The sequence below is a fragment of the Streptomyces sp. NPDC048196 genome (genome assembly GCF_040652715.1).
In the GTDB taxonomy this organism is placed as follows: domain Bacteria; phylum Actinomycetota; class Actinomycetes; order Streptomycetales; family Streptomycetaceae; genus Streptomyces; species Streptomyces siderophoricus.
Genome location: NZ_JBEZMM010000050.1, coordinates 1 through 55,985, shown reverse-complemented (window position 1 = coordinate 55,985; position 55,985 = coordinate 1). Strand labels below are relative to the sequence as shown.

The following is a 55,985-nucleotide window of genomic DNA, read 5'->3' as shown; positions in this document are numbered from 1 at the left end:
CCACTCGCTACGACAAGACCACCGAGTCCTACCAGGCCGCCGTCACCCTCGCCTCGCTCCTGATGTGGGCGTGACATTTGAAGACATCTCCTAGCGGTCCTTCGCCGGCGGCTGCGTGTCCCCGTCGGTGCCGTTGTTGCCCTCCGACGCCTCGCCGCTCCTGCGCCGCAGCTCCTCCTCGCGGCGCCGCAGATCCGCCTCCCAGTCCTTCAGCAGCGCCTCGTCCTTCTTGTTCTCCTCCTTGAGGGAACGCAGGAACTCCGGATTGTCGTCCGGCGCCACCCACTTCGCCGTGCTGTGGTTGCGGTGCCACTCCGAGGGCGTACTGCCGCCCCCGCCCGCCACCGCATACCGCTGCTTGCCGGCGACCAGCCACGCGATCGGGCCGATCAGCACCTCGCCGAAGAGCAGGATGACGATCACCCAGACCACCTTCGGCAGTCCGCGCACCTGCGATTCGGGGGTGTTGAGGCAGTCGATGAACGCGTAGATCCACAGTGCCAGCACCAGAAGGTACGGCAGATACCTGAGCATTGCGGACGAGCCCCCTGCGGACGACGGCGGGCCCTCGGCAGGGCCCGGTGACCCGCTCAGGGTAGTGCGTGCCCGATACTGGAACGCATGGCTTATGACGATCTCCGCTCGTTCCTGCGCGCTCTTGAGCGGGAAGGCGACCTCAAGCGCATCAAGGCCGAGGTCGACCCGTATCTCGAAGTCGGCGAGATCGTGGACCGGGTGCAGAAGGCCGGCGGTCCCGCGCTGCTCTTCGAGAACGTCAAGGGCTCGGCGATGCCCCTCGCCATGAACGTCTACGGCACCGACCGCCGTCTCCTCAAGGCCCTCGGCCTCAAGGCGTACGAGGACATCAGCGCCAAGATCGGCGGCCTGCTCAAGCCCGAACTGCCGCACGGGTTCGTGGGGATCCGCGAGGCGTTCGGCAAGCTCGCCGGCATGACGCACGTCCCGCCCAAGAAGGTCAAGGGCGAGAGCGCCCCGGTCCAGGAGGTCGTGCTCACCGGCGACGACGTCGACCTGGACCAGCTGCCCGCCCTCTTCACCTGGCCCAAGGACGGCGGCTCGTTCTTCAACCTCGGCCTCACCCACACCAAGCACCCCGAAACCGGCGTCCGCAACCTCGGCCTCTACCGCCTCCAGCGCCATGACAAGCGCACCATCGGGATGCACTGGCAGATCCACAAGGACAGCCGCAACCACTACCAGGTGGCCGCCAAGCGCGGCGAGAAGCTGCCGGTCGCCATCGCCTTCGGCTGCCCGCCGGCCGTCACCTACGCCTCCACCGCCCCGCTCCCCGGCGACATCGACGAGTACCTCTTCGCCGGCTTCCTCCAGGGCAAGCGGATCGAGATGGTCGACTGCAAGACCGTCCCGCTGCAGGTCCCGGCGCACGCCGAGGTCGTCATCGAGGGCTGGCTGGAGCCCGGCGAGATGCTTCCGGAGGGCCCGTTCGGCGACCACACCGGCTTCTACACGCCGCAGGAGCCGTTCCCCGCCCTGAAGATCGACTGCGTGACGATGCGGAAGCGCCCGCTCCTCCAGTCGATCGTGGTGGGCCGCCCGCCGACGGAGGACGGCCCCCTCGGCCGCGCGACGGAACGCTTCTTCCTCCCCCTGCTCAAGATCATCGTCCCGGACATCGTGGACTACCACCTCCCCGAGTCCGGCGGCTTCCACAACTGCGCGATCGTCTCGATCGACAAGAAGTACCCCAAGCACGCACAAAAGGTGATGCACGCGATCTGGGGCGCCCACATGATGTCCCTCACCAAACTCATCGTCGTCGTCGACGCCGACTGCGACGTCCACGACCTCCACGAGGTCTCCTGGCGCGCCCTCGGCAACACCGACTACGCCCGCGACCTGACCGTCGTCGAAGGCCCCGTCGACCACCTCGACCACGCCTCCTACCAGCAGTTCTGGGGCGGTAAGGCAGGCATCGACGCGACGAAGAAGTGGCCCGAGGAGGGCTACACCCGCGACGGCGGCTGGCCCGACATGGTCGAGTCCGACCCCCGCACGGCGGCCCTCGTCGACCGCCGCTGGAAGGAGTACGGCCTCTGATGACCAGCGCCTCCGCCGCCCTCCCGCAGCCCGGCCGCACCAAGGCCTTCCTGCGCCTCGTCATGATCGAGCACTCGGTCTTCGCGCTGCCCTTCGCCTACATCGCGTCCCTGACCGCGATGTACCAGCGCGACAAGCGCATCGACTGGCTCCTGCTGCTCCTCGTCACCGTCTGCATGGTCGGCCTGCGGACCTTCGCGATGGCCGCCAACCGGATCATCGACCGCGAGATCGACGCCCGTAACCCCCGCACCGCCCACCGCGAACTGGTCACCGGCGCGGTCTCGGTGAAGTCCGCCTGGACCGGCGCCCTGATCGCCCTCGTCGTCTTCCTCGGCGCGGCCGCCCTGCTCAACCCCCTCTGCCTGGCGCTCGCCCCGGTCGCCGTCGTGCCGATGGTGGTCTATCCGTACGGCAAGCGCTTCACCCACTTCCCCCAGGCCATCCTCGGCCTCGCCCAGGCCATGGGCCCGATCGGCGCCTGGATCGCCATCACCGGCACCTGGTCCTGGGACGCCGTGATCCTCGGCCTCGCGGTCGGCATCTGGATCGGTGGCTTCGACCTGATCTACGCCTGCCAGGACGTCGACACCGACCGCGAGATCGGCGTCCGGTCCGTCCCGGCCCGCTTCGGCATCCCCGCCGCGATCCGGGGCGCCCGCGGCTGCCACCTCGTCACCACGGCGCTCTTCGTCTGGTACGCACTGGCCACCGGCGCCGGCCCGTTCTTCTGGTTCGGCCTGCTGATCGTGGCGGCGGCCTTCCTCTACGAGCACACCCTCGTCCGCCCGCACGACCTCACCCGCCTGAACCGGGCCTTCTTCCAGGTCAACGGCTTCATCGGCATCGCACTGTTCGTGTGCGCGCTGCTGGACCTGGTGGTGCGGGGGCTGTCGGTCTGAGGGGCGGGGCCGGGGCGGCTTGAAGCGGCCCCGGCTTGTGCACTCAGCGGGCGCTGCCCATGGTGCGGTCGGCGCTGGAGCCCTGGAGCAGCAGGGTGGTCTCCTCGATGCGGCTGAAGCGGCCGTCCGCTGCCAGGTCGGCGAACACGTACACCTCCATCCGCACGCTGGTGCCGTCCTTCTTCGTGAGGTGGGCGGTGTGCCGGTCGGCGTACTTGCTGCCGTCGTAGAGCTCCTCGTGGACCTCGACGTGGCCGTCGGCGACGAGGGTGCGCAGGTGGGCGATGTGCTCCAGGAATTCGGTGCGGTCCACCCACTGTCCGTCGGTGCGCTGACGGTACTCCGGGGCGAAGTGGCGGTCGGCTGCCTCCTGCAGGGTCAGGTCGCCGTTGAGGAGCAGGTCGGTCAGGGCGGCCTCGATGCCGGTGCGGGTCATGGAACTTCCTTCCGAGAGGAACCAAGATGCGTGCGTCGCGCACGCTTCTGCTTGACCGTAGCACCAAATGCGTGCGCCGCGCACGCTATTGTTGAGGGGTGGAGAAGGAAGTAGGACACGAGATCGCCGACGCGCTGGGCATCCTGCTGCGGCGCACCACCCGCACGCAGCTGCACGGAAAGCTGACCGAAGGCATGGGTGAGGCGGTGGACGAACTGACCTACCCCGTGCTCAGCACGCTCGCCCGGACCGGCCCCTGCAGCGCGGCCGACCTGGCGCCCGACGTGGGGCTCGACCGCTCCGGCGTCACCCGCCGGGCCACCCGGCTGGAGGACGCCGGCCTCATCCGGCGCGAACCGGACCCCGCCGACGGGCGCGCACATCTCCTCGTCCTCACCGAGCAGGGCACCCGCACCGTGGCCGAGCTGCGCGCACGGCTGGCCGCCCACATCATGGCGAGCCTTTCCTCGTGGCCACCGGGCGAGGCCCAGGACTTCGCCCGCCACCTGCGCCGCTTCGCGCTCGACGGCCCGTTCGCCTGACGCGAGCGATCCGAAAGGCGCGCCCTAGATGTTCGTGGGGAGCGAGGGACCCGGGAGGGCGGGGTGGGGGCGGGTGCGGAGGGTGAAGGCCGCGGTGATGCCGCCCAGGAGGCCGAAGAGGTGGGCCTGCCAGCTGACCTGGCCGGCGGTCATGGGCAGGGCGCCCCAGAGGATCGAGCCGTAGACCGCGCCGACGGCGAGGCCGATGACGATGTCGAGGGCGGAGCGCTCGATGAAGCCGCGCACCAGGAGGTAGCCGAAGAGGCCGAAGATCACGCCGGAGGCGCCCGCGGTGTTGCTCCCGGTGGCGGCGGTGAGCCACACGCCCAGGCCGCTGACCAGGGTGATCAGGAGTACGACGGCCAGGAAGCGGCGGATGCCGCTGCGCAGGGCGGCGAGGAGGCCGAGCAGCAGCAACGGCAGGGTGTTGGCGGCCAGGTGGCCGAAGCCGAAGTGCAGGAAGGCGGCCGGTACGACGTCCACGAGCTCGGAGGGCTCGCGCGGCTCTATGCCGAAGGTGTCCAGGGCGCCGCCGGTGACGACGTCGACGCCTTCCAGCAGCCAGAGCAGCGCGACCCAGCCCAGCATCAGCACCAGGCACGTGGTCAGCTTCGCCCGGTCCTGTCGCATCGCAGTCCGTCCCGTCCCCGTCATTCCTGCCCGCCTCCCCGTCATCCTGCCCGTCCGTCAGTCGTCCGGCAGCCGTCGCGGTTGCCCGTTCTGCGCCCGCTCGGGCCCCACCTCACGGCTAAGAACGGCCATGACCGGGTTCCTGGTTCCGCCGGATAGGCTCGATGCGTGGAGCCGCCGCACAACAACACCAGTCACGACACGAGTCGCCACGTCCCCCAGGACGCTCACCAGGACACCGGCCCGCCGGCCGCCGAGCGCCGTCGGCCCTGGGTCGTCGGGGTTTCCGGGGCGTCCGGAACGCCGTATGCGGCGTCCGTGTTGCGGGGGCTGCTCGCTGCCGGTGAGGCGGTGGATCTGGTCGTGAGCCGGGCGTCGCGATTGACGTTGCTGGATGAGACCGGGATCGCCTTCCGGGACGCGCATTGGCGTGCCGACCTGCGGGAATGGCTGGCGCGCGGGGCGGACGGGAAGCCGGGGACGTTTCCGGTGACCGACGCGGAGCTGGCGCGGGTGCGCTACTGGGCGGCCGGAGATCTGGCGGCCGGGCCGTCGTCGGGTTCGTACCCGGTGAAGGGGATGCTGATCGTCCCCGCCAGCACGGCGTGCGTGGCCGGGGTGGCGCTGGGGCTGTCGAAGGACCTGCTGCAGCGGGTGGCGAGCGTGACGCTCAAGGAGCGGCGTCGGCTGGTGGTCGCGGTCCGGGAGACTCCGCTGAACGGCCCGACGCTGAAGCATCTGGTGACGCTGGACGAGGCGGGCGCGATCGTGCTGCCCGCCTCGCCGGCGTTCTACGCGGGGGCGACGCACATCCAGGATCTGGTGGATTTCGTCGCGGGCCGGGTGCTCGATGCGGCGGAGGTGCCGCACGGGTTGTACCGGCGTTGGGAGGGGGAGCTTCGGGGTGGCTCCAAGGAAGAGGAGGAGGCCCCGGACGCTCCTTAGCGCTTCTTCGCCGCGGCGGCGCGCCCGAAGCGGCGCCGGGCCCGCGGCTCGGTGGGCTTGTGGGCACGTGAACGATTGGCCTGGTCCTGCAGCTCGCGCATGCGGGCGTAGGCCATCTCGATCGAGTACACGGTGACAACTCCTGTGAGATCGTCTCTGATCGCTTGAAAATCGCAGGGACTAGGCCCTGTGTGCCTTAGATTCTACATGCAGAACTCGAAAATGCGTAAAGATTGGAAGGCTTGAGGGCATGGACGCGGTGGATAGGCAGCTCATCCAGGCACTGCGCGAGAACGGCCGGGCCTCGTACGCGGAGCTCGGCCGGCTCGTCGGCCTCTCCGGGCCCAGCGTCACCGACCGGATCAATCGCCTCGAAGCGGCCGGAGTGATCACCGGTTACCGCGCGACGGTCAACGCCGCCTCGCTCGGCCTCGGCGTCACCGCCCTGGTCGGCATCTCGCTGTCGGACGCGGCCGACCACGAGGACGTCGCCCGCCGGCTGCGCGACCTCGAAGAGATCGAGGACTGCTGGTTCATCGCGGGCGACGACTCCTACATGCTCAAGGTGCGGGTCGGCGACGTCGACGGGCTGGAGCGCACCATCCGGCGGCTGTCCGGCACCAAGGGCGTCTCCCGTACGCGCACCACGATCGTGCTGTCCACCAAGTGGGAGAACCGCGTCGGGGAACTGCCCGAAGAGGCCGAGTAGAGCCCGGGGCCGAGCAGGAGGACGGCGCCGGGCAGGACGGGGCCGGGCAGGACGGGGCCGCCCCGGCCCCGGACTCGCCAAGGGCGCCCCGTCCGCGCCGATTACGGGGGAGTACGCTCGACGAAGCCCGTTTCCGGCACCGAGACCGTGCCGCGGGTCGGCACAGATACGGCAGAGACTGGGAGGCGACCGGATGGCTGCGTCGATGGATGTGGGCCTCAAGCGTGAGCTGGAGGCGAAGGTCCACGCCGGGGAGCGGCTGACCCGCGAGGACGGTATCGCCCTCTACGAGTGCGACGACCTGGCCTGGCTGGGCGGTCTCGCCCACGAGGTGCGCACCCGCAAGAACGGTGACGTCGTCCACTTCAACGTCAACCGTCACCTCAACATGACGAACGTGTGCACCGCCTCCTGCGCGTACTGCTCCTTCCAGCGCAAGCCGGGCGAGAAGGACGCGTACACGATGCGCATCGAGGAGGCCGTCCGCCTCGCCAAGGCGATGGAGAACGAGAACCTCACCGAGCTGCACATCGTCAACGGCCTGCACCCGACCCTGCCGTGGCGCTACTACCCGCGCTCGCTGCGCGAGTTGAAGAAGGCGCTGCCGAACGTCTCCCTCAAGGCGTTCACGGCGACCGAGATCCACCACTTCGAGACCATCTCGGGCCTGTCCGCCTCGGAGATCCTCGACGAGCTGATCGACGCGGGGCTGGAGTCGCTCACCGGCGGCGGCGCCGAGATCTTCGACTGGGAGGTCCGGCAGCACATCGTCGACCACCGCACCCACTGGGAGGACTGGTCGCGGATCCATCGCCTGGCGCACGAGAAGGGCCTCAAGACCCCCTCGACGATGCTCTACGGGCACATCGAGGAGCCCCGGCACCGCGTCGACCACGTGCTGCGGCTGCGTGAACTCCAGGACGAGACCGGCGGTTTCCAGGTCTTCATCCCGCTGCGCTACCAGCACGACTTCGTCGACATGCAGGACGGCAAGGTCCGCAACCGCCTCCAGGCGCGCACGACCATGGCCACCGGTGCCGAGGCGCTGAAGGTCTTCGCGGTCTCCCGCCTCCTCTTCGACAACGTCCCGCACGTCAAGTGCTTCTGGGTGATGCACGGTCTGCAGACCACCCAGCTCGCGCTGCAGCACGGTGCGGACGACATGGACGGCTCGGTCGTCGAGTACAAGATCACGCACGACGCGGACAACTACGGCACGCCGAACAAGCTGACCCGCGAGGACCTGCTGGAGCTGATCCGCGACGCCGGCTTCCGTCCCGTCGAGCGCAACACCCGCTACGAGGCGATCCGCGAGTACCCGGGCCCGGACCCGGACCGCCGTGAGGCGCCCCAGCCGATGCGCGTCTGAGGACCAGAGGCGCAGGGCAGGCGCCCGATGGCAGGCGGCAGGGGCCCGGAAGATCGCCCCTGCCGTTGTGCTTGACTGGAGGCGACCCTTTCGGTTGCCGTTGAGAAGAAGGTCCCGTCCGTGAGTAGCCACAAGTTCGCCACGCTCCGCTACACCGCCCTTCGCCTCGGCCTGTTCGTCGCCTGCTTCGCGGTGGTGTGGGCGCTGGCCTACTTCCGGATCATCCCGCTCGCGGTGGGCGCGTCGAACACCGTCTGGATGCTGCTGCTCGCCATCGTGATCTCCGCGCCGCTCAGCTTCGTGCTGCTGCGCAAGCAGCGGGACGCGATGTCCGAGCAGATCGTCGCCAAGGTCGACCGCCAGCGCGAGCGCATCGCGGCCCACGCGGGCCAGGAGGACGACCTCGTCTGACCCCGCCGCCCGGCGCCCACCGCAGCGGCGCCCGCGGCCGTAAGGCACCCCGCGCGCGGTCGTAGGACACCCCGCGGCAGTGAGACACCTCACGCCCCCTCATCCCGTCCGGCAGGCGCCGGTCCCTGGAGCTCCCCTCCACGGACCGGCGCCTGCCGCGTTGTTGACGCCCGTTCGGTCGCCGGCACCCCGGGGAACCTCCATGGAACTCAAAGATTTTCTTTGGGTTCCTCAAAGTTCGAGTGTTAACGTACTTGCCATGAAGACAGCAGCCGCGCCCTCGTCCCCCATGAGCGTTCCGCTCGTGGTGCGCCTGCACGTCGATCTTTGCCGCTGTATGTCCGCGGCCTGTCGTCGCCGCTGACCGACCTCATGCAGCGGCCGGAGATCCTGCCTCTTCCGTAGGGACCTCCTGGCGCTTTTTCACGCCTTTCCCAACGCCTTATCTGTCCCCGGAGTGTGTCCGTTGTCCACGTCGTCCGCGCCGTCTGCGCCATCCGCGCCGTCCACGAAGACGCCGAAGTCCTCCCGCATACCCAAGGTCCCGTTCTGGGCCCAGATCCTGGCGGGCCTCGCCCTGGGTGTGCTGCTCGGCTGGGTGGCCAAGAGCAATGACCTCGGCTGGCTCACCTCGACGCTCCAGCACATCGGCGACCTCTTCGTCCAGCTGCTGAAGCTGGCCGTCGCCCCGCTGGTGTTCTTCGCGATCCTGGTGTCGATCACCAACCTGCGGCAGGTCAACAACGCCGCGCGACTCGCCACCCGCACCCTGCTGTGGTTCATGGCCACGTCGCTGATCGCGGTGGCGATCGGCCTGGCCATCGGCCTGCTCACCCACCCCGGCGCGGGCACCGGCCTCACCCCCGAGGACGGCAAGCTCCCCGAGCACGCCGGCTCCTGGATCGACTTCCTGACCGGCATCGTCCCGACGGACGTCATCACCCCGTTCACCGAGCTGAACGTCCTGCAGATCGTCTTCATGGCGGCCGTCGCCGGTATCGCCGCGCTCCAGCTCGGCGAGAAGGCCGAGCCGGTCCTGCGGCTCAGCCGCTCGGTCCTCGAACTGCTGCAGAAGGCCCTGTGGTGGGTCATCCGCCTCGCCCCGATCGGCACCGTCGGCCTCATCGGCAACGCCATCGCGACGTACGGCTGGAACCTGATCGGCAAGTACGCGACCTTCACCGTCGACATCTACGTCGGCTGCGCGATCGTCCTCTTCGGCGTCTACCCGCTGCTGCTGGCGACCGTCGCCAAGGCCAACCCGCTGCAGTTCTTCCGCGGCGCCTGGCCCGCCATCCAGCTGGCCTTCGTCTCCCGCTCCTCGGTCGGCACCATGCCGGTCACCCAGCAGGTCACCGAGCGCCTCGGCGTGCCGCGCGAGTACGCCTCCTTCGCGGTGCCGTTCGGCTCGACGACCAAGATGGACGGCTGCGCCTCGATCTACCCGGCGATCGCCGCGATCTTCATCGCCCAGATCTTCGACGTCCACCTCGCCGTCGGCGACTACATCCTGATCGCCTTCGTCTCCGTCATCGGCTCCGCCGCCACCGCCGGCCTCACCGGCGCGACGGTCATGCTGACCCTGACCCTCTCCACCCTGGGCCTGCCCCTGGAGGGCGTCGGCCTGCTGATGGCCATCGACCCGATCCTGGACATGATGCGGACGGCCACCAACGTGGCCGGCCAGTCGGTCATCCCGATCCTGGTCTCCGCCAAGGAAAAGATCCTGGACCGCGAGGCGTACAACAGCGCGAAGAGCATCAGCCTGGGCTCGGCCACTGCCGAGGGCGCGGAGGAGCAGCTCTCCGTGCCGGCTGCGGCATAGCTTGACCTGCGCGACCTGAGCGTGTCCTCCGACTGCGCCCCGATCTCCTTGAGGTCGGGGCGCAGGCGTTCCTGCCGGTCACGGAACGAACCGGTCGCAGAACGAACCGGCCATGGAACGAACCGGTCACGAAACTGGCCGGTGGGCTGTCCGGCTGGGCTATCCCGCTCTCTTTCCGGTGCCGGCCGGTTGGGGTTCGCCGATTTCCGGCACGCGCAGGGAGAACCAGCCGACCCGGTGGCCGAACAGCCACACCACGCCCAGATACAGCCCCGGGCCGACTTCGCGGATTTCGTCGCGAATGCCGCGGGCCGCCAGGGAGATCTTCGAGTAGTCGACGACGATGCACTCCCGGTCGTCCAGCCGGCTCGGACCCCGGTAGACCTGGGCGACGATGGCGAGGATGTCGAAAGTGGTCAGCCGATTGCTCACATAGCCCGGCTCGAAGACCTTGCCCCGCCACACGGCCAGGCGCACCAGCCGGGCGAGCGGCCGGGCCACCTCGCTGCCTCCCCACCGGACGATGCCCGTGCCCTCCAGTGGCCCCGTGGGAATGTCACCGGGCGGGCTTTCGCGGAAGAGCTCCAGCAGCCGGGCATCACCGGCGTTGAGCAGATCCGCCTCGCTGACCGCCTCGTTGACCGTCTCGTTGACCGCCACGATCATCCTCCGTGATCCTCTCTACGGCCATCACCCTGACGCACGGTCAGCAGGATCAGCAGGGCCACCAGGACCACCGGCATCACCAGGACCACCAAGGCCCCACGCCGCTCATGGGAACCAAGGCCCCACGCCGCCCATGGGTCCCTCCGACCTCACTCTGGGCGTCCCGCAGGAAACCCACCATCGCTGCCGGGCCGAACGGGGGAGTCCGTGCCCGCCCTCGCAGGAAGTCGTAAGACGACTAGCTGCGCTGGCGGACCCGGCGGGCGGCGGGGCCCGGGCCGGGGGCGGGGGTGCCCAGAGGGCCGGTGGCCAGGTGGGTCAGGAGGCGGAGGAACGTCTCCCGGTCCTCGTCCGGCAATGCCGCGAGGGCCCGTTCGTGCACCGCGTCCACGATCCGCTGGCTGCGCTCGGCGGTGCGTGCGCCCTCCTCCGTGACGGCGATGATCCGGGCCCGCCGGTCGGTGCTGGAGGGGCGGCGCTCGGCGAGCCCGGCCTTCTCCAGGGCGTCGACGGTCACCACCATCGTCGTCTTGTCCATGTCGCCGATCTCGGCGAGCTGGATCTGGGTGCGTTCCTCCTCCAGCGCGTGCACCAGGACGCAGTGCATGCGCGCGGTGAGCCCGATCTCGGCGAGCGCCGCCGACATCTGGGTGCGCAGCACATGTCCGGTGTGGTCCAGCAGGTAGGAGAGGTCCGGCTGGGTGCGGGTCGGGGGCGGCGACATGGCGGTCATGGCTCCAGCGTAAGCCACGATCGGTCCGAGAAATATAGTCTGCAACGGAACTATCTGCTACGGTCCTTCTGTCTTCGTCGCCGGCCGGCACCCGTCCGCTCACGCCGTCCGGCGCACTTTCCGTACGTACTGCGACAGGAGGGCCACCGTGCCCACGTCCCGTTCCGTTGCCGTGTCCCGTTCCGTGCCCACGTCCCGCTCCGCACCCGTGTCCCGTTCTCTGCCCAAGTCCCCGCCTGGGCCCCCGAGTTCACCGCGCCGTGGTCTCGCCCTCGGTGTCATCGCCGCCAGCACGCTGATGATCGTGCTGGACGGTTCGATCGTCACCGTGGCCATGCCGGCCATCCAGCGTGACCTCGGGTTCAGCCCCGAGGGCCTGAGCTGGGTCGTCAACGCCTACCTCGTCGCGTTCGGCAGCCTGCTGCTCCTCGCCGGGCGGCTCGGCGACCTCCTGGGGCGCAAGCGGATGTTCGTCGCCGGCACCGCCGTCTTCACCGCCTCCTCGCTTCTGGCGGGCCTCGCCTCCGGGCCCGCCGTACTGCTCGCCGCCCGCTTCCTGCAGGGCGTCGGCAGCGCCATGACGGCGGCCGTCGGCCTCGGCATCCTCGCCGCCCTCTACCCCGAAGGGCGCGAACGGGCCCGCGCCCTCGCGGTGTTCAGCTTCACCGGTGCCGCCGGCGCCTCGATCGGCCAGGTGCTCGGCGGCCTGCTGACCGACGCCCTGGACTGGCACGGGATCTTCCTGATCAACCTGCCCATCGGCGCCGCCGTCCTCGCCCTGGCCCGCCCCGCACTGCCCGCCGCTCGGGGGCTCGGCCTGCGGGCCGGGGCCGACGCCTGGGGCGCGCTCCTGATCACCGCAGGTCTCATGGCGGCGCTCTACGGCATCGTCAACACCGCGACGTACGGCTGGACTTCACCGCGCGCGCTGGTTCCGGCGTCCGTCGGTACGGCGCTGGTCGTCGCCTTCTTCCTGCGCCAGGCCCGGGCCCGCACCCCGCTGTTGCCGCTGCGCATGCTGCGCTCGCGCGCCGTGGTCACCGCCAACCTCGTCCAAATGCTCATGATCGCCGCCCTGTTCGCCTTCCAGGTGCTGGTGGCGCTCTACCTGCAGGGCGTACTCCGCTACGACGCCGCCCGCACCGGACTGGCGATGCTCCCCGCCGCCCTGGCCATCGGCGCCACCTCGCTGGGCGTCTCGGCCCGGCTGATCGCCCGCTACGGGGAGCGCGCAGTACTGCGTACCGCCCTCGTCCCGCTGATCGGCGCCCTCGCCCTGCTCACCCGGCTGCCCGTGCACGCCGCCTACGTCACCGATCTGCTGCCGGTGATGCTGCTCGTGGCCGGCTTCGGCCTGGCTCTGCCGGCGCTCACCGCACTCGGCATGTCCGGCGTCGACAGCCAGGACGCCGGCCTGGCCTCGGGCCTGTTCAACACCACCCAGCAGCTAGGCTCGGCGCTGGGCGTCGCGGCGTTGTCCACGCTGGCGGCCGGCCGCACGGACACCCTCACCGGGCAGGGCAGCCCCCGCCCCGAAGCCCTCACCGCCGGCTACCACGTGGCCTTCGCCACCGGTGCGGGACTGCTCGCCCTGGCCCTGCTGGCCGCCACGGTCCTGCTGCGGCGGCCCCGGGTGCCGGAGGTGGCCGCGGTGCCGCACGGGGCCACGGTGGCGGACGTTCCCAAGGTGACGGACCTTCCCGAGGTGCCGGACGTGTCCACGGTGCCGCACGGGACCACGGTGACGGACGTTCCCGAGGTCCCGGACGTGTCCACGGTGCCGCACGGGACCACAGTGACGGACGTTCCCGAGGTGCCGGACGTGTCCGCGGTGCCGTCCGCCTGACCCGACCTGCCCCGCACGCGAGCCCCCACTCGCACGCGAGCCCCCACTCGCACGCGAGCCCCCACTCGCACGCGAGCCCCCACTCGCACGCGAGCCCCCACTCGCACGCGAGCCCCCTCTCGCACGCGAGCCCCCTCTCGCACCCGAGCCCCCTCTCGCACCCGAGCCCCCTCTCGCACCCGAGCCCCCTCTCGCACCCGCACCCCCAACCCGAGCCCCCACCCACCGAAAGGGAACCCCTCATGCCCGGCCCCGCCCCCCGCGTCCTCACCGAGACCGAACTCGACGGCATCCTTCAGGAGCAGCAGTTCGGCGTGCTCGCCAGCGTCCGCAAGACCGGCCACCCGCACCTCGCCACCGTCCTGTACCGCTGGGACCCGGCGGAGCGGATCGTGCGGATCTCCAGCACCCAAGGCCGCCTCAAGCCCCGCCACCTGCGCGCCGACCCGCACGCCGCCCTGCACGTCAGCCGCGATGTGTGGGCCTACGCGGTCGCCGAGGGCGAGGTCGAGGTCTCGTCGCCCACCACCGTCCCCGGCGACGCGGTCGGCCGCGAACTGCTCGCCACGGCCGCCGCGGGCGGGGCCCCGCTGGACGAGGACGCCTTCCTGGCGGAGGCCGTAGCCGAACGGCGCGTCGTCCTCCGCCTCAAGGTCTCCCGCCTCTACGGCACGGCACTGGACGTCAACGAAGGTTCCGCGTGACCGAAGGCTCGGCGTGACCGAAGGTTCCGCGTGACGGAAGTCTGAAGGCTCCCAGGGACGGGGGCTCTCCCGCGGGGGGGCGAACGCGCCCCCGCAGGCCCCCGCCAGGCCGCCGCCACCGCCCCCGCCAGGCCCCTGTCAGGCCGCCGCCACCGCCCCCGCCAGGCCCCTGTCAGGCCGCCGTCACCGCCCCCGTGTGCGCCAGGATCGCCTTCGCCAGCGGCCCCTGTACGGCCGGCGGCAGCGCGTGCCCCATCCCCGGGATCTCGACGACATGCGCGCCGCCGACGCACTGCGCGAGGTGCTGCGGATGCGGCGGCGGGAACACCGGCTCGGCGGGCGCCGCGATCACCAGCGTGGGCACCTCGTTCCGCGCCAGCGCCTCCGTACGCAGCATCCCGCTGTCGTCCGCCCGCCCGTGCGCGGTGCCCACCCGGTGGTGCCCGGTGTGCTCGATGACCCGCCGCTCCAGAGCCTCGTAGTGATCGGCGTCGAACGGGAGTTGACCACCGGCGAGTACCCGCCAGTGTTCGAGCCGCCGCGCCACTTCCGCCTCCGGGCCGTGGTCCTCGACCGGGCGGGCCCACAACTCCAGGACCTCGGGCCTGATGCCGGGCAGTTCACCGACCGGGACGACGGAGCCGTCCGGCGCGGTGTAGGGGGTGGTGCTGAGGGCCATGGTGCCGATGAGAGTGGCGCCGATCCATCGGTCGGGGTGGTCGGCGAGCACCATCTGGGCCAGCATGCCGCCCAATGACATGCCGACGAGATGCGCACGCTCGATGCCCAGCCCGTCCAGGACGGCGATCACGTCGTCCGCGAGATCGGCGATCCGGTACGGACGGTCGTCGAAGCACCAGGTGGAGCGACCGGTGTCCCGGTGGTCGTAGCGGATCACCCGGTGGTGTTCGGCCAGCGCGTCGACCAGCTCCTCCGGCCAGCCGACGCCGGTCGCCTGGGCCCCCATGACGAGCAGCAGCGGGGGTGCGTCGGCGGCGCCGCGCTGCTCGGTCCACAGGCGGATGCCGGGGGCGACGTCGAGGACCTGCTGCACGGTGATGGCCTCCAGGAACGGCGGGGTGAAGGGGTAGTCCTTCAGCCCCGGTCAACGGAACGAGACGTATCGTCTCGTTGCGTAGCTGTAGCTGTCAACTCACCGGCAGCCGGCACCTCGCATGCCGCCTTCAACTCGCCTGCAACTGTCAAGAAAACGAGGAGGAAAAAGTGCTGTCAGTGCTGCCCTGCGGATGGCGGGAAGCCGTCGGGGAACCGGGCGTGGAAGGCGAAGATCGTAAACTTACTTTGCGGTAAAGGGGCGGGGCGGAGGGATATTCAGGGTGGGAGCTGTGAAGAGTAAGCGGGTGCCGAGGGCCGTCCGGGAACAGCAGATGCTCGATGCCGCGGTGCGGACCTTCGCCCGGCGCGGCTACCGAGCGGCGTCGATGGACGAGATCGCCGAGGTGGCCGGGGTCTCGAAACCGCTGGTCTACCTCTATCTGAACTCGAAGGAAGAGCTGTTCAGCGCGGTCATCCGGCGCGAGGCGGCGGCGCTGGTGACGGCCGTGACCGCGGCCGTGGAACCCCGGGCGGCGGCCGACCGCCAGCTGTGCAGCGGCCTGCGCGGCTTCTTCGCGCACACCGCCGAGCACCCGGACGGCTGGGCCGTGCTCCACCAGCAGGCCCGGACGCACGGTGAGCCGTTCGCGCGCGAGGTCGCCGCCATGCGCGCGGAGATCGTCTCCTTCGTCACGGATCTGATCGGCGTCGCCGCGAAGGAGGCGGGCTGCGCCGGTGAACTGGCCGAACGCGAGGTGGCCGGACTCGCACACGCCCTGGTCGGCGCGGCCGAGTCGCTCGCGGAATGGGCCAACGTCCGTACCGACGAAGGGCCTTCGGGGGAACGCGTGCATCCGACGGCGAAGGACGCCGCGGCCACGATGATGAACTTCGCCTGGGCCGGCCTGGATCGAGTGATGGCGGGTGAGCGCTGGGCGCCGGCCGGACCGGCCGACCTGGCCTGACCGGCCGTCCTGGCCTGACCGGCCCTACCGGGGTCCCGACCCCTACCCCTGCTCGGGTCCCTGCCCGTCCCCCACCCGGGAACCCCGACCCCTACCCGGGGGCCCGTCCCCTACCCGGGGACCCCGACTCCTCCTGCTCCCGCGGCTGTTGGTCCCGCCCGCAGCGGACAAAGATCCCGCTGTACGGGCATTGGCCGGCCCGAAGTCCTCGCGTAAATTTACCTCGCAGTAAGGTTACTGCCGGGTCAGGAGATGGGGACACGGGGCCCAACTCTGCGATGGCACACGGCAGTTGGACCGTGCGGGCGCGAGACCAGGCGTCCGGCGCGGGCCCGACCACGCTGCAGCACTCCACCGGAGAAACAGCACTCCACCGGAGAAACGAGGAGCCGCTCGTGTCCCACCAGGGAAGTGCCCCTGTCCCCACCCCCGCCCCCACCCTCGTCGAGCCCCACAGGGCGACCCGGCCCGACGGCACCGTCCGCGAGGTCTACGTCCCCCCGCTCGTCCCGCCCGTGACCCACGGTTCCCTCGGCGACCTCCCCTTCGCCAACGCCGCCGAGGCCCCCGCCGACGTCGTCCTGGCCCGCAAACAGCCCAGCGGCGCCTGGCGCGACATCACCGCCGCGGAATTCGCCGCCGAGGTCCGCGCCGTCGCCAAGGGCCTGATCGCCCACGGCCTGGGCCCCGGCGACCGGCTCGCCATCATGGCCCGCACCACCTACGAGTGGACCCTCCTCGACTTCGCCGCCTGGGCCGCCGGCCTGGTCACCGTCCCCCTCTACCCCACCTCCTCCGCCCACCAGGCGGAATGGATCTTGAACGACTCCGGCGCCCGCGCCTGCGTCGTCGAGGACGTCGACGAAACCCGCCTGATCAGCGGCATCCGCGGCCGGCTGCCCGCCCTCGACCACCTCTGGCAGTTCAACACCGGCGCCGTCCCCCACCTCATCGCCGCCGGCCGCGACCTCCCCGACGACGCCGTCGACGCCCGCCGCGCCACCACCGGCCCGCACGCCCTCGCCACCCTCATCTACACCTCCGGCACCACCGGCCGCCCCAAGGGCTGCGCCCTCACCCACGGCAACTTCTTCGCCGAGGTCGACAACGCCGTCGAACTCCTCCACCCGGTCTTCCGATCCGTCAGCCAGGAACCCGCCGCCACCCTCCTCTTCCTCCCCCTCTCCCACGTCTTCGGCCGGATGGTCGCGGTCGGCTGCCTCCGCGCCCGGGTCCGCCTCGGCCATGCCCCCAGCATCCAGACCGACGACCTGCTCGCCGACCTCGCCGGCTTCCGCCCGACCTTCCTCCTCGCCATCCCCTACGTCCTGGAAAAGGTCTTCAACACCGGCCGGGCCACCGCCGAGAAGATGGGCCGCGCCGCCTCCTTCGACCGCGCCGTCCGCATCGCCCGCGCCTACGGCGAAGCCGTCGAGGCCGAGGAACACGGCAAGGGCCCCGGCCCCGGTGTCGCCCTCAAGGCCGCCCGCAAGCTCTACGACCCCCTCGTCTACCGGCGCATCCGCGCCGCCCTCGGCGGCAAGGTCCGCCACGTGATCTGCGGCGGCTCCCCCCTCGGCCACCGCCTCGCCGCCTTCTACTCCGGCGCCGGCATCGAGATCTTCGAGGGCTACGGCCTGACCGAGACCACCGCCGCCGCCACCGTCACCCCGCCCCTGCGCCCCCGCATCGGCACCGTCGGCTGGCCGCTCCCCGGCACCGCCGTCCGGATCGCCGACGACGGCGAGATCCTCCTCCACGGCGGCCACGTCTTCGGCGGCTACTGGGACGCCGCCCTCGGCGCCGCCCGCCCCGCCACCGACGCGGACGGCTGGCTGCCCACCGGCGACCTGGGCGCCCTCGACGCGGACGGCTACCTCACCATCACCGGCCGCAAGAAGGAGATCATCGTGACCACGGGCGGCAAGAACGTCGCCCCCGCCCCTCTGGAGGACCGCCTCCGGTCCCACCCCCTCGTAGGCCAGTGCCTGGTCATCGGCGACAACCGCCCCTACATCACCGCCCTGCTCACCCTCGAACCGGACGGCCTCGCCCACTGGCGCCAGATGCACAAGAAGACGGACGTCCCGCTGGAGGACCTCGTCCGGGACCCGCGGCTCCTCGCCGACCTCCAGCGCGCCGTCGACGACGCCAACGCGCTGGTCTCCCGCCCCGAGTCCGTCCGCCGCTTCGCGGTCCTCCCCGCGGAATTCAGCGAACAGACCGGACATCTCACCCCCTCCCTGAAGCTCCGCCGTTCCGCCGTGGCACGAGATTTCGCCAAAGACATAGAAGGCCTTTACGAAAGGACGTGACCCCCCTCTGGAGCCAGGGCCGTCCGCGCGTCAAACTGGAACCCCGTGTCACCTCTGTGGGGGAGGTGGCACGGGGCCTTGGCGCTGCCTTTGCGCTGCTTTTGTGCTGCCCGGGACCGTTCACCGGCCCCGGGTCCGGCCCGGCCAGGCGGTGGTGACCCCGCCGGTCCCGCCGACCTCGCACCACACGGTCTTCCGGCCCGCCCCCTGCCGTACGCCCCTGATGTGCACCGTCACCGGCGTGCCCTCCCCGAGGTGCCGGATCACATGGCCGACTATCTCGCTCATACACAGCTGCACGTCCGCGCACGGCCACGCAAGTCCAGCCACAGCAGTGGCACCGGCGGCGAATGCATCGAGGTCGCCGACCACATCACCGGAGTGGTCCCCGTCCGAGACTCCAAGAACCCCCACGGCCCCGCCCTGGTCGTCCCCGCAGGGGCCTGGTCCGCGTTCGTCGGGGCGGTCAAATCCGCAACGTTTTGCCCTCGCGGAGCGCGGTGACGCGGCGGCGCGTCAGCTGGGGTACGTCCTTCACCGCCTGGTGGAACGCCCGGTGGTCGGCCTCGCCCGCCAGCCAGTCGTCGAGGTTCTGCCAGGCCGCCGCGTACCCCGTGGCCAGCCGCTGGACCAGCCTCGCGTCGAGACGGGTCACCCCGTCCGCCGCGGCCTCCCGCAGCACCCGCTGGCCCTGCTGGCAGTTCGCGTAGGGCCGGTCGAGAGCACGGTTCGCGTGGCGGAGCAGCCGCCGCAACTCCAGGTCGTGCTGGAGCGTGGTCAGCCGTTCCTCGATCGTGCGCGCATCGGGATGACCGTTCTGCGTGGCCGTTTCCTCCCGAACCAGCGGGGGCGGGAAACCCAGCGTGGAAGCCGCCACGGGCTGGCAGTTCGCCTGCAGGTAGCGGATGAAACTCACCCGGTCCTGCCATCTGCGTCTGCTGCCCGGATCGGCGATTTCCCATACCGACCTCCAGATGCTGCGCTCGGTCCGAAGCCATTCCGTCGCACGCTGAATGTCCGCGGCCCCCTGCTCGCAGCGCTGGTTCCAGACCTCCTGCATGAGCTTGGAGATCTCTTCGAGAAGCCGGTAGTCGTATGCCCGCAGTTGCGCTTCGGTACGGCTGCTGGGCGCGCTCTGCTCGAACGTCTCCGCGCTCGGGTACATCGTCCGCACGAAGTTGGTGAAGAGCGGGTTCCCGGGGTTCTCCGGGTCCCGTAGCAGCGTCAGGTCCGGGTCCTCCTCGACCAGCCAGGACCGTTCGACGGTGGCGGCCTTGCCCCGGGTGGCCTGTACCGCATGGTCGAGACGGGCGATGGCCCGCCTGACAAGCTTCCCCTGGTCGGTCGCTGCCCAGTGGGGGGCGTTCATGGCCACGGCATACACGCATGCCGCGTTGTAGTGCGTGTGCCAGTCACGACGGGCCCACAGAAGCGCCGAGAGACCGAGCCGCCAACGGAGGGACCAGATCGTCAGCCGCGCCCAGTCGAGCCGGCTGACCGGGAGACGCCAGGTGTAGGGCCACCGCCACTTGTACGGGGGCGTGGTCCGGGGGCCCTGCTTGATGGAGGCGTCGTACGCGCTGGTCGCCCAGGTCAGTTGCAACGGCGCCCACACCCTGCGGTTGATGTGGAAGGCGCCGCGGGTGACGGGCGAGGGCGCCCCGCGCACGCTCTGGTAGTAGGAGGCCGGCCAGAAGAACCGGACCCAACTCCACAACCGGCCGGGCCAGTACAGCCAGATGCGGGCCCAGGCGTCGTCCGCGGCGAGGCGTGCCGTCTCCTGCAGCGCGATGCGCTGCATCACCACCCGGAGTTCGGCCGGGTTCTTTCTCCGCAATGTCTTTTCGAGCGAATTCTGGGCCGCCTCCTTCCGCTCCAGCCGCCGTTTCCGGCGCAGCGGAATGCGCGGGGCCACCCCGAGGGCCGCCGGCCAGTAGCGGTCCACGAACAGCGGAATCAGGTTCTCGCAGGTCTGCCAGCCGTGGGCGCCCGCTCCTGCAACCCATTGCCGGGCGGTCGTCCCGGCCGTTCCCAGAATGATCGAATTGCGGTACCGGAGCCCGATCAGTTCCCGGTACAGGCGCGGGTGCAGGAAATAGCGCAGCCGCCGCGGATGCGGATTCCAGTGGCTCAGCCACAGCCGTTTGCGGTATCCGCGCACGCTCTGCCCGTCGAGGGTGAGCGCCCGCTGGCAGGTGTCCAGCGCATCGATGTGCAGCCCCATCTTCTCCTGCGTCTCGGCCAGTTCGGCCCGCAGGTAGGGATTGACCGGATCCAGGCGTACGGCGGTGAAGTACTGCTCCAGCGCCTCGTGGTGGCGGCCCGCACGGCTCAGCGCGTTCGCCTCCTGGTACGCCTCGTACAGCTCGGGTTTGATCTCCTGGCCCCACCAGCGGCGCCAGGGCGGCAGCCGGCCCGCGCGGGTGACCGGCAGCAGCGTGCTGATCGTCCAGCTGCCCGCCTTGCGGATGACGTCGTCCCAGTCGCTGCCCCAGACGTCCTTCGCCCGTGAGCCGCCGAAGAGGAACGCGGTGACCGTGACCGTCATGCCGTACGGGTCCGGCCGCCCTTCGTGGTACTGCAGGACGCCGCTGACGCGGTAGGCCAGCTTGGGGCGCAGCCGGCTGAGCAGCTTCGGCAGCGCGGTGCCCAGCTTGTCGGGGTCGATCTCGACGTCGCCGAGCAGCTCCAGGAAGGACTCGGCGGGGGCCTGCGCGGGGAGCGTGGCCGGCGGGTACATGCTGCTGTCGGAGAGCCGGCGGCGCAGCCTGGCGGTGAGGTCCACATCGCTCGGCTTCGGCGTGCCCTCCGGAGTGGCGTCCTCCAACTGCTGGACGTCCACGGCGCCGGGCTTGTACGCCAGCCATGCCCGCGTCGCCCGCCACAGGAAATACAGCAGCACCAGCAGGATCAGCACGAATGCCAGCCGCGAGCCGATCGAGGCGCCACCGGGCTTCGTCGGCTTGAAGACCGCGCCGAGCCCGCCGAAGACCTGGCCCGTGAAACCGACCAGCCCCCCGCCTCCCCAGGCCGGGCGGCCGTCTCCCGCCTGCCACAGGGCGGCGATCAGTCCGGCGAAGCCGAGGCCGCTCCACCACCACCAGCCCACATACCGGGGCGCCGGCAGCGGCGCCGAGAGGCTGCGTTCGGAATCTGCTCGGCTGTTGAACATGGCGGCGACGTAACGGCTCGTGCGCGGCACAATGGCTCGCGCGATCGTGTCAGGCTCAGGTCATGCCTCACGACCCACGCTACCCGCGGAGCGGGTGGTAGACAGGGCAACCAACGGGGCAGCGGGGAGGCGAGACGCCCGCCGCGATGACCCCGGGCGGCCGCCGCATGGCCGTCGGCCGGTCACTGCGGCGGCAGGGCCACCGCCGTCTGCATCTCGCAGGAGTTGCACCAGAACGCCCAGCCGTTCGCGTCCACGGCCCGCGAACCGCACGCCAGACACGGATCGCCCACGAAACTCGCGGCGACCCAGCCCCCGGCCGTCGCCGCCCGCCGGCCGGCCGCGGCGCACTCGTCGGCGTAACACGGAATGCACACCCCGCCCTGGCGCCCGGGCAGCTTCATCGACCGTATGCCGCAGTGGCAGCACGGCAGCCTGCCGACGTACTGCGCGTCCAGCCCGACCGGCTTCCCGTTCCTGCCGAAGGCCGCTGATGATCCTGCTGGCATGACGTCGCCTTCGTCTCCTCTACGCAAGGACGGTGCCGGTGCCGCCGCACCCGGAGCACTGCGTGGTGACCTTGTCGCCGGCCGGTGTTTCCCAGTCCACGGTTCCTCTGCCGCAGCAGTCGGGGCAGGGCTTCTGCGGAGGCAACTGCTCGCTCATTCTGCCCACGGTAGGGCGCGTCATGTTGTCATGTGACCACTTTCCGTGATCACTTTGGCGTGCATTTATCGCACATTTGTTTGTCGCGTCTCGGCTGTCCCAGGTGGCGCGCCGCTGCTCGTGTCGCCTGGCGTGCCAGGGCCGTCAGGCGTAATGCCCGCGCCGGGAAAAGTTCATCAACATGCCATGAGGCGACTGTCGGAAAGGCGCCGCAGGCGGCCGCATTCGGACGCGTGGCCCCATTCCTGTGGGCGGCCGGCCGCATTCGGAGGTGGGGCCGCATTCAGGCGTGCGGCCACATTCGGTCGCGCGACGAGATTCAGGCATGCGGCGAGATTCCAGCGTGTGGCGGCATTCGGAGGTGACATGTATGCGCCATGACACCTGGGCGCACAACGCGGGGGAAAGGTGGTGCATAAGGCAGGAGCCCCGCTCGCCACCGGAGTGGCGGAGCAGGGCTCCTTGGGTACTACGTTGAAGCGACCTGGAGGAATTCCGGGCCGGGCAACTTAGACCGGCGTGACGTTCTCCGCCTGCGGACCCTTCGGGCCCTGCGTGACGTCGAAGTTCACCTGCTGGTTCTCCTCCAGGGAGCGGAAGCCAGAGGCGTTGATCGCCGAGTAGTGGACGAAGACATCCGGGCCGCCGCCGTCCTGGGCGATGAAGCCGAAGCCCTTTTCAGCGTTGAACCACTTGACGGTTCCGGTAGCCATAAGCCCTCCTTGGGCCAAAGGGTTGCCCTGCTCCAGAACCTGCAAAGAAGTCTGAAACTACAAGAGCCCGCGGGTCACATGCTCCGCAGGCTCTGTACTGCAAGGGAAACCAAACTGCAACTTGCGCTGAGCGTAGCATGGTGGACTCGTGAGGCGGAAGAGCCAAAGATCACGTTTAACCGTCAGCACTAACGTCCATACGCCGCCCCCGGCGCCCCGGTCCACAACCACCGGGTCTAGCCTCCGCATGTGGACAATTCAACCTTCGAAGACGCACCCGCAGGAGCCGACGCCGACCACCGTCGCAGCCGGCCGCGGGTGGGCCACATCCAGTTCCTGAACTGCCTCCCCCTCTACTGGGGCCTCGCCCGCACCGGCACCCTCCTCGATCTGGACCTCAGCAAGGACACCCCGGAGAAGCTCAGCGAGCAGCTGATCCGCGGCGAACTCGACATCGCCCCCGTCACCCTCGTCGAATTCCTCCGCGCCGCCGACGACCTCGTCGCCTTCCCCGACCTCGCGGTCGGCTGCGACGGCCCGGTGATGTCCTGCGTGATCGTCACGCAGAAGCCGCTGGAGCAGCTGGACGGCGCCCGCATCGCCCTCGGCTCCACCTCACGGACGTCCGTACGCCTCGCGCAGCTGCTGCTCGCCGAGAAGATCGGCGTACGGCCCGAGTACTACACCTGCCCGCCGGACCTCGGCCTGATGATGCAGGAGGCCGACGCCGCCGTACTGATCGGCGACGCCGCACTGCGCGCCAACCTGCACGACGGCCCGCGGCTCGGCCTGGAGGTCCACGACCTCGGCCAGATGTGGAAGGACTGGACGGGCCTGCCGTTCGTCTTCGCCGTATGGGCGACGCGGCGCGACTACCTGGAGCGCGAACCGCTCGTGGTGCAGAAGGTGCACGAGGCCTTCCTCGCCTCCCGCGACCTGTCCCTGGAGGAGGTCGGCAAGGTCGCCGAGCAGGCCGCCCGTTGGGAGACCTTCGACGAGCCCGTACTGGAGCGCTACTTCACCACCCTCGACTTCCGCTTCGGCCCCGACCAGCTGCGCGGCGTCACGGAATTCGCCCGGCGGGTCGGCCCGACGACCGGATTCCCGGCGGACGTGAAGGTGGAACTGCTGAGTGCGGGCGGTTAACCGCTGAACGGAGGCCCCCGCCTCGGTGCCCCGTGCTCCGGTGCCTATGGCCTCCGCTCGGTGCCCTGTGCCCCGGTGCCTACGCCCTCCGCCTCGGGTGCCCTGTGCTCCGGTGCTCCGGGATCCGTGCTCCGGCGCCTGTGCTCCGCGCCCCCTGCCCTGTGGCCCACGCTTCGTGCTCCGTGCCCCACCGGCCCGCCGCCCCGGGGTCCTAAGCTGGGGCCGCCGTATCGAGGGGGAGGCGGGGCCATGGAGCCGCTGTCAGGGGAGGATCCGCGGGTCCTGGGCGGGTACCGGCTGCTCGGCCGGCTCGGCGCGGGCGGTATGGGGCGGGTCTATCTGGGCCGCAGCGCCGGCGGGCGCACGGTCGCCGTGAAGGTCGTGCACGCCCACTACGCCGTCGACGACCAGTTCCGCGCCCGCTTCCGGCGGGAGATCGAGTCGGCGCGGCGGGTCGGCGGCGCCTGGACCGCGCCCGTACTGGACGCCGACCCCGACGCCGCCGTCCCCTGGGTCGCCACCGGCTACGTCGCCGGGCCGTCGCTCACCCAGGCCGTCACCGAGTACGGCCCGCTGGCCGAACGCTCCGTACGGGTGCTGGCAGCCCGACTGGCCGAGGCCCTGGCCGCCGTCCACGCGCTCGGCCTCGTCCACCGGGACGTCAAACCGTCCAACGTGCTTCTGACGCTGGACGGCCCGGTACTGATCGACTTCGGCATCGCGCGGGCCACGGAGGGCACCGCCTCCCTCACCACCACCGGGGTCTCGGTGGGATCACCCGGCTACATGGCGCCGGAACAGATCCTCGGGAGGGACGTGGCGGGCGCCGCCGACGTCTTCTCGCTGGGCACGGTCCTCGCGTACGCGGCGACCGGCACCAGCCCCTTCCCCGGCGACTCCTCGGCCAGCCTGCTCTACAAGGTCGTCCACGAGGAGCCCGAACTCGGCCCCCAACTGGAAGGTGAACTGCGGGAGTTGGTCACCCGCTGCCTCTCCAAGAACCCGGCGGACCGCCCCGCCCCGGCCGACCTCGCGGCCCGCCTCACGGGCGAGGGCAGCGGCGCGGCCGACCTCGTACGAGCCGGCTGGCTGCCCGGCCCCCTGGTCGAACAGGTCAGCCGCCGGGCCGTGGAACTGCTGAACCTCGATCTGAACTCTGATGACGGTGACGGTGGCGGTGACGGTGGTGCCGGGGCTGCCGGGGCGTCCGGGGCGGCTGTGTCCGGAGGAGCTGGGGCGGGGGCGTTCGGGGCTGCGGAAGCCGGGTCGGGGGAAGCCGGGTCCGGACTGGTGCCGTTCGACCTGCCGGCGCAGGGGCCGGGAGCCGGCTACCCCGGCGGGACTCACCTCCCGACCGCCCCCGACCTCGCCGGCCTACCGACCGACACGGGCCACGGGACGGGCGGCGGCACGGGCCGTGGAATGGGCGGTGGCGCGGGCGGTGGAACGGGCCACCGCGGGGGCGGTGGCGCGGGCAGTGGCACGGGCGGCCCCATCCCGGGGCAGCCCGTTGCCCAGTCCGTTCCGCAGTCCGCTCCGCAGCCCTTTGCGCCACCCGTTGCCCAGCCCGTTGCCCAGTCCGTTCCGAAGGAGCGGAGGGTCGCGCTTACCGGGGCGGTCGGCGGCAAGGACCCGGACCGTCCGCGCCGGGTGAGCTGCACGCTCGTCCTCACGGTGGCCGGTGCGGTGGCCGCCGCGACGACCGCGGCCTTCGTCTTCACCCTGCTGCCCAAGACGGGCGGTGACGCCGCCGGCGGCGACCAGGCCGGCGCCAAGCCGCCGGCGACCGGCCACACACCCTCCGGCCGCCCCACCGACCCCGGTGGCTACGACGGCCCGCTCGCCGTCGCCAAGCCGTTCCTCGGCACCTGGACGGGCAGCATCACCACGTCGCACGGCATCCCCAACGGCACCATGACCAGCACCATCACCGCCGGCGGCAAGGGCGACTACGTCATCCACACCACCTACGACGCGGTCCTGGTGCGCTGCGAGGCCAAGGCAAAACTGGAATCCGCGACCGACCGGCGCCTGATCCTCATGGAGCGCCCCGACGGCAAACAGGGACCAGGCTGCACCGGCAACAAGTCCCGGGTGACGTACACGCTCGCCAAGGACGGCACCACGATCACGTTCGCCTCGGACGACCCGGGCGGCGGCACACCGAAGGCCACACTGACGAAGAAGTGAGTGACGGACTCGGCCGCTACTGACGAGAAGTGGGCGACGGGCTCGGCCGTCGCTGACGAAGAGCACAAGTTGCTCAGTGCCGGCTCGGTGACAGGTCAGTCGTCAGGTCAGTCGTCCGGCCAGCCGTCAGGTCAGTCGTCAGGGGCTGCCAAGGGGCTGTCGGTGGGCTGACGTACGCTGGGTCCGTCGTGATGCCCGCCTGCGAAAGGGAAGCCCCGGTGACCGAGAACGCCGACCTCCAGTCCGTACTCGACCGCGCCGCGCAGGGCGGCCGCATCACGCCGGAGGAAGCGCTCGACCTGTACCGCTCCGCGCCGCTGCACGCGCTGGGCCGGGCCGCCGACGCCGTGCGCCGCCGCCGCTACGCCGGCACCGAGCACATCGCGACGTACATCATCGAACGCAACATCAACTACACCAACGTGTGCGTGACGGCCTGCAAGTTCTGCGCCTTCTACGCCGCGCCCAAGGACACCGCCAAGGGGTGGACGCGGGACCTGGACGACATCCTGCGGCGCTGCGCGGAGACCGTCGAGCTGGGCGGCACCCAGATCATGTTCCAGGGCGGCCACCACCCCGACTACGGCGTCGAGTACTACGAGAAGCACTTCGCGGCCATCAAGAAGGAATTCCCGCAGCTGGTCATCCACTCCCTCGGCGCCTCCGAGGTCGAGCACATGGCCCGCATCTCCGGGGTGTCGATCGAGGAGGCGATCCAGCGGATCCACGCCGCCGGCCTCGACTCCTTCGCCGGCGCCGGTGCCGAACTGCTCCCCGCCCGTCCCCGTAAGGCCATCGCGCCGCTGAAGGAGTCCGGCGAGCGCTGGCTGGAAATCATGGAGGCGGCCCACAACCTGGGCGTCGAATCGACCTCCACGATGCTCATGGGCACCGGCGAGACCAACGCCGAGCGGATCGAGCACCTCCGGATGATCCGCGACGTCCAGGACCGTACGGGCGGCTTCCGCGCCTTCATCCCGTACACCTACCAGCCTGAGAACAACCACCTGAAGGGCCAGACGCAGGCCACGATCTTCGAGTACCTGCGGATGATCGCGCTCGCCCGGATCTTCTTCGACAACGTCGCCCACATCCAGGGCTCCTGGCTGACCACCGGCAAGGAGATCGGCCAGCTGTCGCTCCACTACGGCGCGGACGACCTGGGCTCCATCATGCTGGAGGAGAACGTCGTCTCCTCGGCCGGTGCGAAGCACCGCTCCAACCGCATGGAGATCATCGACCTGATCCGCAAGGCGGGCCGGGTCCCGGCGCAGCGCGCGACGACCTACGAGCACCTGGTCGTCCACGACGACCCCGCCAACGACCCGATCGACGAACGCGTCGTCTCCCACCTCTCCTCGACGGCCATCGAGGGCGGCACCGCCCACCCCGAACTGAAGCTCATCGAAGCCAAGTAGGCCCCCATGCTGACACTTCACCGAGCTCGGCGAGGTGTCCACTTCACCGACGCCGGCGACCCTGCCCTCACCGGCGACACCGGCGACACCGGCGACACCGGCGACACCGGCGACACCGACAGCGGCGCGGCGGTCGGTGAGGGCGGTGTGCCCGCCGGCCAACGTGGTGCGGTAGGCGAGGTCAGCGGCGCGATCGTCGACGTGAGCGGCCTGACCCCCGGTCAAAGTGATGTGCTCATCGGTGATGAGCTCATTGACGACAGCGGCGTGGTCGTCGACGGATCCCGCATCGCCGCCATCGGCCCGTACGACGAACTCGCCACGACCTACGGCGACCGCGCCCGCCTCCGTGACTGGAACGGCACCCTCACCCCCGGCCGCCACGAACCCCACGGCGCCGCACTGCTGGAGGCGGCCTACCACCCGGACCCGCGCGAGGCCGACGAACTCGGCACCGAACCCCTCACGGGCGAGGCCCTCGCGGCTCTCCACATGACCGAGGCCCGCTGGGGCGCCAGCGCCCGCCGCGGCCTGCAACGCCTCCTGGCCACCGGCACAACGGCCCTGACCGGCCCCTTCACCCGCCCCGCGGTCCGCACCGCCGTCCAACGCTCCGGCCTCGAAGAACTCCCCACCCCCCGCCCCCGAACCCTCCACGTGGGCGGCCCCGCCACCTTCGCCATCTTCGCCCCGGACGGCACCACCTTGGCCACCGTCCTCGCCGGCCGCCTGGTCCACCGCCGCCACTAGCCAACTCTCCTCACTCTGTGTAACGATACCGGGAACGAATAACTCTCCGTAATCGTTGCCTGAACAAGGAAGGAGGCAAGCGGCAAGGCACCCAGGCCCAGGCATCCCGGCCCCAGGTGTCCGGGCCCACCGCGCAGCGCATCAAGCAACCGCGCAGCCTCCTCGCAGCCCACCCCACCAACGCAGCAGCCGCCTCGGCGAACCTCGCCTCGGGGGATCTCGGGGGACCTCGTGGACGTCGCGGACCTCGCGATCCAAGCAAGGTCGCGGCAACAAGGGCCCCGCGGCTGGACGAGACGCCACGGCCCCAACGAGCCCCCGCGGCGGGAGGGGACGCCGAGGCCCAGCCGGAGAACCCGCCCCCCGGCCCCAGAACCCCTCCCCGAGAACCCCTCCCCCCAGCCGGGGGCCTGGGAAGAGGCGGGCCGATGGGTGGGCCTCCCGGAGGTCAAGGGCGTGCCCCGGGCGGGGTGCGGGCGGGGCACGGTGGAGAATGGCCGGGTGACCCGAGCATCCCTGGACAAGCAGCCGCACGAAGTCGCCGCGATGTTCGACGACGTGGCGGCGCGGTACGACCTCACCAACGACGTGCTCTCCCTGGGGCAGGCGCGGCTGTGGCGCAAGGAAGTGGAACGCGCGGTGGCCGCGCGGCCGGCCGAGCGGGTGCTCGACCTCGCGGCCGGGACCGGCACCTCCTCGCTGCCGTTCGCCCGGACCGGTGCGTTCGTCGTGCCGTGCGACTTCTCCGTGGGCATGCTGACCGAGGGCAAGAAGCGGCACCCGTGGTTGCCGTTCACCGCGGGGGACGGCACTCGGCTGCCGTTCGCGGACGGGGTGTTCGACGCGGTCACCATCTCCTTCGGCCTGCGCAACATCCAGGACACCGACGCGGCGCTGGCGGAGCTGTACCGGGTCACCAAGCCCGGTGGGCGGGTCGTCATCTGCGAGTTCAGCGAGCCGACCTGGGCGCCGTTCCGGACCGTGTACACCGAGTACCTGATGCGGGCGCTGCCGCCGGTTGCGCGGGCGGTCAGCAGCAACCCGGACGCGTACGTCTACCTGGCCGAGTCCATCCGCACCTGGCCCAACCAGCCCGAGCTCGCCGCGCGGTTGCAGGGTGCGGGATGGACGAAGGTGGCGTGGCGGAACCTGACCGGCGGGATCGTGGCGATGCACCGGGGCACCAAGCCGGCGTAGGCGTCTAGCGGGCCTGCGCGTCGAGTAGGCCTGGGCGTATTGGCCCGGCGGCATGGGTGTGTTGGCGTGAGGACTCCCCTGGGGGAGCCCTCAGTGGAGCCCTCGGGCCAATGCCCCGCCTCGGAGCGGCGCGGGGGCCCTGGCTGGTGCCGTGCCTCATGCGTCCCTGGGGAACCGGGGGTGGCGGGGTGGTGTCTGTAGGTTACGGTCGCTCGCGGTCGGCGCGGGCGATGTTTCCTTGACCTTCCCGGAGTCCGTCTTGTCGTCGTTCTGTCCGGATTGTGGTTCCGCCTCGCCGCCGGAGGCCCGTTTTTGTATGGGCTGTGGGCGGGAGCGGCAGGGTGTCGCCGCATTGTCCACCCCGCCATCACCGTCGGCGTCGCTGTCACCGGCGGCCTCGCCATCCTCGTCGCCATCAGAGTCGGCCTCGCCATCCCCCTTGCCATCAGCGTCGGCCTCGCCATCCCCGTCGCCATCGCCTGGGGCGGGGGCTGATGGTGGTGGGGTGTCAGGTGTGGCGGCTGGTGCGGCTGGTGCGGGTGGTGATTCCGTGCCGGCTGTGCCTGGGGCGCCGCCTGTGCCTTTCGTGGCCCCGTCTGTGTCCTCTGTCGTGCCACCCGTTCCTTCTGCGCCGCCTGTCCCGGGGGCGCCGCCCCGGCCGGGTGGAACCCCTGCCGCCTCGGGCGTTGGGGGGCTGCTGGTTCGGGTGGCCAAGGGGGATTGGCTGGCGGCGGTGAAGGTTGCTGTGTGGCCGACGTTGTTGTTGCTGGTGCTTGCCGGTGTGGCGGCGACGTTCTTGGCGGGCGATGGGCAGGATGCGCACTCGGGTGAGCCCGGGTGGGGCGTACGGATGCGGATCGCGCTGGCGTTGCTGCTGCAGGGCGTGGGCGGCGGCTTCACGATATCGGGCAACATGTCCGAATCATTCGGGCCGTTCGGTGGTCGGCTCGCGGGTGAGGCGACGCTGTCGCTGGTGCCGCTGGTGGTGACGGCGGCCTGGGCCGGGGTGTTGGTGTTCGCCGCTCGGCGGGTTCTGTTGCGGTCGGTCAGTGGTGCCGCCAGGGTTTCCGCGTCGTCCCTGGGCAGTTCCGTGGGGGCGCCGGGGGCCGACATGGCTGGTGTGGCGAATGCGGTCGGTGCAGCTGGTGTGGCCGGTGTGGCCGGTGCGGTCGGTGTGATGGAAGCGGTGCTGCGGGTTGCGGTGCTGTGTGGTGCGGGGAGCTTTGGGCTGGGGTTGCTGGCGCAGCCTTCGTACGACGGTGTGGAGTTGTCGTCGGCGCCGTTCCTCTCGCTGCTGTGGTCGTTCCTGCTGGCGGCCGTGGTTGCCGGGGTGGCGACGGCCCGGGCCGAGGCGGGGGCGTGGCTCGCCGCCCGGCCCGGGTGGCAACTGGCCGTCGGCGCGCTGCGTACCGCGCTGCTCGCGCTGCTGATCGTGGCCACCCTGGCCGGGATCGTCACCGTCGTGACGCTGCTCGCCACGGCGAAGAAGGACATCGACGGCGGCGCTGTAGTGGCGATGCTGGTGCTGCTGCCCAACATCGGTGCGCTGGCCCTCGCGGTGGCCTGGGGCGCGCCGCTGAACGCGGAGTGGACCCTTCCCGACATCCCGTTCCTCGACCCCTCGGGTCGTCAGTCGATCGGCTACGGCGAGTTGGCGGACCAGGGCGGCGGCTGGGTGCTGTTCGGGATCATCGTCGGCGGGCTGGTCTGTGCGCTGCTGGTCGGTTTTCTGGTCGTACGGCGCAGCGCCGACCGTCGTGAACAGCTGCTGTCCGCAGGCTTCTTCGTGGCTTCTCTGATGGCGCTGGTGCTGGTCGCGGGGGCGAGCGCGAGCGCGGCGTTCCAGGCGGGCGGTGGCTACGGCGGAGGCTATGGCGAGGGCTACGGCGGTTACGGCGGGGGATACGGCGGGGGATACGGCGGCGGTGATGCCCTGGGTGCTCATGGCGAGATCGGCGTGGGCGGTGCGGAGACGCTGCTGTTCGCGCTGTTGTGGGTGTTCGGGGCGGTGGTGGTCGTTCCGTATCTGCGGAGGATGACGGGGGTCAGGGCCGAGGCTGGGGCTGGAGCATCACTCGCTGCTGGGGCAGGGGTCGCGGGGGCGCCGCCCCTGATGTCCCCAACATCCCCGACGTCCCCGACGCCCCCGACATCCCCGATGTCCCAGACGCCCCTGCCGGCGCCTGGGTCGGGTGCGGCTCCCGGGCCTGGGGCTGCGGCTTTCGTTCCAGCTCCGGCAGCGGGCGGTGCTCCCGCCCCCTCCCCGGCAGCAGGCGGTGCTCCCGCCTCGCCCCCTGCCCCGCCGACCGCTGCCCCCTCCGCTGCCCCGCCGACCGACGCCCCACCCACCGACGCCCCGCCGACCGACGCCCCGCCATCCGATGTCTCGTCCACCGATGCCCCGGCCCAGGCGCGGCCGCGGGCCCGGGTCGTGAAGTGGGTGGGGCTGGCGTTGGCCGCGTTCCTGGTTGGTGGGGGTGCGACCGCGGGGGCGCTGTATTTCCTGGCTCATCGGGACGCCGGCAACCATCAGGACGCCGGAAGGCAGAAGGACGGCAGCGACCAGAAGGACGGCAGCGACCAGAAGGACGGCAGCGACCAGAAGGACGCCGGCAACCCCGAGTCGGACACTGCCGGCAAGGCCGGTGGGGCCTCGGGCTCGACGTCCCCGTCGCCGTCCCCCGCCCCCACGGTCACCGCTGACCCCGCGGGAGGCCCCACCCCGGGCCCGACTGCCGGGCTCCCCGACGGGTTCGTCCAGAAGTACGACCCGTACGGGTTCTCGCTCGCCGTGAAGAGCGACTGGACGCGTTCGGTGAAGGGCACGCAGGTCGACTACACGGCCCCGGTCGGTAAGCAGTACCTGCGTATCGGGGTCATCGCGCACGCCCCGTCCTCGTCGTACGGGAACTTCGTGAATCTGGAGAAGGGCGCCAAGAAACGGACGAACTACCAGCGGGTGGAGCTGAAGAAGAACACCTTCGCCCATCGTCCGGGCGCTCGCTGGGAGTTCACGTACGTCAACGACACCGGGAACACCGTGCACGCCATCGACCAGGCGTACGTGGCCGAGGACGGGACCGAGTACAGCGTCTATTACGAGTGCCTGGACGCGCTGTACGACCCCGAGAACGACAAGGTCTTCAGCACGGCGCTCAGCACGTGGTCCGTCAGCGACGTGGACGTCGACTAGCGGTGGAGGAGGCGGAGGAGGCGGAGGAGGCGGAGAAGGCGGAGAAGGCGGAGGAGGTGGGGGAGATGGAGGACGGGGCAGAGCCTGGCACACCCACCCTGCCCCGCCCCCTCACCCTCTTCCGCCCCCTCGCCCTCTTCCGCCCCCTCACACCTCCAGTCGGTAGCAGTGCGTCGTGTGCCCGCTCACCGGTCTGAGCAGGGTTTCGGCGTGGTGCATGCCCAGGCGGCGGGTGACCGCGATCGAGCGGGTGTTGCGGGCGTCGATCACGGCGACGACGTCGCGTACGCCCGCTGTGCGTACGGTTTCCAGGGCGGCGGTGGCCGCGGCGCTGGCGTAGCCCTTGCCCCAGTACGCGCGGCCGAGGCGCCAGCCGATCTCGATCTCACCCACCGGCCCCCAGTCCCTGGGCCAGGGCTGGGCGCCGGTGAAGCCCATGACGGCGCCGTCGGCCGGGTCGAGCAACGTGTAGAGGCAGAAGCCGAGTTCGGCGTGGTGGCGGCGCTGGCGGGCGGTGAGTTCTTCGTAGAAGGAGAGTTCGGCGGGGGCGCCGCCGTGGAATTCCATGACCTCCGGATCGTTGAAGACCCGGTGCCAGTGCAGCGCGTCCTCGTCGGTGGGCACGCGGAGTTCGACGGCGGGCAGCGGCAGGTCCGGGCGGGGCCGCCCGGGCACGGCCGACGGGTTCCGGGAGGTGATCGGCGGGGTAGCGGGCGCGGTCGGCGGGATCTGGGACGTCATGGCACAACCCTTCGGCTTCACGGCACAACCCTTCGGCTTCATGCGACAACCCTTCAGGTGTTGATCACCGGGGCCCCCATAGACTGCACATGCCCGGTGCCGGTCGGCACCCAGATATCCAGATATCGACTTTCGGGAGACACCGCCGTGACCGAGTCCGCGTCCGAGCCCGCGCCCGAGTCCGAGTCCGCGTCCGGGCCCGCGACCGATTCCGTGACCACTGCCGCCCCGAAGAACACCGCCGTCCCGGCGAACGCTGCCGTCCCGGAGACCACCGCCCTCTCGGAGAACACCGCGGATGTGATCGTCGTCGGTGCCGGTCCGGCCGGTTCGGCCACCGCGTATCACCTCGCCAAGTCCGGGCTGGACGTGCTGCTGCTGGAGAAGACCGCGTTCCCGCGGGAGAAGGTCTGCGGTGACGGGCTGACGCCGCGCGCGACCAAGCAGCTGGTGGCGATGGGCATCGACATCTCGGAGGAAGCGGGCTGGCTGCGCAACAAGGGGCTGCGGATCATCGGCGGCGGCTCCCGGCTCCAGCTGGACTGGCCGGAACTCGCCTCCTTCCCGGACTACGGGCTCGTCCGTAAGCGCGACGATTTCGACGAGCAGCTGGCGCGGCAGGCGCAGAAGGCGGGCGCGCGGCTGTACGAGCGCTGCAACGTGGGCGCGCCGATCGTGAACGAGCTGACCGGCCACATCACCGGTGTGCACGCCAAGCTCGGTGAGGAGAAGACCCCGGTCACCTTCCACGCCCCGCTCGTGGTCGCGGCCGACGGCAATTCCACCCGCCTCTCGCTGGCGATGGGCCTGCACCGCCGCGAGGACCGTCCGATGGGCGTCGCGGTCCGTACGTACTTCACGTCGCCGCGGCACGACGACGACTACCTGGAGTCCTGGCTGGAGCTGTGGGACCGGCGCGGGGCGCAGGACCGGCTGCTGCCGGGTTACGGCTGGATCTTCGGGATGGGCGACGGGACGAGCAACGTCGGGCTGGGGGTGCTGAACACCTCCGCGTCGTTCCGGGAGCTGGACTGGCGGGAGATCCTCAAGGCGTGGTGCGCGTCGATGCCCGAGGAGTGGGGCTACACGCCGGAGAACATGACCGGCCCGATCCGCGGCGCGGCGCTGCCGATGGCCTTCAACCGCCAGCCCCACTACACCAAGGGGCTGCTGCTGGTCGGTGACGCGGGCGGCCTGGTCAATCCGTTCAACGGTGAGGGCATCGCGTACGCCATGGAGTCGGGGGCGATCGCGGCCGAGGTGATCGTGCAGGCGCAGGCGCGTGCCACGTATGCGCAGCGGGAGCTGGCGCTGCACCGGTACCCGAAGATCCTCAAGGACACCTACGGCGGCTACTACTCGCTCGGCCGGGCCTTCGTGAAGCTCATCGGCAACCCGAAGGTCATGCAGATCGCCGCCCAGCGCGGGCTGACCCATCCGCTGCTGATGCGCTTCACGCTGAAGATGCTGGCCAACCTCACCGACCCCACGGGCGGCGACGCGATGGACCGGATCATCAACGGGCTGAGCAAGGTGGCACCGAAGGCGTAGCGGGGGGCGCGACGCGTCCACGACCTCTGACAGGGCGGCCGGAAAAGCTTCCGGCCGCCCTGTCGCATGACCTCATGGCCACTGACCCCGGGGTCACATGACCTCATGGGTAATTGAGCCGCCGGGGGCCTGCCGCGAAGCTTGTGTGCGTCAAGGACACCGGGCGGCAGGGGCCGCCCGCAGCGGGGAGGAAGCGGCATGTTCTTCGAGACGCACGACGGTACGCAGCTGTGGTACGAGGAGTACGGCACCGGCGAGACGCTGGTGTTTGTGGCGAGCTCGATGCTGAACACCGAGATGTGGGAGTACCAGCTCCCGTTCTTCGCGGAGAACGGCTTCCGCTGTGTGGCGTTCGACCGGCGTGGTCACGGTCGTTCGGACCGGCCCTCCGGCGGGTACGACATCGATTCCACCGCTGACGATCTGGCCGCGCTGCTCGACCACCTCGACCTGCGGAACGTCACCCTCATCGGGCACTCGCTGGGCGGCGCGGAGATCGCCCGCTATCTGGCGCGGCACGGCTCGGAGCGGGTCAGCCGGGCGGTGCTGATCGCGGCGATGCTGCCGTTCCTGGCCGGTACCGAGGACAACCCGGACGGGGTGCCGGAGGCGGCGGTGGCGGCGACGATGGCGCAGTTGCGGGCGGACCGGCCCAAGTGGCTGACCCGTCAGGCGCAGGCGTTCTTCGCCACCCACCTGGGCAACGAGGTTTCCCCGGCCCTGGTGGAGCACACCCTGGCGCAGTGTCTGTCGGCCTCACCGTGGGCGACGCTCCAGGCGCAGCGGGAGTCGCTGTTCAACGATCAGCGGGCCACGCTGCCGGAGATCGACGTCCCGGTGCTCGTCATCCACGGTGCGGCCGACGCCTCCGCCCCGGTGGAGCTCACCGGCCGGCGGACCGCCCGGCTGATCCCCGGCGCGGTCTACGAGGAGTACCCGACGGCCGGGCACGGCATCTACGCCAGCCACCACGAGCAGCTCAACGCGGATGTGCTGGCCTTTGTGAAGGGGTGAGGTGCGCGCAGGGGTGACGCGGGGGTACGCGTAGGCGAGCCGGCCGGGGCATGGGCCCCGGCCGGCTCGCGTGCGTCAATGAACTGTGCCCGGATTGATCCCTATAGGGCAGGCTTTAGTGTGAGTTCACCGGATCCAGGCTCGGGTTCGCGTTCGCGTTCGGGTTCGCGCTCGGGATCGCGGCGGGGTTCCGGTCGTGCCGCGGCTCCGGACTCGGGTCGCGCCTCGGTTCAGGGTTCCGGTTCGGGTCCGGCAGCCGACGGGCCGGGTCCGGGGAGAGCCGGCGGGACGGGGCGGTCAGCCGTTCCGCGCCGGGCGGGACCGGCACCGCCGCGAAGATAGCGTTCTGCTTCTGCTGGAGCTCGCGGACCTTCTCGGGTGGGGTGCCGGGCAGCCGCTGCTCCTCGTAGAGCTTGTGCGTCTCCAGTTGGGCGGCCTTGCTCTGCGGGGTGTGGAACTGGACCTCGAAGAGCTGGTGGGAGCGGGGGGCGCGCCAGGCGGAGTTGATCGCCTTGTAGCCGTCGGTGCGGTCCCAGGTGTTGGACCAGCGGGTGGAGTCGTTGCCCCAGGCGGACAGCAGCGCGGAGGCGGTGGTGACGCCCTGGCCGTATTTCGCGTCCGGCCACTGGAGCGTGAACCGGACCGCGTCGTTGATCGCGCCGAGCGAGGCGTCGACGGTCCGTCCCGGGGTCTGCCGCATCGCGGTGGCGACCTTCCGCTTCAGCGAGTCCGGCGACTTCAGCCGGTGGTCGAACCCGACGAGTTCGGCGTGGCTGATCTTGGCGGCGGCGCGGACCTGGGGGCTGATGGAGCGCTCGGCACGGCGGGCGCGGGCCACGAAGGCGTCCACCTTCTTGTTGTCGGCGGCGTTCAGCGACAGGCCGTCCTGGTGCCAGCCGCCGTGGTCCGTGCCGGCGGCGGCCGTGGCGGGGAGGGCGCCCAGGCCGAGGGCCGTGGCGAGGGCGGCGGCCGTGGCGGCCCGGCCGGCGAGGCCGGGGTGGCCCGGGTGGCGGGCGGGACGCGGGTGGGTCGTCCGGAGGGGCGGGCGGGTGATCGTACGGGTGGTCGTGCGCGTGGTCATCGGTGCGCGGGATCCCTCTCTCGTGCCCGGTGCGGGGTACGGACATGGCGAGAGGTGCAACGGCGCGCACCGCCCCTCGGTGACGCGCGATACGGACGACCAACCCGAATTCCGGACAACCACCCTCCGGTGCCGCGCAAAAGACCGCCGCTTGCCACGCGAAAGACCGCCCCTCCCGAAGGAGAGGCGGTCCTCGTACGGTCCTCGTACGGTCCACGTACGTGCTGGTGCTGCCGGAGCCGATGGCCCGACGGGGGGTCCTACAGGACGCGCACCGCGCCGGTCGGCATGTCGTAGCTGAGCGGGCGCTCGACGATGCCGCTGCTCGGGTTCTGGGCGCCGATGAAGTTGCCGTTCCCGACGTAGACGGCGACGTGGTAGGCGCTGCCGGCGCTGCCCCAGTAGAGGATGTCGCCGACCTGGAGGTTGTCGAGGCCGACCTGGGTGCCCTGCGTCGACTGGTCCTGCGACACGCGCGGCAGGTCGATGCCGATCTGGCTGAAGGCGGCCTGGGTGAGGCCGGAGCAGTCGTACGAGGAGGGGCCGCTGGCGCCCATGACGTACGCCTTGCCCAGCTGGGCCTTGAGGAAGGAGACGAGGGTGGCGGTGGAGCCGGTGGCGTGGGACGTCGCCGACAGGGCGGTCCGCTCGGCGGAGCGCGAGGCCCGGGCCTGGGCGGCCTCCTTGGCCTTGCGGGCCTCCTCGGCCTTCTTCTTCGCCTCGGCCTTGGCCTTCTTCACGGCCTCGGCCTTGTGCTTCTCCGCTGCCTTGGCGGCGTGCGAGAGGGCACTGTCCTGGAGCGCCTGGCGCTCGTAGTTGAACGCGACCTGCTCGGCGGTGTCGGCGCTCTGGGCGGCGCTGGTTGCCAGCGCCGTCGTGATCGTCGGCATCTCCTGGGTCTCGGAGACGGGCTTTTCCGCGGCGTTGGCCGGCACGGTCGCGCCGGTCACCGCGAGGGTGAGGAAGCCACCGGTCACACCCGCGCGCAGCGCCCGGGAGGACGCGGAAGGGCGGCGGGGCTTCCGGTGGCTGGGTATGAGTGCGTTCGGGGACATGGCCCAACGGCTATCAGGAGGCGCTGGTTGCTGCCAACAAGAGTGCAGTGCGCCACACTTGACGCGTACGCGATGAATAAAAGGGACTTTTTGCCGCTGACGGCTCCGCCGGCGGGATGTCCGAATTTCGCGATCATGTTCCTACGCACGGCATTTGAGGGTCCGTAGGGGCTCCGAGGGGGCTTACCACTTCCCTACGCGCCACGCCAAGGCTTCCCAGGCGTCAAGGACTTACTGCACGAAATAGCGTGGGATAGGTCACTCTTGAGTGTCCGTTATGTTCCCGTGATCCGGGCCGTTATGCCCCCGTGACCCGACAGTGGCCGGAGTTCGTGAACGTGGGCACGTGCCGGCGATCACGGCGGGGTCACGAGCGGGTCACGACCACGAGGCGGCCCGCCTATATCAGTTGGGGCGGCCGCTCGCCAATTTGCCCTGGGCGGGCACCACTTGATATTGGCCATTCCGCGCTGACCAGCGGTAACCCGTGTGAATGTCACCTCTGGTGATCACTCGCGTGCTTCACGTATGAAGATCACCGCTCATCCGGCTTCATGATCCTTCGCCGGGTGGTGAAGATCACAAAGGCGTTGTTCACCCCCGTGTCGCAGATCACAGACCAGCAGGCATAAGATGCAGGCGGTTCGGGCTTGTGAACTGCCTCACATGTGCACGATCTCCGAGGGGCGGCGAGCGGGCCCGGGCGGACCGCCATCCAGTCATCGTCGACTGAAGGGAGCGAGGACGGTGAACGCTTACGCGCCCATCCTCGTACTAGGAGCCCTCGGGGCAGGCTTTGCGATCTTCTCCGTCGTCATGGCCACGCTCGTCGGGCCCAGGCGCTACAACCGGGCCAAGCTCGAGGCGTACGAATGCGGGATCGAGCCGACGCCACAACCGTCCGGTGGCGGCCGCTTCCCGATCAAGTACTACCTGACGGCGATGCTCTTCATCGTCTTCGACATCGAGATCGTCTTCCTCTATCCCTGGGCCGTCACCTTCGACGCCCTGGGACTGTTCGGGCTCGTCGAGATGCTCCTCTTCGCGCTCACCGTCTTCGTCGCCTACGCCTACGTATGGCGTCGCGGCGGCCTGGAATGGGACTAGGGGCCACCCATGGGACTTGAAGAGAAGCTGCCCAGCGGCTTCCTGCTGACCACCGTCGAACAGGCCGCGGGCTGGGTGCGCAAGTCATCGGTCTTCCCGGCGACCTTCGGGCTGGCCTGCTGCGCCATCGAGATGATGACGACCGGCGCCGGGCGCTACGACCTGGCCCGCTTCGGCATGGAGGTCTTCCGCGGCTCCCCGCGGCAGGCGGATCTGATGATCGTGGCCGGCCGGGTCAGCCAGAAGATGGCCCCCGTGCTGCGGCAGGTCTACGACCAGATGCCGAACCCGAAGTGGGTGATCTCCATGGGGGTTTGCGCCTCCTCGGGCGGCATGTTCAACAACTACGCGATCGTGCAGGGCGTCGACCACATCGTGCCCGTCGACATCTATCTCCCGGGCTGCCCGCCGCGCCCCGAAATGCTGATGGACGCGATCCTCAAGCTGCACGACAAGATCCAGCACACCAAGCTCGGGGTCAACCAGCAGCAGGCCGCCCGCGAGGCCGAGGAAGCCGCGCTCAAGGCGCTCCCGCTGATCGAGATGAAGGGGCTGCTGCGGTGAGTGAGCAGAAGAACCCCGAGCGTCCGGACGAGCCGAACGGCAACAACGCCAACAACGCCGACGACGACGCCGTCCCGGCGCAGCGCGACGACACCGGCGAGGTGATCGCCACCCGGCGCGGGATGTTCGGCGCCGACAACGGCGGCGACACCAGCGGCTACGGCGGCCTGGTCCGGACCGTCCGGCTGCCCGGCGCGACCTCCCGGCCGTACGGCGGGCCCGGCGCCCCGGGCGCGTACGGGGACTTCGACGAGATCGCCGACGAACTCGAAGGCGCCCTCGACGAACAGGGCCTGGTCCCCGAGAACGTCATCGACAAGACCGTCGTCGACCGCGGCGAGCTGACCTTCCACATCGAGCGGGAGTACCTGCCGACGGTCGCCCGGACCCTGCGCGACGACCCGGCGCTCCGCTTCGAGCTGTGTACCGGCGTCAGCGGCGTCCACTTCCCCGGCGACAAGGGCCGTGAGCTGCACGCCGTCTACCACCTGCGCTCGATCACCCACAACCGGCTGATCCGGCTGGAGGTCTCCGCGCCGGACACGGACCCGCACATCCCCTCGCTCGTCGCGGTCTACCCGACCAACGACTGGCACGAGCGCGAGACCTACGACTTCTTCGGCCTGGTCTTCGACGGCCATCCCGCGCTGACCCGGATCATGATGCCGGACGACTGGCAGGGCTTCCCGCAGCGCAAGGACTACCCGCTCGGCGGCATTCCCGTCGAGTACAAGGGCGCCCAGATCCCGGCTCCCGACCAGCGGAGGTCGTACAGCTGATGACTACTGCACCGCACTCCCACTCCCCGAACGGCCACCGCACCTCCAGCGACTTCGACACCACCGAGTCGCTCGCCCGGGAGACCACCGAGGGCACCGTCTACAACGTCACCGGCGGCGACTGGGACGAGATCGCGGCGTCCGCGGCGAAGTCCGACGACGAGCGGATCATCGTCAACATGGGGCCGCAGCACCCGTCCACGCACGGCGTGCTCCGGCTGATCCTGGAGATCGACGGGGAGACCGTCACCGAGGCCCGCTGCGGCATCGGCTATCTGCACACCGGCATCGAGAAGAACCTCGAATACCGGACCTGGACGCAGGGCACCACCTTCGTCACGAGGATGGATTACCTCACCCCCTTCTTCAACGAGACGGCCTACTGCCTGGCCGTGGAGAAGCTGCTCGGCATCACCGACGACGTCCCCGACCGGGCCTCGGTCGTCCGCGTGATGCTGATGGAACTCAACCGGCTCTCCTCCCACCTGGTGTGCATCGCCACCGGCGGCATGGAGCTGGGCGCCACCACGATCATGATCTACGGCTTCCGGGACCGCGAGCTGATCCTCGACATCTACGAGCTGATCACCGGCCTGCGGATGAACCACGCCTACATCCGGCCCGGCGGCCTGGCCCAGGACCTGCCCCCGGGCGCCGTCGACCAGGTGCGCGCCTTCGTCAAGAAGATGCGCAAGAACCTCCCCGAGTACGACAAGCTCGCCACCGGCAACCCGGTCTTCAAGGGCCGCATGGAAGGCATCGGCTACCTCGACCTGGCCGGCTGCATGGCCACCGGCGCCACCGGGCCGATCGTGCGCTCCGCCGGCCTGCCGCACGATCTGCGCAAGACGCAGCCGTACTGCGGTTACGAGGACTACGAGTTCGACATCCCGACCGCCGACACCTGCGACGCCTACGGGCGGTTCCTGGTGCGGCTGGAGGAGATGCGGCAGTCGCTGCGGATCATCGAGCAGTGCCTGGACCGGCTCGAACCGGGGCCGGTGATGGTCGCCGACAAGAAGATCGCCTGGCCCGCCCAGCTGGCGCTCGGCCCGGACGGCCTCGGCAACTCCCTCGACCACATCAAGAAGATCATGGGCACCTCGATGGAGGCCCTGATCCACCACTTCAAGCTCGTGACCGAGGGCTTCCGGGTCCCGCCCGGACAGGCCTACGCGGCCGTCGAGTCACCCAAGGGCGAACTGGGCGTGCACGCGGTCAGCGACGGTGGCACCCGCCCCTACCGGGTGCACTTCCGCGACCCGTCCTTCACCAACCTGCAGGCCATGGCGGCGATGTGCGAAGGCGGCCAGGTCGCCGACGTCATCGTCGCCGTCGCGTCCATCGACCCCGTGATGGGAGGCGTCGACCGGTGACCACTGCGTCTTCTCCGCAGGGAGCCCCCGCAAGCCCCACCAGCCTGGGGATGCCCGCGCTCCCCGCCCCCGACTACCCGGCCGACGTCCGGGCCCGGCTGGAGGCGGACGCCAAGGAGGTGATCGCCCGCTACCCCGGCCCGCGCTCGGCGCTGCTGCCGCTGCTGCACCTCGTCCAGGCCGAGGACGGGCACGTCACCCGCACCGGCATCCGCTTCTGCGCCGAACTGCTGGACCTGACCACCGCCGAGGTCACCGCCGTCTCGACCTTCTACTCCATGTACCGGCGCAAGGCCGGCGGCGACTACCAGGTCGGGGTCTGCACCAACACGCTGTGTGCGGTGATGGGCGGCGACGCCATCTTCGAGGAGCTCCAGGAGCACCTCGGCGTCGCCAACGGCGGGACCACCGAGGACGGCGCCGTCACCCTCGAACACATCGAGTGCAACGCCGCCTGCGACTTCGCGCCCGTGGTGATGGTCAACTGGGAGTTCTTCGACAACCAGACACCGGAGTCCGCCCGGCAGCTCGTCGACGACCTGCGGGCCGGCCGGCCCGTCGCGCCCACCCGCGGCGCACCGCTGTGCACCTTCCAGGAGACGGCTCGGATCCTCGCAGGATTCCCCGACGAGCGGCCGGGCGCCACCGCCGCCACCGGGGGCGCCGGGCCCGCCTCGCTGATCGGGCTCCGCCTCGCCAAGGGGGAGGCCGCGCCCGGCCGTGGCGCCGGCGCCGATCACGTCGTCTCGCCCCGTGCCGGCGAGGGCGGCCGCCCCGAGGAGGGCACCGCCGGTGAACCCCCCGCCGGCCACCCCGGCGAACAGGCACCCGCGGGACACCCCAGCTCCCACGACGCCCCGCAGGAAACCTCGGCCTCCGACGAGGCCCACCCGTCTCCCACCACCGCCCCGGACGAAGGGGCTCCGCCCCGCGGCGACGATACGGCCGGGCCCACAGCAGAGGAGGGGGAGTGATGACCGTGGCAGCCGAATACGGGGGCTCCTCCCGGCCACCGGCCGGGGGAGAGGCCAGCCCCGAGAAGCTCCTCGTGCCCGTCCTGTCCGCCTTCTGGGACCAGCCCGAGTCCTGGACGCTGGAAACCTACCGCCGGCACGAGGGCTACGAGGGCCTGCGCAAGGCGCTCGCGATGTCCCCCGACGACGTCATCGCCTACGTCAAGGACTCCGGTCTGCGCGGCCGCGGCGGCGCGGGCTTCCCCACCGGAATGAAATGGCAGTTCATTCCGCAGGGCGACGGCAAACCGCACTATCTCGTTGTCAACGCCGACGAATCGGAGCCGGGGACCTGCAAGGACATCCCCCTCCTCTTCGCGAACCCGCATGCCCTCATCGAAGGCATCGTGATCGCCTGTCACGCGATCCGTGCGCACCACGCCTTCATCTATCTGCGCGGCGAGGTCGTACCCGTACTGCGCCGGCTGCACGAAGCCGTGCGCGAGGCCTACGCGGCGGGCTTCCTCGGAAAGAACATCCTGGGGTCGGGACTCGACCTGGACGTGATCGTGCACGCGGGCGCCGGCGCGTACATCTGCGGTGAGGAAACCGCGCTGCTGGATTCCCTGGAGGGCCGTCGCGGACAGCCCCGGCTGCGTCCCCCCTTCCCGGCGGTGGCCGGCCTCTACGCCTGCCCCACTGTCGTGAACAACGTCGAATCCATCGCGTCGGTTCCCGCGATCCTCGCCAAAGGAAAAGACTGGTTCAGGTCGATGGGCAGTGAGAAGTCCCCGGGCTTCACGCTCTACTCGCTCAGCGGCCACGTCACCAACCCGGGCCAGTACGAAGCCCCGTTGGGCATCACCCTGCGCCAGCTGCTCGACATGAGCGGCGGGATGCGCCGCGGCCACCGGCTGAAGTTCTGGACGCCCGGCGGCTCCTCCACGCCGATGTTCACCGACGAGCACCTCGATGTGCCCCTCGACTACGAGGGCGTCGGTGCGGCCGGCTCGATGCTCGGCACCAAGGCGCTGCAGTGCTTCGACGAGACCACCTGTGTGGTGCGGGCGGTCACCCGCTGGACCGAGTTCTACGCGCACGAGTCCTGCGGCAAGTGCACACCGTGCCGTGAAGGGACGTACTGGCTGGTGCAGTTGCTGCGCGACATCGAGGCGGGCAGGGCCCGGACGGCCGACCTCGACAAGATCGCCGACATCGCCGACAACATCAACGGCAAGTCGTTCTGCGCGCTCGGCGACGGCGCCGCCTCGCCCATCTTCTCCTCGCTCAAGTACTTCCGCGAGGAGTACGAGCAGCACATCACCGGCCGGGGCTGCCCGTTCGACCCCGCCAAGTCGACCCTGTGGGCCGACAACGACGCTCACCTGGGGGTGAATGCATGACCGTCACCACAACGGGGTCGAGCAACGGCTCCGCCGCCGTCCCCCCGGAGGACCTCGTCACCCTGACGATCGACGGCATCGAGATCTCCGTCCCCAAGGGGACGCTGGTCATCCGCGCCGCCGAACTCCTCGGCATCGAGATCCCGCGCTTCTGCGACCACCCGCTGCTGGACCCGGCGGGCGCCTGCCGGCAGTGCATCGTCGAGGTCGAGGGCCAGCGCAAGCCGATGGCGTCCTGCACGATCACCTGCACCGACGGCATGGTCGTCAAGTCGCAGCTGACGTCCCCGGTGGCCGAGAAGGCGCAGCGCGGCGTGATGGAGCTGCTGCTGATCAACCACCCGCTGGACTGCCCGGTCTGCGACAAGGGCGGCGAGTGCCCGCTGCAGAACCAGGCGATGCAGGTCGGCGACCCGGACTCGCGCTTCGAGGGCAAGAAGCGCACGTTCGCCAAGCCGGTGCCGATCTCCACCCAGGTGCTGCTGGACCGCGAGCGCTGCGTGCTGTGTGCGCGGTGCACCCGCTTCAGCAACCAGATCGCCGGCGACCCGATGATCGAGCTGGTCGAGCGCGGCGCGCTCCAGCAGGTCGGCACGGGGGAGGGCGATCCCTTCCAGTCGTACTTCTCCGGCAACACCATCCAGATCTGCCCGGTCGGCGCGCTCACCTCGGCCGCCTACCGCTTCCGCTCCCGCCCCTTCGACCTGGTGTCGTCGCCGTCGGTGTGCGAGCACTGCGCGGGCGGCTGCGCGACGCGCACCGACCACCGGCGCGGCAAGGTCATGCGGCGGCTGGCCGCCCAGGACCCGGAGGTCAACGAGGAGTGGGTCTGCGACAAGGGGCGCTTCGCCTTCCGGTACGCGCAGCAGCGTGACCGGCTGGAGCACCCGTTGGTGCGCAATGCGGAGTCCGGGGAACTGGAGCCGGCGAGCTGGCCGGCGGCCCTGGACGCCGCGGCCCGCGGGCTGGCCGCGGCCAAGGGCCGTACCGGTGTGCTGACCGGCGGCCGGCTCACCGTCGAGGACGCCTACGCGTACGCCAAGTTCGCCCGGATCGCGCTGCACACCAACGACATCGACTTCCGGGCGCGGGTGCACAGCGCCGAGGAGGCGGACTTCCTGGCCGCCCGGGTCGCCGGCCGCGGCCGTGACCTCGGTGGCGGCGGGGTCACGTACACCGCCCTGGAGAAGGCGCCGGCCGTGCTGTTGGCGGGCATCGAGGCGGAGGAGGAGGCGCCCGGCGTCTTCCTGCGGCTGCGCAAGGCCCACCGCAAGTACGGGCAGCGCACCTTCGGGCTCGCCGCCTACGCCTCCCGCGGCCTGATCAAGGCCGGCGGGACGCTGCTGCCGGCCGCGCCCGGCACCGAAACGGAATGGCTGGACGCGCTGGCCGGCGACGCCGGCCTCTCGGGCGAGGGGCAGGCCGCGGCCGAGGCGCTGCGCGTGGACGGCGCGGTGATCGTCGTCGGTGAGCGGCTGGCGGCGGTGCCGGGCGCGCTGACCGCCGCGGTACGCGCCGCCACCGCGACCGGCGCGCGGCTGGTGTGGATCCCACGGCGGGCGGGCGAACGCGGCGCCGTGGAGGCGGGCGCGCTGCCGGGGCTGCTGCCCGGCGGCCGGCCGGCCACCGACCCGCGGGCCCGCGACGAGGTCGCCGCCGCCTGGGGCGTGGCCGCGCTGCCTCACCGGCACGGCCGGGACACCGGCCAGATCATCGAGGCCGCGGCGACCGGTGAGCTGAGCGCGCTGCTGGTGGCCGGTGTCGAGGTCGCCGACCTGCCGGACCCGGCCCGGGCACTGACCGCCCTGGACGAGGTCGGTTTCCTGGTCAGCCTGGAGCTGCGGCCCTCCGCCGTCACCGAGCGGGCCGATGTGGTCCTCCCGGTGGCGGCCGTGGTGGAGAAGGCCGGAACGTTCCTCAACTGGGAGGGCCGGGCCCGGCTGTTCGACGCCGCGCTCAAGCCCGACCAGATGACCCGCCGCCATCTGCTGCCGGACTCCCGGGTGCTGCACATGCTCGCCGACGCCCTCGACGTCCACCTGGCGCTGCCGGACGTCGCCTCCGTACGCCGCGAACTGACCCGGCTCGGCAGCTGGGACGGCCCGTACGCGGCCGACCCGCTGGAGACCGGGCGGCCGCTGCCCCGGCCCGGCACCGGCGAGGCGGTGCTCGCCGGGCACCGGCTGCTGCTGGACCAGGGCGTCCTCCAGGAAGGCGACGAGGCGCTGGCCGGCACCCGGCACGCCGCCGTCGCCCGGATGTCGGAGGCCACCGCCGCCGAGACCGGCGTCAAGGACGGCGACCTGCTGGCGGTCAGCGGGCCGGCCGGCTCGGTGCGGCTGCCGCTCGCGGTCACGCCGATGCCCGACCGGGTGGTGTGGCTGCCGCTCAACTCCACGGGCGGGGGCGTCGCCGCCGACACCGGTGCGCGCCCCGGCGAACTGGTGAGGATCTCCGCCGCCCCGGGCACGCCGGAGCCGGCCAAGGAGGTGGACGCATGATGCAGCTCGGTCAACTGGCCGCCGCGCAGACCGCGCTGGCCCAGGAGGACCTGTCGATGTTCGGCCGCGACCCGTGGTGGCTGGTCGTCGTCAAGGCGGTCTTCTGCTTCGCGTTCCTGATGCTGACCGTGCTGTTCTCCATCGTGTGGGAGCGCAAGGTCGTCGCCTGGATGCAGTTGCGCATCGGCCCCAACCGGCACGGGCCCTGGGGCATGCTCCAGTCGCTCGCCGACGGCATCAAGCTGATGCTGAAGGAGGACCTGGTCGTCCGGCGGGCCGACAAGGTCGTCTACGTCCTCGCGCCGATCGTGGCGGCCATCCCGGCGTTCATGGCGATCGCGGTGATCCCGTTCGGCCCGGCCGACAACGAGGTCTCGATCTTCGGCCAGCGCACCACGATGCAGCTGACCGACCTGCCCATCGGCATCCTCTACATCCTGGCCACCGCGTCGATCGGCATCTACGGCATCGTGCTGGCGGGCTGGTCCTCCGGCTCGACGTACCCGCTGCTGGGCGGTCTCCGCTCGTGCGCGCAGATGATCTCGTACGAGATCGCGATGGGCGCCGCCTTCGCCTCGGTCTTCCTGTACTCCGGGTCGATGTCGACCTCCACCATCGTGGAGGCGCAGGCGAACAGGTGGTACATCCTGCTGCTGCCGGTGTCGTTCCTCATCTACATCGCCACGATGGTGGGGGAGACCAACCGGGCGCCGTTCGACATGCCGGAGTCCGAGGGCGACCTCGTCGGCGGCTTCAACACCGAGTACTCGTCCATCAAGTTCGCGATGTTCATGCTCGCCGAGTACGTGAACATGGTGACGGTCTCGGCGGTCGCGACCACCCTCTTCCTCGGCGGCTGGCGGGCCCCGTACCCGATCTCGGCGTTCTGGGAGGGCGCCAACCACGGCTGGTGGCCGATGCTGTGGTTCACGATCAAGGTGCAGCTGCTGCTGTTCTTCTTCATCTGGCTGCGCGGCACGCTCCCCCGGGTGCGCTACGACCAGCTGATGAAGCTGGGCTGGAAGGTCCTCATCCCGATCTCGCTGGTCTGGCTGATGCTCGTCGCCACCGTCCGGGCACTGAAGAACGAGGGCTACGACTTCTCCCAGATCGTGCTCTACGTCGCCGGCGGCGCGGTCGCGCTGCTGCTGGTCTCGCTGCTCGTGGACTTCTTCCGGCGCGGTGAGAAGGAGGAGGAGCCGGACGGCGAGGGGGCGTTCGACCCGATGGCCGGCGGGTTCCCGGTGCCGCCACTGCCCGGACAGAGCCTGCCGCCGGTGCCGCGCCGGCGCCCGCGCGGGGGAGACCGCGAGTTGATTGTCAGTGGTCGGGTGGACACTGTCAGTGACGGAAACGCAACCGACGGAAAGGGGGGCGACGGTGCCTGAGTTCCAGAACCCCGTGGCCGGCTTCGGCGTGACCTTCAAGGCCATGTTCAAGAAGCGGCTGACCGAGCAGTACCCGGAGGAGAAGAAGCCGACGGCGCCGCGCTTCCACGGCCGCCATCAGCTCAACCGCCACCCCGACGGGCTGGAGAAGTGCATCGGCTGCGAGCTGTGCGCCTGGGCCTGCCCGGCCGACGCGATCTACGTCGAGGGCGCGGACAACACCGACGAGGAGCGCTACTCCCCGGGCGAGCGCTACGGCCGCGTCTACCAGATCAACTACCTGCGCTGCATCCTGTGCGGCCTGTGCGTGGAGGCCTGCCCCACCCGCGCACTGACCATGACCAATGAGTACGAACTCGCCGACCGGTCCCGCGCCTCGCTCATCTACACCAAGGAGGAGCTGCTCGCCGGCCTGGAGGACACGATGGTCGACACGCCGCATGCCATCCACCCCGGCATGACGGAGAAGGACTACTACAACGGCCTGGTGACCGAGGCCGCCCCGGGGACGGTCCGTCAAGTGGCCCGCTCCAAGGGCGAGCAGCCCCAGGAAGCCGCTGCCACGACCGGCCCGCAGGAGCCCGCCGCGCGGGAGGTGACCGAGCGATGATCTCCCTCGCCGCCGCGGCCTCCACCGGCGAGGCCGTGCAGTTCTGGCTCCTGGGCACCGTCGCCGTCGTCGGCGCCCTCTGCACGATCCTGATGAAGCGGGCCGTGCACAGCGCCCTGTCGCTCGCCGGCACCATGATCGTCCTGGCGGTCTTCTACCTCGCCAACGGCGCGTACTTCCTCGGCGTCGTGCAGATCGTCGTCTACACCGGCGCGATCATGATGCTGTTCCTGTTCGTCGTCATGCTGGTCGGGGTCACCGCCGCGGACTCCCTCAAGGAGACGCTCAAGGGCCAGCGCTGGCTGGCCGCCGGACTGGGCCTCGGCTTCGGCATCCTGCTGATCGCCGGCATCGGCAACGCCTCCCTCAAGGAGTTCAACGGCCTGGGCGAGGCCAACGCCGGAGGCAACGTCCAGGGCCTGGCCGCGCTCATCTTCACCAAGTACGTCTTCGCCTTCGAAATCACCGGCGCCCTGCTGATCACCGCGGCCGTCGGCGCGATGGTGCTCACCCACCGGGAGCGCACCGAGCGCGCCAAAACCCAGCGCGAGCAGTCCGAGGCCCGCGTCCGCGAGGGCAAGCAGGTGCCGCCGCTGCCCGCCCCCGGCGTCTACGCCCGGCACAACGCCGTGGACATCCCCGGCCTGCTGCCCGACGGCACCCCGTCCGAGCTGACCGTCAGTCCGACGCTGCGCGACCGCGGCCAGATCCGGGACGTCTCCCGCGAGTCGCTCGCCGACCTCAAGGCGCTGGAGCGGCGCTCCGAGGACTGGCTGGGCCGCGGCTCCGGCGAGCAGCCCGAAGCCCCGCCGTCCGGTGGCGCGTCGCCGAAGGAGCACAAGGAGGGGGCCAAGAAATGAACCCGGTCTACTACCTCTATCTCGCCGCCCTGCTGTTCACCATCGGCGCGGCCGGGGTCCTGATCAGGCGGAACGCCATCGTGGTGTTCATGTGCATCGAGCTGATGCTCAACGCCTGCAACCTCGCCTTCGTCACCTTCTCCCGCCTGCACGGGAATCTGGACGGCCAGATCATCGCCTTCTTCACGATGGTCGTCGCCGCGGCCGAGGTCGTGGTCGGCCTGGCGATCATCGTGACGATCTTCCGCACCCGTCATACGGCCTCGGTCGACGACGCCAGCCTGATGAAGCTGTAAGGGGTCGCCCAAAGTGGAGAACTTGATCGCGCTGCTCGTCGCGGCACCGCTGGTCGGTGCGGCCCTGCTGCTGTGCGGCGGAAAACGGCTCGACCGCACCGGCCACTGGATCGGCACCCTCTTCGCGGCGGCGTCGTTCGCCGTCGGAGTGGCGCTCTTCGCCGACATGCTCGGCAGGAGCGCCGACCACCGGGCGCTGCACCAGCACCTGTTCACCTGGATCCCGGTCGGCGGCTTCCGGGCCGACGTCGCCTTCCAGCTCGACCAGCTGTCCATGACCTTCGTCCTGCTGATCACCGGCGTCGGCTCACTGATCCACGTCTACTCGATCGGCTACATGGAGCACGACGAACGGCGCCGCCGCTTCTTCGGCTACCTCAACCTCTTCCTCGCGGCGATGCTGCTGCTCGTCCTCGCCGACAACTACCTCCTGCTGTACGTCGGTTGGGAGGGCGTCGGCCTCGCCTCGTACCTCCTCATCGGCTTCTGGCAGCACAAGCCGAGCGCGGCCACCGCCGCCAAGAAGGCGTTCCTCGTCAACCGCGTCGGCGACATGGGCCTGTCCATCGCGATCATGCTGATGTTCACGACGTTCGGGACGTTCGCGTTCGGCCCGGTGCTCGCCTCCACCGGCGCCACCTCCGAGGGCAAGCTCACCGCCATCGGACTGATGCTGCTGCTGGCCGCCTGCGGCAAGTCCGCCCAAGTGCCGCTGCAGTCCTGGCTCGGGGACGCCATGGAGGGCCCCACCCCGGTCTCCGCCCTGATCCACGCCGCCACGATGGTCACCGCCGGCGTGTACCTGATCACCCGCTCCGGAGCGATCTTCAATGCCGCACCGGACGCCCAGACCGCCGTCGTCGCGGTCGGCGCGGTCACCCTCCTCTTCGGTGCGATCGTCGGTTGCGCCAAGGACGACATCAAGAAGGCCCTGGCCGGCTCGACGATGTCGCAGATCGGCTACATGATCCTGGCGGCCGGCCTGGGCCCGATCGGCTACGCCTTCGCGATCATGCACCTGGTCACCCACGGTTTCTTCAAGGCGGGCCTCTTCCTCGGCGCCGGCTCGGTGATGCACGGCATGAACGACGAGGTGGACATGCGCCGTTACGGCGGCCTGCGCAAGTACATGCCGGTCACCTTCGTCACCTTCGGCCTCGGCTATCTCGCGATCATCGGCTTCCCCGGCCTGTCCGGCTTCTTCTCCAAGGACAAGATCATCGAGGCGGCGTTCGCCAAGGGCGGCACCGAAGGCTGGATCCTCGGCGGCGCGGCCCTCCTGGGCGCCGCGATCACCGCGTTCTACATGACCCGGGTGATGCTGATGACCTTCTTCGGCGAGGAGCGCTGGCGCAAGGCACCCACCCCGTCGCCCGACCAGCCCTCCGTCGAGCCCGCGGCCGAGACCAGGGGCGAGTACGCTCCGCCGCACCCGCACGAGTCGCCGAAGGTCATGACCCTCCCCATGATCGTGCTGGCCATCGGATCGGTCTTCGCCGGCGGCCTGTTCAGCCTCAACGAAGCCTTCGTGAAGTGGCTGGAGCCCGTGACCTCCTTCGCGCACGGCCACTCCCCGGTCAGCGCCACGACCGTCACCGCCGCCACCATCGCCGTCCTCCTCCTCGGCGTCGCCGTCGCCTGGCTGATGTACGGCCGCCGGCCGGTCCCGTCGCTCGCCCCCCGCGGATCGCTGCTCACCCGCGCCGCCCGCCGCGACCTCCTCCAGGACGACTTCAACGACCTCGTCTTCGTCCGCGGCGGCGGCCACCTGACCACCACCCTCGTCCAGCTCGACCACACCCTGGTGGACGGCGCGGTCAACGGCACGGCCGCCTCCATGGGCGGACTCTCCGGCCTGCTCCGCCAGTTGCAGAGCGGCTTCGTCCGCTCCTACGCGGTCCAGATGCTGGGCGGGGCCGCCGTACTCGTCGCCGCGACCCTGCTGATGAGGGGTGTCTGAGCCATGTCGTTTCCCCTGCTGACGGCGACGGCCGTGGTACCGGCGATCGGCGCGATCGCCACCGCCGCGCTGCCCGCCGCCAAACGCACCGCGGCCAAATGGCTCGCGCTGCTCTTCTCCCTGCTCACCTTCGCGCTGGCCCTGGTCGTCGCGTTCCGCTTCGACCCCGGCGCCAAGGTCCCCTTCCAGCTCACCGAATCGCACGCCTGGATCCGCGACTTCGGGGTCCGCTACGAACTCGGCGTCGACGGCATCGCGGTCGCCCTGATCGCGCTGACCGCCCTGCTCATCCCGTTCGTCATCCTGGCCGGCTGGCACGACGCCGACCCGCTGGAGGAGGCCACGCCCAACCGGCGCTGGCGGCCCACCCAGGGCTTCTTCGCCCTGATCCTCGCCGTCGAGGCGATGGTGGTGATCTCCTTCGAGGCCACCGACGTCTTCCTCTTCTACATCTTCTTCGAAGCCATGCTGATCCCGATGTACTTCCTCATCGGAGGCTTCGGGGACCGCGCCGGCGCCGGCGGCGAGGAACGCTCCGCCGGCCGCAGGTCGCAGGCGGCGGTGAAGTTCCTGCTCTACAACCTCGCCGGCGGACTGATCATGCTGGCCGCGGTCATCGGGCTGTACGCCGTCACCGCCGACCAGCTCGGCACCGGCACCTTCTCCCTGACGCAGATCGTCGAGGCCCGCGCCGCCGGGCAACTGGACCTCGGCACCACCACCGAACGCCTGCTGTTCCTCGGCTTCTTCTTCGCCTTCGCCGTCAAGGCCCCGCTCTGGCCGCTGCACACCTGGCTGCCCGGCGCCATGGGCGAATCGACCGCCCCCGTCGCCGTCCTGATCACCGCCGTGGTCGACAAGGTCGGCACCTTCGCCATGCTCCGCTTCTGCCTCCAGCTCTTCCCGCAGGCCAGCAGCTGGGCCACCCCCGTCATCCTGGTCCTCGCCCTGATCAGCATCGTCTACGGCGCCCTGCTCGCGGTCGCCCAGCGGGACATCAAGCGGCTGATCGCCTACGCCTCGATCTCCCACTTCGGCTTCATCATCCTGGGCATCTTCGCCATGACGTCCCAGGGCCAGGGCGGCGCCACGCTCTACATGGTCAACCACGGCATCTCGACCGCCGCCCTGATGCTGGTCGCCGGCTTCCTCATCAGCCGCCGCGGCTCCCGGCTCATCGCGGACTTCGGCGGCGTCCAGAAGGTCGCCCCGGTGCTCGCCGGCACGTTCCTGATCGGCGGCCTGGCCACCCTCTCGCTGCCCGGTCTGGCCCCGTTCGTCAGCGAATTCCTCGTCCTGGTCGGCACGTTCAGCCGCTACCCGGTCATCGGCGTCATCGCCACCCTGGGCATCGTCCTCGCCGCGCTCTACGTCCTCGTCCTCTACCAGCGGACGATGACCGGGCCGGTGAAGAGCGAGGTCAGCACCATGCCCGACCTGCGGGTCCGGGAACTGGTCGTGGTCGCGCCGCTGATCGCGCTGCTGCTCTTCCTCGGCGTGTACCCCAAACCGCTCACCGACCTCGTCAACCCGGCGGTCGAGCACACCCTGTCCGTCGTGGACAAGAAGGACCCCAAGCCCACTGCGCAGGTGAACGCCGTGCCCGGCAGCGGCCGGACCGGTCACGCCGCGAGTGATCAAGATGTGGAGGCCGCGAAGTGAGTTCCGTGGCAAGTGTCCACAGCCTGTGGACAGCGGCGGCCGGAGCACCGGGCAAGATCCCGGGGCCGCACATCGAGTACGCCCAGCTCTCGCCCACCCTGATCGTCCTCGGGGCCGCGGTGCTCGGCATCATGATCGAAGCCTTCGTCCCGCGCCGCAGCCGCTACTACTCCCAGCTGCTGCTGTCCCTGGTGGCGCTGGCCGCCGCGTTCGCCGCGGTGATCGGCCTGGCGGCCGCCGGATTCGGCTCGTCCAAGGCCCATGTCGCCGCGATGGGCGCCGTCGCCGTCGACGGCCCCGCGCTGTTCCTCCAGGGCACGATCCTGCTGGTCTCCCTGATCGCCGTCTTCACCTTCGCCGAGCGCCGGCTCGACCCCGCGGCACACGGCAGGCACGTCGACTCCTTCGCCGCCCAGCCCGCGGCCGTCCCCGGTGGCCAGGCCGAACAGGCCGCCGTGAAGGCCGGTTTCACCACCACCGAGGTCTTCCCGATCCTGCTCTTCGCGGTCGGCGGCATGCTGATCTTCCCGGCGGCCAACGACCTGCTGACGCTCTTCGTCGCGCTGGAGGTCTTCTCCCTCCCGCTGTACATCCTGTGCGCACTCGCCCGCCGCCAGCGGCTGCTGTCGCAGGAGTCCGCGCTCAAGTACTTCCTCCTCGGCGCGTTCTCCTCCGCCTTCCTCCTGTTCGGCGTCGCCCTCCTCTACGGCTACGCGGGCACCGTGACGTACGCCGGGATCGCCGAGGTCGTCTCGGACGGCGCCAAGCAGATCGACCCGGCCCTGGCCGGCACGATGAGCAACGACGCACTGCTGCTGATCGGCGGGGCGCTGGTGCTGATGGGCCTGCTGTTCAAGGTCGGCGCGGTCCCCTTCCACATGTGGACCCCGGACGTCTACCAGGGCGCCCCGACGCCGGTCACCGGCTTCATGGCGGCCGCCACCAAGGTCGCCGCGTTCGGTGCGCTGCTGCGGGTGCTGTACGTCGTCCTGCCCGGCATGCGCTGGGACTGGCGGCCGGTGATGTGGGGCATCGCGATCATCACGATGCTGGGCGGCGCGATCGTCGCCATCACCCAGACCGACATCAAGCGGCTGCTGGCGTACTCCTCCATCGCACACGCCGGGTTCATCCTCGCCGGTGTCATCGCCACCAGCAAGGACGGCGTCTCCTCGGTGCTCTTCTACCTGGGCGCGTACTCCTTCGTGACGCTCGGCGCGTTCGCGGTCGTCACCCTGGTGCGGGACGCGGGCGGCGAGGCCACCCAGCTGTCCAAGTGGGCCGGTCTCGGCCGGCGTTCGCCGCTGGTCGCCGCGGTCTTCGCGGTGTTCCTGCTGGCCTTCGCCGGCATCCCGCTGACCTCCGGTTTCGCCGGGAAGTTCGCGGTCTTCAAGGCGGCCGCGCAGAGCGGCGCGGGCTGGCTGGTGGTGGTCGGTGTGATCTCCTCCGCCATCGCCGCGTTCTTCTACATCCGCGTCATCGTCCTGATGTTCTTCAACGAGCCGAAGGCCGAAGGCCCGACCGTGGCGGTGCCCAGCCCGCTGACCTCCACGGCCATCGCCATCGGCGTCACCGCCACCCTGGTCCTGGGCCTGGCGCCGCAGTACTTCCTCGAACTGGCCGGGCATGCGGGAGTCTTCGTGCGCTGAACGGCGGTCGGCCGGCCTCGGTCGGTCGGCCGTTGGACCGGTACCGCGGGGATGCACGCACGGTGCACCGCCTCACTGCGTGCGGCAACGGCCGCCGTCCGGAGCCCTCGGGGGGTTCCGGACGGCGGCCGTTCGCCGTGCAGGGCCGGCCGACCGTCCAGTGGCCGGTCCGGCGGGGCCGGTGGTCAGCTCTTGGGCATCCCGCTCGGCAGCTCGGGCATGTCGGGGATCTTCATGCTGCCGTCGCCGGTCTTGGTGTACTTCTCGGTGGGACCGTTCTTCCAGTCGACGGTCAGGGTCTTGCCGTCCGCACCGGCCTTGAGCGTGCCCATGGTGCGGGTGGTGTCCCCGTCGGTGCACTTGAGGGCGGCCATGGTCATCCCGGCCATCTCCTGGACCTTGCCCAGACACGCGGACTTGTGTCCGTTGCTGAACGCCACCGTGCCCTTGGTGATCACCAGGACCAGCGGGCTGCTGTCCGTACCGGCCTTCCAGGCGCCCTCGACCGCCTTGGGGCTCGCGGGCTTGTCCGCACCTCCCGGAGTCGACGTCGGAGCCTCCGGCGTCTTGCTCGGCTTGCTGTCGCTGCCGTTGTCGCCGCTGCTTCCGCAACCACTGAGCAGCATCGCGGCGATGGCTGCCGCCCCGGCGATCTGTGCTGCCTTGCGCACGTACGTCTCCTCCGTTGTGGGTCAGGGACCGTGAGGCTAACAGCGCCCCGGCCCCACCGTCCGCCCCGTCGTCGCTCTTGCATCAACGCCGGTACGCAGTTGGTGTGGGGCTGTGACGTAGGGGGTGGGCGGGTGGGGTGGGGAGGGGAGGGGAGTGGGGGGAGGGGTGCGTGGGGGGAAGATCGG

50 protein-coding genes and 1 pseudogene are annotated in these 55,985 nt (G+C 70.6%); 35 read left to right on the top strand and 16 right to left on the bottom strand.

Annotated elements, in window-relative coordinates; translation table 11 throughout:
- Positions 1 to 90: 90 nt before the first annotated feature.
- Positions 91 to 534, bottom strand: coding sequence for a PLD nuclease N-terminal domain-containing protein (locus AB0E02_RS32430; RefSeq protein WP_362146065.1), 444 nt, complete (start codon positions 532 to 534; stop codon positions 91 to 93).
- Between the two features lie 87 nt (positions 535 to 621).
- On the opposite strand from AB0E02_RS32430, the gene AB0E02_RS32425 reads away from it, so the two are divergent.
- Together AB0E02_RS32425 and mqnP are read left to right on the top strand one after the other, a co-directional pair.
- The gene (locus tag AB0E02_RS32425; protein WP_362146062.1) at positions 622 to 2,079 is read left to right on the top strand and encodes a menaquinone biosynthesis decarboxylase; all 1,458 of its coding nucleotides are present in this window, start codon (positions 622 to 624) and stop codon (positions 2,077 to 2,079) included.
- The gene (mqnP, locus tag AB0E02_RS32420) at positions 2,079 to 2,981 is read left to right on the top strand and encodes a menaquinone biosynthesis prenyltransferase MqnP (RefSeq protein ID WP_362146059.1); all 903 of its coding nucleotides are present in this window, start codon (positions 2,079 to 2,081) and stop codon (positions 2,979 to 2,981) included. The genes AB0E02_RS32425 and mqnP overlap by 1 nt, the downstream gene beginning before the upstream one ends.
- 43 nt (positions 2,982 to 3,024) lie before the next feature.
- Here mqnP and AB0E02_RS32415 read toward each other — a convergent pair whose 3' ends face one another.
- A complete protein-coding gene (locus AB0E02_RS32415; RefSeq protein ID WP_362146056.1) occupies positions 3,025 to 3,417 on the bottom strand; it encodes a nuclear transport factor 2 family protein in 393 nt (130 codons plus the stop codon).
- A gap of 98 nt (positions 3,418 to 3,515) precedes the next feature.
- Here AB0E02_RS32415 and AB0E02_RS32410 point away from each other — a divergent pair, with 98 nt between their 5' ends.
- Entirely contained in the window at positions 3,516 to 3,959 is a 444-nt protein-coding gene (locus AB0E02_RS32410) for a MarR family transcriptional regulator (RefSeq protein ID WP_362146053.1), read from the top strand.
- Between the two features lie 24 nt (positions 3,960 to 3,983).
- Here AB0E02_RS32410 and AB0E02_RS32405 read toward each other — a convergent pair whose 3' ends face one another.
- Positions 3,984 to 4,589 carry a rhomboid family intramembrane serine protease gene (locus tag AB0E02_RS32405; RefSeq protein WP_362146050.1) on the bottom strand — a complete coding sequence of 202 codons (606 nt, stop codon included), beginning with the start codon at positions 4,587 to 4,589 and terminating at the stop codon, positions 3,984 to 3,986.
- Positions 4,590 to 4,757: 168 nt separating this feature from the next.
- On the opposite strand from AB0E02_RS32405, the gene AB0E02_RS32400 reads away from it, so the two are divergent.
- Positions 4,758 to 5,534, top strand: coding sequence for a UbiX family flavin prenyltransferase (locus AB0E02_RS32400; protein ID WP_362146045.1), 777 nt, complete (start codon positions 4,758 to 4,760; stop codon positions 5,532 to 5,534).
- Here AB0E02_RS32400 and AB0E02_RS32395 read toward each other — a convergent pair.
- Positions 5,531 to 5,665 carry a hypothetical protein gene (locus AB0E02_RS32395; RefSeq protein WP_362146042.1) on the bottom strand — a complete coding sequence of 45 codons (135 nt, stop codon included), beginning with the start codon at positions 5,663 to 5,665 and terminating at the stop codon, positions 5,531 to 5,533. The two genes, AB0E02_RS32400 and AB0E02_RS32395, sit on opposite strands and share 4 nt — an antisense overlap.
- Positions 5,666 to 5,784: 119 nt before the next feature.
- On the opposite strand from AB0E02_RS32395, the gene AB0E02_RS32390 reads away from it, so the two are divergent.
- The 4 genes from AB0E02_RS32390 (at position 5,785) to AB0E02_RS32375 (ending at position 9,848) form a co-directional block, all read left to right on the top strand.
- Positions 5,785 to 6,243 carry an Lrp/AsnC family transcriptional regulator gene (locus AB0E02_RS32390; RefSeq protein ID WP_030416168.1) on the top strand — a complete coding sequence of 153 codons (459 nt, stop codon included), beginning with the start codon at positions 5,785 to 5,787 and terminating at the stop codon, positions 6,241 to 6,243.
- Between the two features lie 205 nt (positions 6,244 to 6,448).
- On the top strand, positions 6,449 to 7,612 hold the full coding sequence (gene mqnE / locus AB0E02_RS32385) for an aminofutalosine synthase MqnE (RefSeq protein ID WP_030416167.1): 1,164 nt from the start codon (positions 6,449 to 6,451) through the stop codon (positions 7,610 to 7,612).
- 120 nt (positions 7,613 to 7,732) lie between these two features.
- A complete protein-coding gene (locus tag AB0E02_RS32380) occupies positions 7,733 to 8,023 on the top strand; it encodes a DUF4229 domain-containing protein (protein WP_362146037.1) in 291 nt (96 codons plus the stop codon).
- Between the two features lie 466 nt (positions 8,024 to 8,489).
- Positions 8,490 to 9,848: a dicarboxylate/amino acid:cation symporter gene (locus AB0E02_RS32375; RefSeq protein WP_362146034.1), complete on the top strand. Its 1,359-nt coding sequence runs from the start codon at positions 8,490 to 8,492 to the stop codon at positions 9,846 to 9,848.
- 159 nt (positions 9,849 to 10,007) lie between these two features.
- Here the strand turns inward: AB0E02_RS32375 and AB0E02_RS32370 are convergent, their stop codons facing one another.
- Together AB0E02_RS32370 and AB0E02_RS32365 are read right to left on the bottom strand one after the other, a co-directional pair.
- A complete protein-coding gene (locus AB0E02_RS32370; protein WP_362146031.1) occupies positions 10,008 to 10,514 on the bottom strand; it encodes a hypothetical protein in 507 nt (168 codons plus the stop codon).
- Positions 10,515 to 10,752: 238 nt separating this feature from the next.
- A complete protein-coding gene (locus tag AB0E02_RS32365; RefSeq protein WP_362146028.1) occupies positions 10,753 to 11,247 on the bottom strand; it encodes a MarR family winged helix-turn-helix transcriptional regulator in 495 nt (164 codons plus the stop codon).
- A gap of 208 nt (positions 11,248 to 11,455) precedes the next feature.
- Here AB0E02_RS32365 and AB0E02_RS32360 point away from each other — a divergent pair, with 208 nt between their 5' ends.
- Positions 11,456 to 13,093: an MFS transporter gene (locus AB0E02_RS32360; RefSeq protein ID WP_362146024.1), complete on the top strand. Its 1,638-nt coding sequence runs from the start codon at positions 11,456 to 11,458 to the stop codon at positions 13,091 to 13,093.
- Positions 13,094 to 13,335: 242 nt separating this feature from the next.
- Positions 13,336 to 13,797, top strand: coding sequence for a TIGR03618 family F420-dependent PPOX class oxidoreductase (locus AB0E02_RS32355; RefSeq protein WP_362146021.1), 462 nt, complete (start codon positions 13,336 to 13,338; stop codon positions 13,795 to 13,797).
- A 172-nt stretch (positions 13,798 to 13,969) separates the two neighbouring features.
- Here the strand turns inward: AB0E02_RS32355 and AB0E02_RS32350 are convergent, their stop codons facing one another.
- Positions 13,970 to 14,851, bottom strand: coding sequence for an alpha/beta hydrolase (locus tag AB0E02_RS32350; RefSeq protein ID WP_362146018.1), 882 nt, complete (start codon positions 14,849 to 14,851; stop codon positions 13,970 to 13,972).
- A 283-nt stretch (positions 14,852 to 15,134) separates the two neighbouring features.
- Between AB0E02_RS32350 and AB0E02_RS32345 the strand changes: the two genes are divergently transcribed.
- Entirely contained in the window at positions 15,135 to 15,818 is a 684-nt protein-coding gene (locus tag AB0E02_RS32345) for a TetR/AcrR family transcriptional regulator (protein WP_362146015.1), read from the top strand.
- Between the two features lie 395 nt (positions 15,819 to 16,213).
- Positions 16,214 to 18,133, top strand: coding sequence for an AMP-dependent synthetase/ligase (locus AB0E02_RS32340; protein WP_362146012.1), 1,920 nt, complete (start codon positions 16,214 to 16,216; stop codon positions 18,131 to 18,133).
- A gap of 120 nt (positions 18,134 to 18,253) precedes the next feature.
- On the opposite strand, the gene AB0E02_RS32335 is transcribed toward AB0E02_RS32340, so the two are convergent.
- Entirely contained in the window at positions 18,254 to 18,421 is a 168-nt protein-coding gene (locus tag AB0E02_RS32335) for a hypothetical protein (protein WP_362146009.1), read from the bottom strand.
- Here AB0E02_RS32335 and AB0E02_RS32330 point away from each other — a divergent pair.
- Complete coding sequence (locus AB0E02_RS32330; protein WP_362146006.1) at positions 18,401 to 18,637, top strand: DUF397 domain-containing protein; 237 nt, start codon at positions 18,401 to 18,403, stop codon at positions 18,635 to 18,637. The two genes, AB0E02_RS32335 and AB0E02_RS32330, sit on opposite strands and share 21 nt — an antisense overlap.
- Here AB0E02_RS32330 and AB0E02_RS32325 read toward each other — a convergent pair.
- The 4 genes from AB0E02_RS32325 to AB0E02_RS32310 form a co-directional block, all read right to left on the bottom strand.
- The gene (locus AB0E02_RS32325; protein WP_362146004.1) at positions 18,600 to 21,305 is read right to left on the bottom strand and encodes a hypothetical protein; all 2,706 of its coding nucleotides are present in this window, start codon (positions 21,303 to 21,305) and stop codon (positions 18,600 to 18,602) included. The genes AB0E02_RS32330 and AB0E02_RS32325 overlap by 38 nt on opposite strands.
- A gap of 182 nt (positions 21,306 to 21,487) precedes the next feature.
- Positions 21,488 to 21,814 (bottom strand): hypothetical protein, encoded by a 327-nt coding sequence (locus tag AB0E02_RS32320; protein ID WP_201810546.1) that lies wholly within the window; start codon positions 21,812 to 21,814, stop codon positions 21,488 to 21,490.
- 19 nt (positions 21,815 to 21,833) lie between these two features.
- On the bottom strand, positions 21,834 to 21,971 hold the full coding sequence (locus AB0E02_RS32315) for a hypothetical protein (RefSeq protein WP_158745259.1): 138 nt from the start codon (positions 21,969 to 21,971) through the stop codon (positions 21,834 to 21,836).
- Positions 21,972 to 22,480: 509 nt separating this feature from the next.
- The gene (locus AB0E02_RS32310; RefSeq protein WP_003984261.1) at positions 22,481 to 22,684 is read right to left on the bottom strand and encodes a cold-shock protein; all 204 of its coding nucleotides are present in this window, start codon (positions 22,682 to 22,684) and stop codon (positions 22,481 to 22,483) included.
- Positions 22,685 to 22,933: 249 nt separating this feature from the next.
- Here AB0E02_RS32310 and AB0E02_RS32305 point away from each other — a divergent pair, with 249 nt between their 5' ends.
- From AB0E02_RS32305 to AB0E02_RS32280, 6 genes are all read left to right on the top strand, one after another.
- Positions 22,934 to 23,830 carry a menaquinone biosynthesis protein gene (locus tag AB0E02_RS32305; RefSeq protein WP_362145999.1) on the top strand — a complete coding sequence of 299 codons (897 nt, stop codon included), beginning with the start codon at positions 22,934 to 22,936 and terminating at the stop codon, positions 23,828 to 23,830.
- A 249-nt stretch (positions 23,831 to 24,079) separates the two neighbouring features.
- Positions 24,080 to 26,020: a serine/threonine-protein kinase gene (locus AB0E02_RS32300; RefSeq protein WP_362145996.1), complete on the top strand. Its 1,941-nt coding sequence runs from the start codon at positions 24,080 to 24,082 to the stop codon at positions 26,018 to 26,020.
- Between the two features lie 218 nt (positions 26,021 to 26,238).
- A complete protein-coding gene (gene mqnC, locus AB0E02_RS32295; protein ID WP_362145993.1) occupies positions 26,239 to 27,438 on the top strand; it encodes a cyclic dehypoxanthinyl futalosine synthase in 1,200 nt (399 codons plus the stop codon).
- Positions 27,439 to 27,648: 210 nt separating this feature from the next.
- Positions 27,649 to 28,188, top strand: coding sequence for a hypothetical protein (locus AB0E02_RS32290; protein ID WP_362146072.1), 540 nt, complete (start codon positions 27,649 to 27,651; stop codon positions 28,186 to 28,188).
- 501 nt (positions 28,189 to 28,689) lie between these two features.
- Positions 28,690 to 29,385, top strand: a complete 696-nt coding sequence (locus tag AB0E02_RS32285; protein ID WP_030417166.1) for a demethylmenaquinone methyltransferase — start codon at positions 28,690 to 28,692, stop codon at positions 29,383 to 29,385.
- Between the two features lie 733 nt (positions 29,386 to 30,118).
- Positions 30,119 to 32,578 carry a hypothetical protein gene (locus tag AB0E02_RS32280; RefSeq protein WP_362145989.1) on the top strand — a complete coding sequence of 820 codons (2,460 nt, stop codon included), beginning with the start codon at positions 30,119 to 30,121 and terminating at the stop codon, positions 32,576 to 32,578.
- 147 nt (positions 32,579 to 32,725) lie between these two features.
- Here the strand turns inward: AB0E02_RS32280 and AB0E02_RS32275 are convergent, their stop codons facing one another.
- Entirely contained in the window at positions 32,726 to 33,319 is a 594-nt protein-coding gene (locus tag AB0E02_RS32275) for a GNAT family N-acetyltransferase (protein WP_362145986.1), read from the bottom strand.
- A gap of 300 nt (positions 33,320 to 33,619) precedes the next feature.
- Between AB0E02_RS32275 and AB0E02_RS32270 the strand changes: the two genes are divergently transcribed.
- Positions 33,620 to 34,870: a geranylgeranyl reductase family protein gene (locus AB0E02_RS32270; RefSeq protein WP_030416189.1), complete on the top strand. Its 1,251-nt coding sequence runs from the start codon at positions 33,620 to 33,622 to the stop codon at positions 34,868 to 34,870.
- Between the two features lie 198 nt (positions 34,871 to 35,068).
- On the top strand, positions 35,069 to 35,884 hold the full coding sequence (locus AB0E02_RS32265; RefSeq protein ID WP_201810528.1) for an alpha/beta hydrolase: 816 nt from the start codon (positions 35,069 to 35,071) through the stop codon (positions 35,882 to 35,884).
- A gap of 262 nt (positions 35,885 to 36,146) precedes the next feature.
- Here the strand turns inward: AB0E02_RS32265 and AB0E02_RS32260 are convergent.
- Positions 36,147 to 36,851 (bottom strand): annotated as a pseudogene (locus AB0E02_RS32260) (ATP nucleotide 3'-pyrophosphokinase); the annotation flags it as partial.
- Positions 36,852 to 37,225: 374 nt separating this feature from the next.
- A complete protein-coding gene (locus tag AB0E02_RS32255) occupies positions 37,226 to 38,020 on the bottom strand; it encodes an NlpC/P60 family protein (protein WP_362145983.1) in 795 nt (264 codons plus the stop codon).
- 747 nt (positions 38,021 to 38,767) lie between these two features.
- Here AB0E02_RS32255 and AB0E02_RS32250 point away from each other — a divergent pair.
- The 14 genes from AB0E02_RS32250 to nuoN are packed head-to-tail and all read left to right on the top strand — an operon-like array spanning position 38,768 to position 55,128.
- Positions 38,768 to 39,127 carry an NADH-quinone oxidoreductase subunit A gene (locus AB0E02_RS32250; RefSeq protein WP_030262580.1) on the top strand — a complete coding sequence of 120 codons (360 nt, stop codon included), beginning with the start codon at positions 38,768 to 38,770 and terminating at the stop codon, positions 39,125 to 39,127.
- A gap of 9 nt (positions 39,128 to 39,136) precedes the next feature.
- A complete protein-coding gene (locus AB0E02_RS32245; protein ID WP_030416193.1) occupies positions 39,137 to 39,691 on the top strand; it encodes an NADH-quinone oxidoreductase subunit B in 555 nt (184 codons plus the stop codon).
- Positions 39,688 to 40,470 carry an NADH-quinone oxidoreductase subunit C gene (locus tag AB0E02_RS32240; RefSeq protein WP_362145979.1) on the top strand — a complete coding sequence of 261 codons (783 nt, stop codon included), beginning with the start codon at positions 39,688 to 39,690 and terminating at the stop codon, positions 40,468 to 40,470. The genes AB0E02_RS32245 and AB0E02_RS32240 overlap by 4 nt, the downstream gene beginning before the upstream one ends.
- The gene (locus AB0E02_RS32235) at positions 40,470 to 41,846 is read left to right on the top strand and encodes an NADH-quinone oxidoreductase subunit D (RefSeq protein ID WP_362145977.1); all 1,377 of its coding nucleotides are present in this window, start codon (positions 40,470 to 40,472) and stop codon (positions 41,844 to 41,846) included. Before AB0E02_RS32240 ends, AB0E02_RS32235 begins: the two co-directional genes overlap by 1 nt.
- The gene (gene nuoE / locus AB0E02_RS32230) at positions 41,843 to 42,820 is read left to right on the top strand and encodes an NADH-quinone oxidoreductase subunit NuoE (protein ID WP_362145974.1); all 978 of its coding nucleotides are present in this window, start codon (positions 41,843 to 41,845) and stop codon (positions 42,818 to 42,820) included. The genes AB0E02_RS32235 and nuoE overlap by 4 nt, the downstream gene beginning before the upstream one ends.
- The gene (nuoF, locus tag AB0E02_RS32225) at positions 42,820 to 44,202 is read left to right on the top strand and encodes an NADH-quinone oxidoreductase subunit NuoF (RefSeq protein ID WP_362145971.1); all 1,383 of its coding nucleotides are present in this window, start codon (positions 42,820 to 42,822) and stop codon (positions 44,200 to 44,202) included. Before nuoE ends, nuoF begins: the two co-directional genes overlap by 1 nt.
- On the top strand, positions 44,199 to 46,703 hold the full coding sequence (locus tag AB0E02_RS32220; RefSeq protein WP_362145968.1) for an NADH-quinone oxidoreductase subunit G: 2,505 nt from the start codon (positions 44,199 to 44,201) through the stop codon (positions 46,701 to 46,703). The genes nuoF and AB0E02_RS32220 overlap by 4 nt, the downstream gene beginning before the upstream one ends.
- Positions 46,703 to 48,091, top strand: a complete 1,389-nt coding sequence (nuoH, locus tag AB0E02_RS32215) for an NADH-quinone oxidoreductase subunit NuoH (RefSeq protein ID WP_362146068.1) — start codon at positions 46,703 to 46,705, stop codon at positions 48,089 to 48,091. Before AB0E02_RS32220 ends, nuoH begins: the two co-directional genes overlap by 1 nt.
- Entirely contained in the window at positions 48,084 to 48,701 is a 618-nt protein-coding gene (nuoI, locus tag AB0E02_RS32210) for an NADH-quinone oxidoreductase subunit NuoI (RefSeq protein ID WP_362145965.1), read from the top strand. The genes nuoH and nuoI overlap by 8 nt, the downstream gene beginning before the upstream one ends.
- Positions 48,698 to 49,561: an NADH-quinone oxidoreductase subunit J gene (locus AB0E02_RS32205; RefSeq protein ID WP_362145962.1), complete on the top strand. Its 864-nt coding sequence runs from the start codon at positions 48,698 to 48,700 to the stop codon at positions 49,559 to 49,561. Before nuoI ends, AB0E02_RS32205 begins: the two co-directional genes overlap by 4 nt.
- On the top strand, positions 49,558 to 49,857 hold the full coding sequence (nuoK, locus tag AB0E02_RS32200) for an NADH-quinone oxidoreductase subunit NuoK (protein WP_030283548.1): 300 nt from the start codon (positions 49,558 to 49,560) through the stop codon (positions 49,855 to 49,857). Before AB0E02_RS32205 ends, nuoK begins: the two co-directional genes overlap by 4 nt.
- Positions 49,858 to 49,870: 13 nt before the next feature.
- Positions 49,871 to 51,817 (top strand): NADH-quinone oxidoreductase subunit L, encoded by a 1,947-nt coding sequence (nuoL, locus tag AB0E02_RS32195; RefSeq protein WP_362145958.1) that lies wholly within the window; start codon positions 49,871 to 49,873, stop codon positions 51,815 to 51,817.
- A 3-nt stretch (positions 51,818 to 51,820) separates the two neighbouring features.
- Entirely contained in the window at positions 51,821 to 53,479 is a 1,659-nt protein-coding gene (locus tag AB0E02_RS32190; RefSeq protein ID WP_362145955.1) for an NADH-quinone oxidoreductase subunit M, read from the top strand.
- Positions 53,476 to 55,128, top strand: a complete 1,653-nt coding sequence (gene nuoN, locus AB0E02_RS32185; protein ID WP_362145952.1) for an NADH-quinone oxidoreductase subunit NuoN — start codon at positions 53,476 to 53,478, stop codon at positions 55,126 to 55,128. Before AB0E02_RS32190 ends, nuoN begins: the two co-directional genes overlap by 4 nt.
- A 185-nt stretch (positions 55,129 to 55,313) precedes the next feature.
- Here the strand turns inward: nuoN and AB0E02_RS32180 are convergent, their stop codons facing one another.
- Positions 55,314 to 55,799 carry a hypothetical protein gene (locus tag AB0E02_RS32180; protein WP_362145949.1) on the bottom strand — a complete coding sequence of 162 codons (486 nt, stop codon included), beginning with the start codon at positions 55,797 to 55,799 and terminating at the stop codon, positions 55,314 to 55,316.
- Positions 55,800 to 55,985: the final 186 nt, after the last annotated feature.

Excerpts from the sequence above, each read along its gene's own strand:
- mqnE (WP_030416167.1), top strand. The coding sequence starts at position 6,449 with ATGGATGTGGGCCTCAAGCGTGAGCTGGAGGCGAAGGTCCACGCCGGG.
- AB0E02_RS32405 (WP_362146050.1), bottom strand. The coding sequence starts at position 4,589 with ATGCGACAGGACCGGGCGAAGCTGACCACGTGCCTGGTGCTGATGCTG.
- nuoF (WP_362145971.1), top strand. The coding sequence starts at position 42,820 with ATGACCGTGGCAGCCGAATACGGGGGCTCCTCCCGGCCACCGGCCGGG.
- nuoK (WP_030283548.1), top strand. The coding sequence starts at position 49,558 with ATGAACCCGGTCTACTACCTCTATCTCGCCGCCCTGCTGTTCACCATC.
- AB0E02_RS32220 (WP_362145968.1), top strand. The coding sequence starts at position 44,199 with ATGACCGTCACCACAACGGGGTCGAGCAACGGCTCCGCCGCCGTCCCC.
- AB0E02_RS32425 (WP_362146062.1), top strand. The coding sequence starts at position 622 with ATGGCTTATGACGATCTCCGCTCGTTCCTGCGCGCTCTTGAGCGGGAA.
- AB0E02_RS32235 (WP_362145977.1), top strand. The coding sequence starts at position 40,470 with ATGACTACTGCACCGCACTCCCACTCCCCGAACGGCCACCGCACCTCC.
- AB0E02_RS32310 (WP_003984261.1), bottom strand. The coding sequence starts at position 22,684 with ATGGCTACCGGAACCGTCAAGTGGTTCAACGCTGAAAAGGGCTTCGGC.
- AB0E02_RS32265 (WP_201810528.1), top strand. The coding sequence starts at position 35,069 with ATGTTCTTCGAGACGCACGACGGTACGCAGCTGTGGTACGAGGAGTAC.
- AB0E02_RS32330 (WP_362146006.1), top strand. The coding sequence starts at position 18,401 with ATGGCCGACTATCTCGCTCATACACAGCTGCACGTCCGCGCACGGCCA.
- AB0E02_RS32255 (WP_362145983.1), bottom strand. The coding sequence starts at position 38,020 with ATGTCCCCGAACGCACTCATACCCAGCCACCGGAAGCCCCGCCGCCCT.
- mqnP (WP_362146059.1), top strand. The coding sequence starts at position 2,079 with ATGACCAGCGCCTCCGCCGCCCTCCCGCAGCCCGGCCGCACCAAGGCC.
- AB0E02_RS32325 (WP_362146004.1), bottom strand. The coding sequence starts at position 21,305 with ATGTTCAACAGCCGAGCAGATTCCGAACGCAGCCTCTCGGCGCCGCTG.
- AB0E02_RS32190 (WP_362145955.1), top strand. The coding sequence starts at position 51,821 with ATGTCGTTTCCCCTGCTGACGGCGACGGCCGTGGTACCGGCGATCGGC.
- nuoH (WP_362146068.1), top strand. The coding sequence starts at position 46,703 with ATGCAGCTCGGTCAACTGGCCGCCGCGCAGACCGCGCTGGCCCAGGAG.
- AB0E02_RS32320 (WP_201810546.1), bottom strand. The coding sequence starts at position 21,814 with ATGCCAGCAGGATCATCAGCGGCCTTCGGCAGGAACGGGAAGCCGGTC.
- AB0E02_RS32335 (WP_362146009.1), bottom strand. The coding sequence starts at position 18,421 with ATGAGCGAGATAGTCGGCCATGTGATCCGGCACCTCGGGGAGGGCACG.
- AB0E02_RS32430 (WP_362146065.1), bottom strand. The coding sequence starts at position 534 with ATGCTCAGGTATCTGCCGTACCTTCTGGTGCTGGCACTGTGGATCTAC.
- AB0E02_RS32275 (WP_362145986.1), bottom strand. The coding sequence starts at position 33,319 with ATGACGTCCCAGATCCCGCCGACCGCGCCCGCTACCCCGCCGATCACC.
- AB0E02_RS32245 (WP_030416193.1), top strand. The coding sequence starts at position 39,137 with ATGGGACTTGAAGAGAAGCTGCCCAGCGGCTTCCTGCTGACCACCGTC.
- AB0E02_RS32355 (WP_362146021.1), top strand. The coding sequence starts at position 13,336 with ATGCCCGGCCCCGCCCCCCGCGTCCTCACCGAGACCGAACTCGACGGC.
- AB0E02_RS32315 (WP_158745259.1), bottom strand. The coding sequence starts at position 21,971 with ATGAGCGAGCAGTTGCCTCCGCAGAAGCCCTGCCCCGACTGCTGCGGC.
- AB0E02_RS32415 (WP_362146056.1), bottom strand. The coding sequence starts at position 3,417 with ATGACCCGCACCGGCATCGAGGCCGCCCTGACCGACCTGCTCCTCAAC.
- AB0E02_RS32370 (WP_362146031.1), bottom strand. The coding sequence starts at position 10,514 with ATGATCGTGGCGGTCAACGAGACGGTCAACGAGGCGGTCAGCGAGGCG.
- AB0E02_RS32205 (WP_362145962.1), top strand. The coding sequence starts at position 48,698 with ATGATCTCCCTCGCCGCCGCGGCCTCCACCGGCGAGGCCGTGCAGTTC.
- AB0E02_RS32365 (WP_362146028.1), bottom strand. The coding sequence starts at position 11,247 with ATGACCGCCATGTCGCCGCCCCCGACCCGCACCCAGCCGGACCTCTCC.
- AB0E02_RS32300 (WP_362145996.1), top strand. The coding sequence starts at position 24,080 with ATGGAGCCGCTGTCAGGGGAGGATCCGCGGGTCCTGGGCGGGTACCGG.
- AB0E02_RS32390 (WP_030416168.1), top strand. The coding sequence starts at position 5,785 with ATGGACGCGGTGGATAGGCAGCTCATCCAGGCACTGCGCGAGAACGGC.